The sequence below is a fragment of the Jeotgalibacillus sp. R-1-5s-1 genome (assembly GCF_004405105.1).
Taxonomy (GTDB): Bacteria; Bacillota; Bacilli; order Bacillales; family Jeotgalibacillaceae; genus Jeotgalibacillus.
The window spans coordinates 1-57,671 of sequence record NZ_SORW01000015.1 but is presented as its reverse complement, the minus strand read 5'-3'; the positions used below and the strand labels follow the sequence as shown (position 1 = coordinate 57,671).

Sequence of the window (57,671 nt, the reverse complement as noted above, 5' to 3'; positions counted from 1 at the left end):
CCCGCGAAGGATAAGACGCCTGAGCTATTCCGGGCATACGGTCAGTTTGTCGAGTCACTGAACGGCAGATTTTATACAGGAACGGATATGGGAACGGTGCTGGAGGATTTTGTCCACTCCCATAAGGAAACGAACTGTATTGCCGGACTTCCGGAGGAATACGGCGGTGGCGGTGAAACGTCGATTCCGACTGCGCTTGGCGTCCTGTATGGCATCAAGGCTGTTTCGAAAACGTTGTATGGCACAGAGAACCTGCTTGAAAAAACATTTTCAATCCAGGGACTGGGCAAGGTCGGATTTAAAGTCGCTGAGCATTTATTAAAGGAAGGCGCGAACCTTTACGTCACGGATATTAATCCGGATATGATCAGCGCGCTCGTTCAAAAGGGAGAACTGCTGGGCAGAAGCGTGATTCCGGTTCAGGGAGACGACATTTACAGTGTACCAGCTGATATATTTGTTCCGTGTGCAATCGGCGGCATCATTAACGAGCAGACGATTGACCAGCTAAAGGTTAAAGCCATCACGGGGGCTGCTAACAATCAGCTCCTGCATGAGTCACTTGCTGTAACATTAAAAGAAAAAGGCATCCTGTATGCACCGGATTACATCGTGAATAGCGGCGGAATTATTCAAGTAACCGATGAACTTTACACGCCGAACAAAGAACGTGTCCTAAAAAAAACAAAAGCCATCTATCACTCTCTGCTTGAAGTATTCGCCCAGGCAGACGACAAAAACATCACCACCATCGAAGCCGCTAATACCATGTGCGAACAGCGCATGGCCACAAGAAGTCGCCGCAACAGTTTCTTCTCACCAAGAAAGCGTGCGAAGTGGGATGTGAGGCATTAAGAGAAAAAGCAGAGCCGGCAATATAGCTCTGCTTTTTTATGTAGACATGGGTCTGTCCCCAAGTCTACCGTAGCTCCTGGGACAGACCCTCCTCTACGCTCATAGGTCAAATGACACGATCCTTGGAAAGTTGCCTGAAATCTTGTGAACCGTCTCTCTTATTTTGTGAACCATCCCCAACATTCCATGAACCACCGCAAATATTTTCCGAACAACGATCAAAATTCTACGAACCTCCGTATGTTTAGAGCTGGGCAGAGTCAGGAATAGACCCCATGTCTACCTTCACCCGATCGCAATCATCCGCTCAATCGCACGTTTGGCCTGGTTAGCGGTTTCTTCCGGCACGGTGATCACGTGCTGGTTTTCTTTAAGAGCTGCCAGGACTTTTCCGAGGGTGATCATTTTCATGAATGGGCAGATGGCTTCGGCGTTGGCTGCGATGAAGCGTTTTTCCGGATTTTTCTTTTGCATCTGGTGGATAATGCCGACTTCGGTTGCGACGATGAATTCGTCTGCCGTTGCGTTTTCTGCATGCTTGAGCATATGGCCTGTCGATAAAATATGCGTTTTTTCCTGCGGCAGAACACCTTCAGCAGTCAGGTACATGCTCGAGGTGGAGCAGCCGCACTCAGGATGGACAAGCAGTTCAGCGTCAGGATGTTTAGTCATAACATCCTCCACCTGCTCCGGCCGGATGCCTGCATGCACGTGGCATTCACCCATCCAGATATGCATGTTCTCACGCCCTGTTTCCTTTTGAACAAACGTCCCCAGGAACATATCCGGCAAAAATAGAATTTCCTGATCTGCAGGAATGGAATTGACGATATCCACCGCATTTGAAGATGTACAGCAGTAATCACTTAACGCTTTCACCTCAGCGGTTGTATTCACATACGCCACCACTACAGCTTCAGGATGCTCTGCTTTCCAGTCGCGGAGCTGATCGGCTGTAATCGAGTCTGCCAGTGAGCAGCCCGCCTCGAGATCAGGTAACAGGACAGTCTTCTCCGGATTTAACACAGCTGCGGTTTCCGCCATAAAATGCACCCCGCAAAATACGATGACATCCGCTTTCGTTTCAGCTGCCGCGCGGGCAAGCATGAGTGAATCTCCCAGCACGTCCGCGATATCCTGCACCTCCGGAATCTCGTAATTATGCGCCAAAATGATCGCATTGCGTTTTTCCTTCCACTCCTGAATTTCCTCAATCAAACGGCTTTTCGTTACTGTTGTTGTCATATCAATATCTCCTTTTTTGCGTCAGCAGTGACCTTTACACTGATATCCAGCGCTTTATATGAATGCGTTAAAAAACCAAGCGAAATGTAGTGGACGCCGCAGTCGCGGTAGGCTGCCAGGTTCTCAAGCGTGATACCCCCTGAGGCCTCCGTCACAATGTGATTCGGTACGAGTTTTTTCAGCTCAATGATTTCATCAGGCGTGCGGTTATCAAACATGATGACATCTACGCCAGCCTTCACTGCTTCAAGCACCTGCTCACGCGTTTCTGTCTCAACCTCAATTTTGATCATATGACCGGCACTTTTCCGGACGCGGTCAACAGCTTCAGTAATCGAGCCTGCAAACGAAATATGATTATCCTTAATCATGACGCCGTCATACAACCCGTAGCGGTGATTGAAGCCTCCACCGCAGCGGACAGCGTACTTTTCAAGCATCCGAAGCCCCGGCGTCGTTTTTCTCGTATCACAAATTCTCGTTTCCGTATCACCAAGCGTTTCAACGGCTTTTCTTGTCAGCGTTGCAATCCCACTCATCCGTTGCACCAGATTCAACACCACCCGCTCCCCTTTTAAAAGCGTGGAAATCTGACCTGAAACTACGGCTAAACGCTGGCCGACTGCGATCGATTCGCCATCCTTTACAAACAGCCCGATTTGAACGTCCGGCTGTAAAAGGGCAAATCCTATGCGAATGATCTCCTCCCCGCAGAAAATACCTGATTCCTTTGCTAAAAAGACGATTTCACCCTCAGTGCCGTCTGTAAAGATCAGATCCGTGGTCAGATCCTGCTCGCCAATATCCTCCATAAAAAATTGTTCAATGCTTGAGCGCAGCTTTAATGTATTCATCCCTTATCCTCACTTCCCCTTTGTTCATATGAATGATCGTTTTCTTCAGCCAGTGCTGATCATCCTCAAACGGAAAATCCTCTCTGAAATGTCCACCCCGGCTTTCTGTCCGTTTCAGTGCAGACTCCGTGATCAGGCTGGCCGTCACCCCCATTAGCAGGCCGGTCAGTTCAGGCACCGTACAGCCGTCGAGATCATGTATTTCATTTAGCTGAAATGAATCAAGCCACTGCTTTTGTCTCGTTAATCCCGTTTTTGACCGGACAATGCCGACGTTTTTCATCATGCCTTCCTGCAGTGTGTGAATGTCCGGTATGTGCGGCTTTTTATGTATACTGGCACGTTTCACAGGTGGCGTGGTGGGCAGATGAACGTGATGACGGTTAATCCACTCTGCAAGGCGTTTCCCCTGAAACAGCCCCTCTAAAAGAGAATTGCTGGCGAGGCGATTCGCTCCGTGAAAACCGGTGCAGGCCGCCTCCCCAATCGCATACAGCCCGTCTATCGTTGTCTGTCCTTTCAGATCCGTTTTAATCCCACCCATTAGGAAATGACTGCCTGGGGCAACCGGCAGTCTTCCTTCTGAAATTCGGATGCCATTTTTCGCACAAAGTGCCGTTATAGATGGAAATCGCGTTTCAAACTGATCAATCTTGGTGATATCAAGGTAGACATGCTGACCACTTTTAATCAGATCAAACATCGTCTGTGATACGATATGGCGCGGTGCAAGGTCCTCAAGCGGATGAATCCCGTGCATCACCGGCGTGCCGTCTTCTGTCACAAGTACCGCACCTGCCCCTCTCACCGCTTCAGATATCAGCCCCTTTGCCTCCCCGTTCTGATAAAGAAGCGTCGGGTGGAACTGCACAAATTCCATATCCGCGACGTCCGCGCCTGCAAGGTACGCCATCGCAATACCGTCACCTGTCACCGTTTGAGCGTTAGAGGTAAACGAATACAGCTGACCGCAGCCGCCTGTTGCGATAATCGTGTGACGGGCGTAATAATGATGGATGCTTCCGTCCACAGCCTTTCCTTTTGCGCCAATACAACGCTTTTGAACGTGGTCCATGATTAACTCATAGACAAAAATGTTTTCTTCTATATGGACATTGAGTGGCAGCCTGGCCAGTAACGTCTCCATCACATGCTGACCCGTCGCATCACCACCGCTATGGACAATCCTGTTTGCGGTGTGTGCACCTTCAAGGCCCAGCTGTAATCGCCCCTCCCCATCTCGGTCGAAAATATGGCCAAGATCAGGGATCAGATCCGCTGCTTCCTGGACGATTTCGCGGGCTGCATCCTCATTCGAATGAAAACGGCCTGCTTCAAGCGTGTCTATCAAATGCTTTTCAGGAGAATCATCCGGATCAACAGCCGCCGCAACTCCCCCCTGCGCTAAATAAGAGTTACTCTTTCGAAGTGAGGACTTTGTGATTATCTTCACATTCGATTTCATATAGATCATCGTCGCCAGCTGTAGAGCTGCGACTCCACTTCCGATGATGAGAACATCATGATATTTTACGATGAAGACCACCTCTTTGTTTACAAGTGTCTTTACACTTGTTATCTTTACATATATTTTGGAGAAAAACAAGAACCTAGTTAAGGTTCTGTCCTGCTACTAACTTTTTTCCGACTATACATATTCATTTCGACATTTTATAATAGAACGACATTGAGGAGGTGAGAAAATGGAAAATGAAATTCTGAAGGCAATCGCCGGGCTTCAAAAGACTATGGATGAGCGATTTGAGAAAATCGATCAGCGGTTAAATGGGATTGATGCAAGGCTGGATCAATTCGATGTCCAATTCGTAGAAATCAGAGGTCAGCTCGAGCACATGGAAAATGAGCGCCAAAGAGAGATCATGTCTATGCTGAAGCTTATTGCGGACAAGCAGGACGAAAATAATCTAAACCACGACTACCTGATGCACAAATACATGATCCACGATAAAGAAATCCACCTGTTAAAAAAACAACTCAAAAACTAGTCAACTGACCACATCAGCTCCAGACCATTCCTCAGGAGCACTGATTAAAAACCTAAATAAAACAGCAGTGCACCTTTGTGTACCGCTGTTTTTGTTTTGCGGAATAAAAGAATCTTTTTCCTGCCTGTATTTTCATGCCCAACCACTCCTTGATCCGATTCGCTCCCTTGCACTTTTCCCCAGATCGCAGTAAAGTATATACTGATTGAAGTCTGCTTTTGTCATGGTGATGTAGAGGGGGATTTGTCCCTGTCTGCGTTTTTGTGTAGGCCCAGGTCTACGGTATATAGATTCCGGGAAGTGATTTCCCTTAAGGAAAGGGTTCAGATAGATATGAAGGATAATTTTTGGCTTGAGCTGCCGAAGCCGTTTTTTGTGCTTGCGCCGATGGAGGCTGTGACGGATGTGGTGTTCCGTCATGTGGTGAGCGAGGCGGCACGGCCTGATGTGTTTTTTACGGAGTTTACGAATTCGGAGAGCTATTGTCATCCACGCGGTAAAGATAGTGTGAAGGGCCGTTTGACGTTTACAGAGGATGAACAGCCGATGGTTGCGCATATCTGGGGCGATAGGCCTGAGTATTTCCGCCAGATGAGTATCGGGATGGCGGAGATGGGCTTCCGCGGTATAGATATCAATATGGGCTGTCCGGTGCAGAACGTTGCGGCGAACGGCAAGGGCTCTGGTCTGATCCGTCGCCCTGATACGGCTGCTGAGATTATTGAGGCTGCAAAAGCGGGCGGACTGCCTGTCAGCGTGAAGACTCGCCTCGGTTACACGTCTGTTGATGAGTGGCATGACTGGCTGAAGCATATTCTCGAGCAGGATATTGCCAACCTGTCGATCCACCTTCGCACGAAAAAAGAAATGAGTAACGTGCCCGCACACTGGGAGCTCATTCCTGAGATCAAGAAGCTGCGTGATGAGATTGCTCCACACACACTTCTGACCATCAACGGTGATATCGAAGACCGCCAGATGGGCCTTGAGCTTGCTGAAAAGTACGGCATTGATGGTGTCATGATCGGCCGCGGCATTTTCCACAATCCATTTGCCTTTGAAAAGGAAAAGAAAGAGCATTCAAGTGAAGAATTGCTTGATCTGCTTCGCCTGCAGCTGGATCTCCACGACAAATATAATGAAGAACTCGAACCGCGCGCATTCAAGCCGCTTCGACGCTTCTTCAAAATTTACGTGCGCGGATTCCGCGGTGCCGGCGAGCTGCGCAACCGCCTGATGGAAACAGAATCCACGGACGATGTACGCGCTCTGCTGGATGAATTCACTGCGAAAAATGGCGTAAAGGAAGAAGAAGGATTTTCGGTTTCCTGATGATAAGAAAGAGAAGAGCCCGTTACGGCTCTTCTCTTTTTTGGTTTTTGGGGACGTATATTGCGAGTCATTCGTTAAACGAAATACTTTGCGAGGTGTAGATCTATTTTCACTGAACTGACGAACTTCCGCTGTATGCTCACGAATCATCGGTGTAAACTCACGAACTTGAGCTTTAACCTCACAAACTTTGCGGGTAACCTGACGAATTCCCTTCGTAAGCTCACGTTGGTCATAAGGGGCAGATCGGTGGAGGCTGGCATAGGCCCATTTACACTAAACTCACAAATTCCTGCGTAAGCTCACAAACTTTCACGTTAACCTCACGAACCCGCCGCCTAACCTCACAAATTCTCCCGCTAACCTCACGAATTCACCACACAACCTCACAAACCCCACAGCCCCTCTACCTCACAAGCTCTCTTTCACCTACTACCTTCACATCCCACTCCTTCAAAAATCTCGCGTATGCCAGCGGTTCGCCGTGGCGGCGGATGTTGGTGGAGAAGTCGATGATTTTACACGTTTCGGTGCCGCCGAAGCGGTGTCCTCGCAGGCCACGGCCAACCATTTGTTCATAGAGAATGATGCTTGAGGTTGGCCGGCAGATGATCAGGTGATCGGTTCTCGGCGCGTCAAAGCCCGTGGTCAGAACGCCATAGTTAAAGAGAAATTCGATGTCTCCTTTTTTAAATGCGCTAATGTGCATGCGGCGGATCGGCTTTGGTGTGTCTGCTGAAATGACCGCGGATTTTCGGCCGATGGCATTCATCGTCATTGCCAGAAACTCGGCATGCTGAACGGTACAGGCATAGACGAGTGATGATGAGCCTTCCGGAATCGATTTCATATAGTTGATGATTTGCAGGTTACGTGTTTGATCAGCAGCAAGCGTCTGCAGAAATTCCGAGCTGAGATCGTGATCATCCTGACTGAACAGATCATCTGACACCTCGGTTTCCACGCCGTTCTCGTGCAGGATGAAAACCGGCTCCGCTAAATAACCCTCTTTTCTAAAATAGCGAAGCGGATGATCGTTATACTCCTTCATATCTGGAAATGAGGGATGGATGAGATAGGCATCAAACTGATCGACAAGCTTCATCGTTTCATCGTTGCCGCGGCCTGGTGTGGCAGTGAGTCCACAAATCGGAAACAGATCATTTCCCGCAAGCTCCCTTGCTCTGTCAAACAATGCACGATAGCTTTTTGCCGTGGCATGGTGGGCTTCGTCAATAATCATCGCGCCGCAATTTGCAAGAATCTCCTCAAGCGCCTCATCCCCGCTTTGGATCCGGGAATAAAGCTGCTGAATACTTGCGATGACCGCGCCGCCAATCATATCCTCCACCTCAAACTTTTTCCCGCCAAAAAAGCGATAAATCCTCAAAGCTTCAGGGAATTCGCGCTCCTGCCACATCTCGCTGATACAGGAAATCGCCTGCTCACAAAGCTCTTCGCCCTGCGCAATCCACAGCATATATTTCCCCTGCTCAAACCGTGGCTGCATCCAGTCAATAAAGCTCTCAACCGCAACACGCGTCTTCCCGCCCCCGGTTGGCAGCGTTACGACACAACGGGTTTTATCCTGTTCCTTATTCAGCACCTCCAGCATCCGGCTTTTTAAGCCAACCTGATACTCGACAAGCTTCGGAACCGCACGTCTCGGCTCAATATCCTGAATCGCATCCGTGCTGTGATCCTTTGGAATCGAAATGCCAGAAAACACAAGTGGAAAATCAAATGCCGCCACAAAATCACGTGCCCATCTGCCGCCAATGAGCCACTTCTTTTTCGCAAGCGCCGTTCGCATATAAGTCGGAGACGTAATCGCCTTCCCCTGCACCTTATTCCGCTCATAAAGTGCCATCAGCCTCTCCTCAGAAAGCTGTCGCAGCAAATGAATCCGCAAATCGCGAACCTCCTCACTGCTGCCCGCAAACAAATACGGTCCCTTCTCCACAATCAACATCTGCGCAATCCGGACCTCATCCGCCGCCGGCTCACGCAAATCCCTAAGAACACGTATCAGCTCCTTATATCGCTCTCTGCCCATCAGCTTCATCAGGCTATTCATTTTCACTCCATATGTATGTACCAGCAGCTCCGCCGTCTGTCTAGTCTCTTCTTCGTTGGGTAATGCATTCATTGGTGGGGCTCCTTTCAGTGTAAATCTTGATTCTATTATATGGGTTATGTGGAGTGTGTGAAATGAGGCATGGGGACGTATATTTTGAATCATTCGATGGACTAAAAAGAAACACGGGAACGGTGGCCATGTTTCATTAGAGGAACGAAATTTAACCAACATACTGTTCGGGGCTTTTTTCACTAACCTCACGAACTTTGGCTGTAAACTCATGAATCCGCCGCCGCAGCTCACGAACTTGATCGCTAACCTCACGAACTTCGTGGCTAACCTGACGAATTTCCGGTGTAAGCTCACGTTGATCAAGGAAACTATTTTTCTTGAAAGGAGACCGCAGCGACGTAGGTCTATTTTCACTAAACTCACGAACTTTGCCGCAAGCTCACGAACTCGCACACGCAACTCACGAATCCGCCGCCGAAACTCACAAACTCTCCCGCTAACCCCACGAATTCATCACCCAACCTCACAAACCCGCCCATCATCCCCAAAAACCCCCTCTCCATTCCGGAAAGGGGGCTCTTCTACTTATTTCTTCACTGTGATCTTTGCTGCTTTGCTGGTCAGACCTTCTGCATCTGTCGCAGTGATACTGAGAATAGTCGATTGCTCTTGCTTCTCAATCTTCACTTCAAAGTGTCCTTTGTCATCTGCTTTAGCGTTTCCGATGATCGCGTTTCCAGCTTTCACCGCCACTTCAGCATTGGCTTCTGTTTTTCCAGATACGGAAGTTGAGTTGCTTTTAACATTATTTTGTACGTTCGGCGCATCAGGTGCTTTATGGTCAACGACACTGACTGTTGTCTCAGCAATGAGTTGACCCTTTGCATCTTCTGCTGTAATCGTCAGGATTGTACCTGCGTGCTGCTTTGGAATCTTGACGCTAAAACTGCCGTCTTGATCCGCTTTTGCAGTACGCTTATTATTTTTTGATCCAAGCTCGACCGTAACAACGGCTCCTGCTTCTGTTTTGCCTGTTACTTCTTTAGAATGGACCGTTACTTCATCTACTTTCAGGGTATTGGTTACGGTCACAGTGAGCTCTTCGCTCACATTTCCAGCCTCATCAGTTGCTGTGATCGTCAGCACGGTACCTGCTTTTTGCATTGGTATTTCAACTGCATAAGCACCTTCAGCATCTGCTGTTGCGGTGAAGGTGTCCGTTCCGTTCGTGACGCTCACGATTGAGCCTGCTTCCGCTTTACCTGTTACCTCTTTTGACTGGTCTGTCACTACGTCAGCTGTTGGCTTGTCAGGAGCTGTTTTATCTGTCACTGTGATGGTCAGCGCTTCGCTCACATATCCCGCTTCATTAGTTGCTTTGATGGTAAGCACAGTGCCTGCTTTTTGCTTAGGAATAGCGACTGTAAAGGCACCTTCAGCGTCCGTTGTTCCAGTAAAGTCTTCTGATTCGTTCGACACTGTGATCACTGTACCGGCCGCCGCTTTTCCGGTTACTTCTGTTGACTGGTCGGATACTTCGTCGGCTGTTGGCGCGTCAGGTGCAGTGACGAATTTGTGTGTGTACGTTTGCTCTGCGTATTCAGCCTGTCCGCCTTCTGCGAGTCCGTATGTGAACCAGTATTTGATGACGTCGCCTTCTTTCACATCATTTAATGTGAACACAGAGTAGTTCTCTCCGGCTTTGTTCATCATAATATTCTGCTGCGTTGTGCCGTTTTTGATGTAATGAATAATCGCCCACGGCGCGTCGTTTACATAGAATTCTACTGCGTTTTCCTTGATCGTTCCGACACCATAGCCTTCTTTTACAGGTGACGGTTCTTCGGGATTTTCAGTATCAGCCGGTAAAGTTGGGATTTCATACAGGTGCACGTTGTCGATTGTGACTGTATGCTCTCCAATGGCCTCCTGACCTTCCACTTTACCTAATGCCAGCACGAGTTTGGCTGCTGCATCGCGATTTTTCTCATGTGTAAATTCAATGGCATACGTATTGAGTTCTTCGTTGATCTCAACCGTTTCCCATAAGTACTTGTCATAGCTGGTGCTTTCTATGATCGCATCAACTTTTCGGCCGATGGTTGATGACATGTCAAACACTAAACGGTATGACTTTGACTCTTCCAAATTGAGACCGAGCTGGCTGAATTGAATGCTCCAGAACTCATTGCCCAGTGATGGGATCGTAATTTGATTTCGGCCCTCTGCGATCACAGACGTTGCACCCGTATCAGACCAAAGTGTCCATGAAGTATTGCCATCCTGAAATGCAGGGTTTTTAATCTGATTGACAGCAGGGTTTTTCATTTCAAGCACGACGTTATCAATCGTCACACTATGCGCTGCGTCATCACCGTATTTTCCTAACAGGAAGTTCAGCTCAACAGCCTCTTCCTCCGTTGCGGTAAATGAATACGTAAATCTCTGGCGTTCTTCCGTTAACGATAACTCCTTTTCAAATATCCGATTGTACGAACTGTTTTGAACGACAAGCTCCATGTCTCTCGGGATGGTTGAGCTCGCATCGAAGGAAACCAGGTATTCTTTCTTTTCATAAAGTTTAAGTCCTGTCTGCTTAAATTGCACGGCCCACTTTTCAGCGCCCGTACCACTCGCGTCAAATGCAGGAATCTTAATCTCCGCCTGTCCATTTTTCACTTCAACCTCATCAATAAATGCTTCGTTATCTTTCCAGCTCCAGGCTGACCATTCAGCAAGCCCCTCACTGAACGTGCCATTCTTTAGCGGGAACATCTGATCAGGCGTCATCTGCGGAATAATATCAACAGTGACGGTTGCTGTTGCGGTCTTTTCACCATCGGCTGTCGTGACTGTGATCGTGGTTGTTCCGTTCGCTACGGCCGTCACGACTCCGCTTGAGCTGACTGTCGCCACATCAGGGTTACTTGAAGACCACGTTACCTTTTTATTCGTCGCATTTGCAGGAGAAACCGCTGCAGTCAGGGTTGTTTTTTGACCGGCTGCCGTTAGTGCGACGTCCGTTTTATTCAGATTCACACCTGTTACCGGTACCTCCACAACCTCTTCTTCCCCAGCTTCCGGATCACTGTAAACGCGCACATAATCCACCTGCATCGTCACAGGGAAATCCTCTACATCAGGCTCAATTCCACCATCAAACCAACCACCCATCGCCAGGTTCATGATCAGATAGAAGTCCTGATCAAATGGTGCATACGGATTGTTCTGCACGGCTGCTGAGAACCACTGCTCTTTTGTCACTCTGTAGAAAAACTTGCCGTCCACGTACCAGCTAAGCGCATCCTTTTCCCAGATCAGGCTGTAAACGTGGTAGTCCGTATCAATTCTCCCTCCGTCTTCAAAGGTCTGTTCACCTGACAGATACGTATTGGCAGGCCATTCACCGCCAAAGTGGATCGCACCGCTTGTCGATTCAGGAACACGTCCTCTCGCTTCCATGACATCAATTTCACCTGATGACGCCCATCCGCCATATACTTCATCGTTTGGCAGCATCCACAGGGCCGGCCATGCACCCGACACGGCAGGAAGCTTCGCGCTGAAATCAACCCGTCCGTATTTAAATGTGAACTTATCCTCTGTCGTGATTTTCCCTGAAGAATAAGGGGCAACACGATTCGGATCCTGTGGAAACGTTGCCGGATCCTCAAGCGCCACAATGTTTAATTTACCGTCTTCCACAAACACATTATCTTCACTATCCGTGTAATGCTGAAGCTCGTTATTTCCCCAGCCCCAAGTGCCAGGATCTTCATCTAAATAATAGCCTGTATCATAATTCCACTTACTTTCATCAAGTTCAGTCCCGTCAAACTCATCGTTCCAGACTAAATCCCATCCTTCAAGCGCAGAATCAGAAGACGTCCCAACCGGAATATCATCAAGTACGACATCATCCGGACGGTAAGCATCAGGATTTCCGATCAATGTGTACTGAACATAGTTGCTGCCAATATCTCCACCCTTTTCACCGTCCAGCGGATAGCCAATTCGAAGCTCGACATCCTCCTGAAGCGGCTGGAACCACAGGCCAAAAATATGGTCCGTCCAGTAACCCCACTGAGTCGCAGACGACATTCTATTGTATCCATTTGCCGAGTAGCTGAAGCCCGTCACAGAAGACTCCAAAATATTAACCCACTCACCATCCACCTTCACTTCATAAACGAACTTATCGACTTCACTTTTCGTTGCATACCCGCCATCAATTCTCGGAATCGGCAGACCGATTGCACCATTTTGGTCCGCTTCAAAAGTAGACCTTCCATCAAAATTCGAAATGACATGTGAATTCCGAACAGGCAATGTCACCTTTAACGTATACTCTACAAAAACATCCGGATTCGTTTTAGACGCCACTCTCACCTGCGTCGTTTCCTCTACCGGATTAAACCAGTAGCCACCCGGACCTTCCCACCAGTTACCGAAATTCCGATCATAAATCCAGCCGCTTGATGCATTCTGATCAATCGATACCCACTCATCACCCTGCTTCACAAAAAGTGCGATATCATCTTTCACATCTTTAAACGTTGCGCCACTATTAAACCTCGGAAACTCAAACCCGACACCACCCGATGGAGACACCTCAAGCGTCGTAGCCCCCGCTGGCGCCATCGACGTGATCACCTGAGTATTAGCCGGCGTCACATTCAGCGTATAATCCACAAAAACGCCTGTATTGGTTTTCGATGCCACTCTCACATACGTCGTTTCCTGCATCCCATTAAACCAATATCCACCCGGACCTTCCCACCAGTTACCAAAATTCACATCGTAAATCCAGCCACTGGACGCATTATTATCAATCGATATCCACTCATCACCCTGCTTCACAAAAAGCGCGATATCCTCCTTCACATCCTGAAACGAAGCCCCATTATTAAAATTCGGAAACTGAAATCCAGCGCCACCATCAAATCCCGCCTGAATAAAAGTAGCCCCCACCGGCGCCATCGACGTAATCGTCTGCGACGCAGCCTCACTCTGACTCGCCTCTTCAGCACTCACACCAAAATCAGCGAAACTAAGCATCAGCAAATTCATAATTAAAACAATACTCAGCAACCTCAACCTCTTCACTTTCCCCACCATTTCCTCATCCCCCATCCACATTTGATAGCGCTTACAAAAAATATTACTGTCCCACGTAGGACATTTGAATATAACTATAAGCCTAAGAATTTTATTCCACAACATTTTTTTACAATAATGAATGGTTTATGTGATGGTGAGTGATGCGGCGGGACGTATATTTTGAATCATTCGAGTGACTAAACAGTGTACTGCATACGGACGGGACTATTTTCACTAAACTCACGAACTTTCCTGCAAGCTCACGAACTCGCACACGCAACTCACGAATCCGCCGCCGAACCTCACAAACTTTCCCGCTATCCTCACGAATTCATCCCATCACACCAATTTGATATGATAAAAACAAACAAAACTCAGAGGTGCGTATGGAAGCTGTACATTGGTTGATGAAAAGGGTGCGGCAGAGGGTCATGGATCGTCGATATTCGGTCAATGAGATTCTGGCGGGACGTTATCAAATTGAAAAAGTGCTGCAGAATGGGAGTTATGGGATCATTTATTTATGCGCGGATTTGAAAAGTGGTCAGAGATGCGTTGTGAAGCAGATGCGGAAAAGCAAGAAGAAGGAAAATATAGAGAATTACGCGAAGGAGACTGCGATTCTTCAGCAGCTCAACCATTCTGGCATTCCAGCATTGATAGAGTCGTTCTCACATAACGAGGAATCATTCTTTTCCATGGAGTTCGTTGAGGGCAAAAATGTGGAAGATACGTTATTTGCTTCAGGACATCAGTATTCGGAGATGGAATGCCTGTTACTGACCAAAAAGCTGACCGAAATCGTTTGTTATATCCATCAAAATGGCGTTTTTCACGGAGATATCAGGATTCCAAATGTGCTTCTTCATGAGGATCAGATCCATCTGATCGACTTCGGCCTGGCGAATACGCTTGGTGATGGGAATCCGAAAGAGCGCGAACTTCTCGCACAGGATGATTTTTTTGATCTGGGCGACTTCCTGCTGTTTCTCCTTTACTCGTCTTATGACGGCGACATGAAAAGGAACCGGCCCTGGACAGAGGAGCTCAGCCTGCATCCCCAGACAACCATGCTGCTGAAGCGGCTGCTTAAGATTGAACGTCCTTACTACCATTGTGAAGAGGTTCTTGAAGATATAGATAAATTGATCAGTCAGTTCACTAAAAAGACTCCGTCATGAGCGGAGTCTTCAGCCTGTTTGTCAGCTGCTTGAGTAATGTCTTTTCTTTTTGTAATGATGTGAGCCATACAGAGGATTGCGGCCCCGGCGGCTGCTACTGCTGCTGCCATAATATTTGCGCCTCTTCCCGCTGCTTGAACCACGGCGATAAGACCTTCTGCGTCCACTGCTGCTTCCCCGCTTACTCAACTCTTTCGAAATGCCTTTCATGATTTTTTTAAACATTTAAGCATCCTCCTTTTGAGTAGAGGTGTCCCAGTAAAAACAAACACATCCTCTAATAAAAGCATACGGCGGGTTGCGGTTTTGGACAAGTGATATCTCTTGAAATGGGGGCTGTTGATTGTTCGGAAATGTGAGACGGCGTGGGTCTATTTACACTAAACTCACAAACTTCCCGTCAAGCTGACGAATTCGCGGTCAGAGCTCACGAACTTGCCCTCTAAACTCATGAAAGTCGCGGCTAACCTCACGAATTTCTCACCTAACCTCACAAACTTCAAAAACACAAAAATTCAATCCCCATTTGCATCCCTACCTGCACCACGTATGATACTGTCAACCAATGAGATGATTTTACGTATAGCCTATTTCAAGCCTTCAGTATATATCTCAGAATCACAATTAGTATTCAATATTATTGATCCGAAAATTTGATCAGCGTGAAGGGCTCATGATCCTGGATAAAGAAAACAAGCTGAACAACAGTTTGCTCTATTTGATTTAACCTGACGCGAATAAACAAACTCACTCAATATGTTCATAAACTTCTCTTAGGGATAAATGAATAATTAAACTATTCACAGCCCAAACGTCTTTTCAAGATAAGGTGTGATTGTAGTGTTAAATACTTCCGCAATGAGGAACATCAGCAAAGTTAACCCCATAATGGACAATCCCATAGATAACCAATACTTTTTCAAAGTATTCATACGCTCGCTTATTTTATATGAACAAAAGCCAATGGTTGCACCCATTGTATTTATTATAATATCTTCAATATCAAAGCTTCCTAAATAAGTTACCAGCTGAACAATTTCCATACATACAATTAGAGACACAAACAAGGTAATAAACTTAAAATATGTTTTAAAATGCTGTCCAAATACTATCGGCACAAGTATACCAAACGGAATAAATGCCAGAAGATTACCAAGTGCAAAAACCCATATTTCAATAATATCTATTGAAAATTGTTTAGGCAGCCACAAGGGAATTCGAAGAGGAATTAAAGAATATCGATATTCTTGTAATCCTACAAACGTAGGACGCCCAAATCCGAAAAACATAAAGTATACCAACATAGCGATGTAAACGCCTAAGAGTATAGATAGATACTTATTTTTTTGCTGTCCTATAAGTTGCACATTATTTCTCCAGTCATAAATTTAATTTTTTCGATCTAGAAAACATGGGGACGTATACTTTGTTTCATTCGGAGAGCGAAACAGTAGCCAGTGCACGGGCTGGGTCTATTTACACTAAACTCACAAACTTTCCCCTCAAGCTCACGAATCCGCGGATGGAACTCACGAACTTGTCCTCTAAACTTACGAAAGTCGTGGGTAACCTGACGAACGCCAGCCGTCACCTCACAAACCTACCCCGATCAGAAAGTTGTCCAACTTAATCACCACATCGTATTCCAGCCAGGTCGGGAATGCTAATGCTGCTTTTTCTTCTCCATGTCCCGCACCTTTCCCCTTTAAATGTGAAAGTATTTGTGGCTATTTTTGCGTCTGACTATCATTTACATACACAAGACATGCTCCAACTGCGATGAGCAATCCTGTTAAAATCAATGATCATTTCTTCAATCTACTTCACTTTAATCGCTAAGTGTACGGGACATTTAGAGTGTGGTCTTTTCTCTACATTCAACTTACCATGACGGAAAATCAATTGGAATAAAATAGTTTATTTTGTTACGATTGGGATAACAGAAAGTTCGGGAGGGTTTACACTGAAGAAAAATATCGTGTTATGGGATTTGATTTGTTATGCCATTATTCCACTCGTGATTTGGCATGGCGCGAGGGAGTACATGGGTGATTATGTTGCGATGCTTGTATCGACGATTCCAGGGTTTGTGTATAGCGTAATTCGTTTTATCGTGCTGAAAAAGGTGAATTTCCTGGGGATTTATTTGATTGTTACGCTGGCGATCGGCACGCTGATTGATGTGCTTGCGGGTTCTGCGCTGCAAATGCTGTGGAATGGCGTCATTTATAGTTTTGTGCTCTCTTTCCTGCTGCTCATCAGTATTGCGATTAACAAGCCGCTTCATCTGCTGTTTGCGGTTGATATTATGGAGCTCAGAGGACGGGATAGAGAGATTCTAAAAAAGGAATTTTATCAAAAGGACGTACTGTTTGTATTTAAGCTGATTACGTTCGGCTTCGCTTTACAAGGGATTCTGCTGGCGTCGATTAGGGTTTGGCTCATTGTAAATTATGGTGTTGAGGCATTCGACAAAGGCATTGTGGTCAGACAGGTGATCAGCTGGACCACCACAGCAGTGCTCATGTATGGATTTATCCATATTGGGAAGATGCTGAATTACAAGTCAGATGAAGAGCTAGAAATGGAATCTAAAGAGGCTTAAGAGAAAAAACGCAGAACGAGTATCATTTAATTGGCAAATGGTATACGTTCTGCGTTTTTTTGTGTCAGAAACACGGGGACATATATTCTGTTTCATTCGGTGGACGAAATGGTGCCAGGCAGTGGGATAGGTCTATTTACACTAACCTCACAAACTTTCCCGCAAGCTCACGAATCCGCGGACGGAACTCACGAACCTGACCAAGAACCTCACGAAAGTCGCGGGTAACCTGGCGAACTCCGGCCGCAAGCTCACATTGGTCAGCGTGGCCAGCTTGAATTGCAAAGTTAACCACGGCGGCGTAGGTCCATTTCCACTCCACTCACAAACTTTCTGTAAACTGATGAGTTCGTGCGCCAACCTCACAAACCCCCTCCCCACTACGAACCATTCCCATACCTTATAGCATTTCCACAACGCCTGTGATAACTTAAGATTGAGCGAGAGACATCCTTTTTATGGGTGAAAAGATATAGTTTTAAACAGGAAGGGGGGCATGGCTTTGGAGCATAAGGTGCTGCTAGTTGAGGATAATCGGGATATTAGTGAGCTGGTGGAGCGTCAATTGATCAGGGAGAATTTGAAGGTGACGCGAGCGTTTGATGGTGAGGAGGCTTTGAGACTTGCCGGGTCACAGCGGTTTGATGTAATCATTTTGGATTTGATGATTCCGAAGGTGGATGGGATAGAGGTGTTGAAAACGGTGCGACTGAGTGATATGACGCCTGTTTTGATTTTATCTGCGAAGGATTCGGATATTGATAAGACGCTTGGACTCGGATTTGGGGCAGATGATTATTTGTCGAAGCCCTTTTCGATGATTGAACTGACTGCCCGGGTAAAAGCGCTAATCCGTAGAGCCTCTTATTATGAAAAGCAGCAGGAGCGAAGCAGAATGGCCGATGATCTGGAGATTTTTCCTGACTCTTATTCAGTCAAAAGAGGCAACGAGGTCATTCAGCTGACGTTAAAGGAATTTACAATTTTACAGCTGCTATATCGAAATCAACACAAGATTTATACGAAGGAAGAGCTTTATGAACGCGTGTGGGGTGAGCCTTATTTTGGGGATGCAAATGTGATCAATGTTCATATGAGAAGATTAAGGGAGAAAATTGAAGCCGATCCAGCTGACCCGAAACTTATTAAGACAATCTGGGGGATTGGTTATAAATGGGGTGATTCTCATTCTGACTAGTGTACTAATCACTATTATCATATTGTTGATCGTTTATGCGTTCTATCTTAAAACTACTAACTCAAAGAAAATGAGCGCTTTGACCCAGCAGCTTAATGAACAGAAAGCGGGCTCGCGCTCCACTATTTCACTTCAGACTAATGACCCTGACCTGCAGAGGATACTGGTCGAAATCAATCGTTTGCTAAATGAAAAGCAGGACTTGCTGAAGATGTATCATCAAAAAGAGGACATGATTAAAAAAATGGTGACCAATATTTCGCATGATTTAAGGACGCCGCTGACGGTTGTGCAGGGATTGGTGGAAACTCTGCTGAAGGAGGATCAGGTGAGCGTTGAAGATGAAAGGCGTTATCTCTTGAAAATACAGGAGCGCACGACGCAAATTAATACGACGATTCATCATTTTTTTGAACTGGCAAAATTAGAATCACAGGATGTAGCGCTACCTCTGCAGCGACTGAATTTGACCCCCGTTTGCAAACAAAGTATCCTGCATTTTTATCACCAGATTGAAGTGGGTCAGATCGAGCTCAATCTTCAGCTTGAAGATCGCCCCATCTATGCCCTCGCTCATGAGGATGCGTTGAATCGGGTGCTTCAGAACCTGATTTCAAATGCGCTGAAATATGGACAGGATGGTTCATTTATCGGACTTCAATTGCGTGAGGACGCAGATTATATATACATAGATGTACGTGATAAGGGACGTGGCATCCCTTTAGAGGAGCAACAGCACATTTTTACACGACTTTACAAAACAGATGATGGTCAATCCGGGCTCGGTTTAACAATTGCCCGTCAGCTTGTCGCAAAAATGCATGGAGAGCTTTCTGTTAAAAGTGAGCCATTCAGGGAAACCGTCTTTACAATTAGATTAAATAAGGCGTAATAATCCAGGGAGTGAATGAGATGACCGTGTTCATCAAGGCAACACATGCTTCAAAGACGATCCGAAAAAAGCCGATTATCAAGGATCTCAGTCTCGAGATTAAAAAAGGCGGGATTCATGCAATCGTGGGGCAACGTCTATCGGGGAAAACGGCTGTATTAAAGCTGTTAACAGGCTTATGGTTGCCCGATCGTGGTGAAATCACCCTCTTTGATCAACAGGGGACGGTCACCCCGCGTGATCAGTCGGTTCATATCGGAGCTTTTATTGACCAACCGGTTCTTTATGACAGACTGTCAGCCAGTGAGAATCTTTATTTATTCAGTCAGTATTTCGGATATTACGATATAAAAAGCGTGGAGAAAGGTCTCACTGATGTCGGCTTGAGGGATGATGCATTAAGTAAGACCAGCACCTTTTCCTTCAGTATGAAAAAGCGTTTAGCCATTGCCCGTGCGTTGTTTCTGCAGCCTCCTTTCGTTGTGCTTGACGATCCATTTACCGGGCTCGACCTTGCGGAACAGCATCATATCAGGCAGCTGCTGATCGAGCTGAATACTTACCAGCACACGACCATTCTCCTCTCGACACCTGATGTCTCCGAGGTGGAGGACTTTGCACACACCATCACTCTGCTTCGCGATGGGAGGACGCTTGAGACGATGAGCACCTTAGAACTGAAGCATAGGCTCTCGAGTTTTATTCACCTCAATGTCGATCATGCCGCAAAGGCTACTTTTATTCTTGAAAACAATCTGAACATCACTGATTTTCAAGTGATGGACCTTCAGACCATCCGGATCTATGACACATCACATCCTGTTTATGTCATTGTGCAGGAAATAGTAAAAGGTGGGATTCAAATGAATGAGGTGTATCATAAGCAGCTTGATCTTGAAGCGTATATGGCCGGCACTTCCAGAAGGGAGCCGCGTTGATGGGCCATTTGATACGACTGGAATTCATAAAGTATAACGTTTGGAACTTCTTTCTTGCAGGTTTGCTACTAAACTTTTCATTTGCACTCATACTCGTGCTTTTTATAATATCAATCAGCCCGGGAGATATGCGGAGCATCTACCCATCCTATCCGGATTATCCTTTTTTCACTGCGTTTATTACAACCTTTATCCACCTGCTGATCATTGTCATGTCCGCTTATCTGCAGCGCCATTTGATCGTCTCAGAATTTAAAAAGGACACGATCAGCGTGCTATTTTCAACACCGGTTCCCCGCTCGAAACTACTGTGGGCGAAACTCTTGCTGATTAAGGCCTTACTCCTTGTTTTTTCCATAGGCTCATTCTTTTTCAGCCTCGGTGCGCTCGCTTTATTTAACTATCAGCTGGAGACGATCACGGTCCCGCTTAGAGAATCGATCAGCTGGACAGATGCACTGCGCATTTTTGTGATGTTTTTCATCGTGATCCTCATCAGCTTCAGTACCCTCTTTTTTGTAAGACTCAGGAATGGCGGTAAAATGATGATGCTTTATTCAGGCATGCTTGCTGCGATTCTGTTTTTACCGCTAAACGCACCAAACAGCGCAGGCATCCTTGCCCATACGCCTGTTGCCATTCTTTTATTTTTACTGGCAGGGATCCTCGGCATCTTCTTTTTGATCAGTCAGGCAAAACGTAAGAATTAAGTAAGAAATCAGAAAGATGCTGGTAAGAGATCCTCTTTACAATGAGGAATAACAACAAACGAAAGGATGATTCCAATGAATCTGACTGATCTGGTTATTCCTCTGATCACGATATTATATTTTGCCTGGCTCTACTTTTTCAGACCTGAAACGAGACTTAAACGCTGGCTGTTTGCAGCCGTTCTGACTTTAAATATCTTATTTCTGTTAATGAGCGGCTTTTACTGGTATCATACGCTGTCCTACTTATTTTTAATTTTGTCACTTTTGCTGCTGAAAGACAGTCCTGTACAAAAGAAGCGAAACCGCTTTTTGATAAGCTTAAATGCCATTCTCATCACTTTTGCTCTTTTAATTACACTGGCACTGACGTATTACCTTCCTGTTTTCCATTTCGATCAGACGACCGGTGAGTTTGCGGTTGGCACCGAGATCGCAAATATCAAAAATAATGAACATGATATCAATCTGCAAATTTGGTACCCTGCGACCGCTTCAACTGATGGTGAAAAGGCGCATTATATGGAGTCTGGTCCCGAGGTCACACAGGCACTGGCTGCTACGTTCGGGATACCGGGATTTACACTGCAGCACCTGAGCCATGTAAAAACGAATGCATGGATGAACGCTGACATCTCTCAGGACGGACCATTTCCAGTTGTTTTATTTGCACACGGACTTGGCGGAATTCGGAATCAGAATACGTTTCAGGTCGAAGAGCTCGCGAGCCACGGTTACATCGTGATCGGCATTGATTATCCCGGCTATGCTGCAGCAACCGTCTATCCTGATGGCCGTGTCATCACAGATGAACACCAGCATCTTGTAGGCGCACAGGTCGAAGAGCTTGATCAGCACATCGACACGTGGGCAGACACCTCATTATTTGTGCTTGATCAGCTTGAAGATACCCAGCCATTCAATCATATCCAGCAGCAAATGGACCTGAATCACATTGCGTTCATCGGACATTCCTACGGGGGCGCCACTGCTGCCTACCTGCTTCAAAAGGATGAACGGATCAAAGCAGCCATTAACATGGATGGTGGATTATTCGGCCTTTCCAATGAATTGGACTATACAGACAAGCCACTGCTCCTCATGGCAGCCGATTCCTCACTCGACACAGATCAATATCTTGAAGCAGTCGATGCACTAACCAATGAACAGCTAGCCAGCATAGGAAAAACAAAAGAGGAGCTGAGAGCACATATCGAAGAGCTTATGCGCCGCAGAGACCTGAGCATCAGCCATGGAGCCAGCACACTGACCATCAGCGAAGCCTCACACATCAGCTTTGCAGATGCACCACTCTACTCATCACTGCTCGCACCCGTCGTCCATCATGAACAAATCAATCACCACACCCTTGCCTTTCTCGATTACCATCTGAAATGAGAAAACGGGGACGTAGAAGGTGTTTCATTCGAAGAACAAAACACCTTCTACGTCCGCCAGCTGGGTCTATTTACACTAACCTCACAAACTTCCCCGCAAGCTCACAAATCCGCGGATGGAACTCACGAACTTGTCCTCTAAACTCACGAAAGTCCCGGGTAACCTGACGAACTCCGGCCGTAACCTCACAACCCCACTCTACCATCACAAAACCGGATTTGGATACGCTTTTGTATGGTAAATTCCATTATCATGTATGAAAAAGAAGTCGGATCCTCGCATTCTGATCGTGGCATTTTTCATGTCGAGTTTCCTGCCATGTTCGTCTTGTAACATGATCTCGTCTCTTGCTTCATAATACTCAAACAGTTTATTCATTTTAAACCAATAGAGTTTTTCAGCCTTGTATGCGAGCATCTCATCATCAAGCAGCAGCATAAATCCGTCAATGTCGACATCTAGATCCATAAATACGTTCTGCATGAAGTCAAAACGATCGAAATGAACGAAATGTGAAACTTCCGAGGAATGAACATAAACCTCATTAGAGTATTCCACGTTCAGCGCGTTGAATTTGAAAGCGCCCTGCATCTCCGGATTAAACAGGATCTCTCCCGTTTTCGAAAAAGCCACCAATCCCGACTGGCTAATTGGCTCGTCCCAACCGTGGCTGTCCTTTACTCCTCTTTCATCATAGCCTACCCAGATCTTATCCTCATCATCAATCGCAAGGCCTGAAATCCCGTCTCCGAGCACAAACTCATCCAGACACTCCCCGTCGAGTGAGTACCTCCTCGCATTTTGCTGAATATCATCTCCGGATTTCCAGCACGTCTTTGATGCCATCAAAACCGATCCGTCTTCAAATGTATCCAATTTAGCCGGCACAAACGGAAGATCCTTTACAGCGATTGATGTTACACGATTCTGGTCAACCAGATGGACAGTAAAATCCCCTCTAAATGTCTGGTCGTCCCACGCTGGGGATTGATCAAAACCCTCCGCAAGAAAAAGAATCTCATGATCATTTGTGATCGCCACGGTTGACCTAGCAGCCTCCGAAACAACCACATCACTCCATTTCGTAAGCTCAATGGTTTTCATTTACACAGACGCCTCCCTTATAATACTGCTAATATCTTATCAAAATATGAACCGCTTTTCGCTCGTAAAGGAGGACACCATCATGGATCAACAGTTGATTGAAACAAGAGACAAACTGGTCAATCTGATCAGTCCGCTACACGATGAGAATTTGAACACTGCCGGTGTAAATGGAGGTTGGACGGTGGCACAGGTGGTCGAGCATCTGGCAGTGGCTGAAGTGAATTTTCTCGGACTCGTGGAACACGCCATCCAGCAGCAACACATTGGCTATGCAAAAGCAAAAGACTTCTCCATCCTGCGGGATCGCTCCGTCAAAATGAAGGCGCAGCACGAGCCCTCTTCCGTCCGCAGAAACGCCGAGGAATGCATTCAACTGCTGCAAAAATCCCGAAACAAAACCGCAGCTTTTTTAAACGAAAACAATCAAATAGAACAATACATCGTCACACATCCGCGATTTGGCGATATCCCCGCCATGAGTGTATTCACTCTCATCACAGAACACGAGCACCGGCATATTGAGCAGATTGAAGAAATATTGACAACCATAAAATAAACCAGGTACATGATTCGTCGCTTGTGTGCGACAATCATGTACCTGGTCTAATATAAATGAATCTTAAAATACATAAACACTCAAATTAAAAATCGAGAGTCCCCAAAAAGAAACAGCAACCAAAAAATAGACAGCCGCATATCCTTTCTTCTCTCTATAGTTGGTCATAAAAAACAAAAAGTTAGCTATGCCAAATATAAAGTACAACACTGCTATCAATGTAAAAAAGACACCGTCATTACTGCTTTCAAAAATGGCCCATCCGAGTAAGATCACTGAAATGAAGGATATCGCTAAAATCGTAATCATCAATGGTTTCTTATGCATTTTTTCCTCCAATTTGTGGGGACGTGTATTTTGCATCATTTGATAAACGAGATGTTTCATAGAGTGAGCTTCTTAGAATGCCTGGGTCTATTTACACTAAACCCACAAACTTTCCCTAAAGCTGACTAATCCGCGGACGGAGCTCACGAACTTGCCTTCTAACCTCACGAAAGTCGCGGGTAACCTGACGAACTCCGGCCGTAACCTCACAATCCCCTGCCTCAACTCTTAACCTTATACTTATTCAACACCTCTTCAGGTATATGACAGTAATCATCCGGGCATTTTGCCAGGCGGTCCTGGTGTTCTTCGGCGCTTCTTACGTAGTTGGTGAGCGGCAGGACTTCGACGGCGATCCGGTCGGCGTCGGGTCTGTTATGTATAAACGCGCTCGCTGCTTGTAAATGAGCGGGATCATCACTGTATACGCCGGTTCTGTACTTCTCCCCAACGTCATCCCCCTGCCGGTTCACACTATACGGATCGATGATTTCAAAGAAATAGCTCATCAGCTGATCCACCGTGACCACATCCGGATCAAAGACCGCCTTCACACATTCCGCATAGCCATCATACGGACCCTCAAGCGTCTGACCTGCACCATTCACCCGCCCTGCTTCCGTCCACGTCACACCAGGCAGCGTCTTGATAAACGCCTGCACACCCCAGAGGCAGCCTCCGGCGAAATAGATGGTTTGCATGTTGGACACCTCGTTCGTTTTTAATATCTTCAAAAAGACTGTTATTAAACCTTAACAATCATTAAGCTTTTAGTAAGAAGTAATTGTATTTTACTAAATATTCCTGTTGTTTTCTAATTTAAATTTACATAAAAATAAATTCTTGTTTGGTTATTTATACTCTCCATCATTACAATTATCCCTTTTTGACTATCTTCAAAAAGGGATAATTGTATAACTACTTGCTACATGTCGGCTTAAATTTATATATAAGATGTTTGTGGCCTTATTGTATTTTGTCTAGCGGACAGTTCACATAAAAGTGTATTTCATATATAGATAATTTAAAAATTTCATTTGCAGAATCCGAACAAAATTAAATTAGTAGTCTTCAATAATTACTTGACGCGTCGCACCGCTCTTCCAATTCTTCTAATCTCCCCAACTCTACAAAGATAAACCTTCAGCAGCTCATAAGTCTGAAAACAGTCATCCACATTAAGCGTTTCCTTTTCGGTATGCTCATGTTTATAGCCGATCGAAATATTAACAGAATCGATTCCGTGCTTTGCCCAGATGGCTGTATCGCTGCTGCCTCCCCGTACCGTTTTGTAATGACTGAAGCCTTCCTCATTTGCAACGGCTTCAAGCCATTGTGCGAAGGTCTCTTTACAGAAGCTTTGCCTTGTGTTGTGGGTGACCAGGTCACCTGACCCTCTTCGGTCAAGCACAAAGGCGGCTTCTGTATTCCAGAGAAAATGGTCAGGAACAGCTCGCGCGCCATTCAGACCTGTTTCTTCTTCAACTGTAAAGATGACTTTAAGAGTGCCTGAAAATGTTCGTCGGCTGATGTTTTTAAGCAGCATGATGATTGCCGTAATTCCGGAACGGTCGTCAGCACCTAAAATGCCTTTAGAGCTTCTCCACTCTGATCCGTTTTTAATAATTTCTCTTTCTTCATGAATGCGATATACAGTATCCATATGCGCATTCAGCAGAATAACCGGTCCTGATCCAAACTTCTTTTCTGCCAGAATATTGCCCATTTCATCGACTGTGTAATGACAACCTAACTTTTTCAGCTCTTGAATCAAATAGGATCTGATTCGATCTTCATTTCCGCTTTCACCCGGTATTTGAAGTATTTCTTCAAGCTGCTGCTCAAAAAGGAATTGCTCAAAGCTTTTTTTAAACAATCGCTGATCTGTACTGTGCACGTAAGCTGAGAGGTAGGCTGCAAGGATCGGAAGTGATTCAATCTCTGACTTCGGAATTATTAATGACCTTCTGTTGACTGTCATTCTTGCTCCTAAAACCCTAAGAAACCTCAAGGCTTTTTCTGCATCCTCCCGACTTTGAAAAGCGATATCCCCGTCTCTCTCACCATGACCATCGCATGAAAAGACTGTTGGTAGTCCGAGTCTGTTTAACTGAATAATCAGGCCTGCAATATTGATATCAAGTTTCCACAGAGGTAATTCCTCGATCTTAAATGACATTTCAGTCCTTGAATCATTTAGTGATCTGAGTGCACCCACCCATTTTTCTTTGTCAACTTCAGAAGAGTGGAGAGAAAAAGAAACTTCACTCTTTCTTACATAGTCAATTTCTGCAAGATCCATCACGTTAAACACGTAATTAATTGTAGCATCATTCAATCCTTCTAAAACGAAGCAATCCTCTTTTGTCTTCACTGGAATCCCATAACTCACCAACAACATTTTAAACTGGTTCATGTTCAACAACTCCTTTTGTTTGTTGAACACATTATATTATGTGGCTGTGATTTGCCTCTCACAGTCAAAATTTCACTTAGAATAGGAGTCGTCTGTAGGAATAGCTAAGCTAAATTTATATTTCGAATTAATTTTAATTGTTTTTAATGGTAAGGATTCACTAGAGAACAGGTCTTTGATTGAAAAGTTTTCTAACATAAATTTCGACAAATCACTTTTGTATCTTCTAAATACATCATATGAACGGTTAGATAATTGGTTGAAAAGTTCATAAGACACCATCTGAAAATCTGCCATTGTAATCACTTTGATGAAAAATGCTAAAGCTGGGCTTATTTCTTTATCTCTTTCTCCACATACCAAGTACCATTGACGTCCATCGTCAAATAGGAGAATTTCATTCAAATCCAAATTTTCATAGACGTAGTCAATATGTCCTCTAGATACTAAACTCTTCTTGTTTTTTCTATAAAGTTCGTATCTGTTTAAATCGAACTGCTCTTTAATTATCTCTAATAGTGATTCGGCTTCTATCCCTATATCCCTATCGCTTAAATCCAAATCTTCATTTTCTTCAACTGCTATGGAAAAAGCCTCACGGGCAAGCCTTATATGGCACTCAGCAATATAAAGCTGTGTTTTGACCAACTGGTCGTTCTTCAAATTAAAATAAAGACTTTGGAAATTCATTTTATATGCTTTTTCAAAAAACAACTGAGCTATCTTCCAGGCGGATTTTGAATAATAAATATAAGCTAAGCGATAAAGGGCAATAGGATTTTCTTTGTGAACCTTTAAAATTTCCTTAAAGGTTTCCTTAGCAACAAAGATGTTCTTTTCACCCATTTGCTTCATTATAAGTGCATGTTCTAATAAGAATTCAATTACTATTCTTGTATCACTGTCTTCTATTGGAGGCTTATTTTCTAGCCATTTAAAACAAGCGGTTTTAACATCATAAAGACTTGGCAAATAATTGCTCTCATTGCTCCAAACAATCTCCAGCAATTGATCCTCATAGATAAAATCCATTCGATCCCTCCACCCGAAAATAATTTAGAATATTCTTTCATATTATCCATTTTACCTATTATGAATGGTAAAATAAACATAATTAATATTACTTGATGCCCGAAATAGGAGGACGAAATATCATGATTAAAGAAGAATTTAATCAGGCGGTTGAGAGGCTTGATGAAACTTACAGAGGGTTGGACAGCAGGGAAATTTTTATCAGAGAGTTTGTCCAGCAGAAAATGAACCAGTTTAAAAACAAAGAAGACTTGCCCGGCGACAGGATTTCTTATCAATCTGGAAAAAAAGAAATACATAACCTGACTAAAGCCATGAAAAAACCATACTTTGGATCAGTAAGACTTACACACGACGATGAAACCACTGAAACTGAATATTACTTCGGGAAGCATGGCATTATTAATCACGATGAGGACATCGTTGTTGTTGACTGGAGAATGCCTATAGCAAAAATCTTTTATAATTATTTTTCTGAATCGCCTGATCAAACTTATAAAATAAGTGAAGACAGAAGGGCTGAAAAGGTTTTTGTTCACTCAAAATCTGAATATGAAATAAAGAATAAAAAACTTGTGCATATGAAAAGTGAATACACGGATGGGAAAAAGCCTTTCGAGCAGTTCGGGGAAAAAGCTGATGTTGAGTTTCAGGATCTGTTTTTAAAAAGGTTATTCGAAGACCAAACATCGAGTGGTTACATCAAAGAAATTATTGCAACCATTCAAAAAGAACAATACGAGGCAATCCGGCTCCCGATCTCAGAAAACCTTATCGTCCAGGGAGTTGCCGGTTCAGGAAAATCATCTGTTGCTTTGCACAGACTGTCACATTTAATGTATAACAATCCTGCACTTCCCGCTGAGAAATTTCTCGTTATAGGACCGTCTGCACTGTTTATTAAATCCGCTGTAGATTTACTGCCTGAATTACAGATTCAACATGTTCCACAAAAAACGTTCGCATATTTAATAAATGAATTTCTTTCCGCACTTAGAAAAGAATATAACTGGCCGGCGAAAATGACAGAGGCACCTATAGAAAAGCTCTGGCATAATGGTGTCTCCGTGATGGATACATTCAAAAACTCAAAAACTTTTACAAAAATGCTGGAAGAATACATTAACTGTGAAGCTTTATTATACGAGCAGTTATTATCCACACCAATTGACATCGCAGGTCAGAAAATCTCTCCAGACGAGATCAGACGATTATATGATGAATTCTTATTTTTAGATTTTCCTCAAAGAACTGAAAAGTTTATTCAGCGCCTTATTTCATATGGCAGAGATATGATAGATATTGAAATTAAAAAACACGAAGGTATGATCTATAACTTCAAAAAAACTTTTATCTCGGGCAATAAAATGACCAAACTCAGGGAGAGTGCCTTGTTAAAAGATATTGATCATTTATTGGAGCTGAAAAAAAGTACGTTTGCAGAGGAATTTGAACGTTTCAAAAAGCAGGTGAAGAATCAGCTGCAAACACAGAACAGTGTGAATTTTTATCAGTCCTTTCTTCAATCCAAAAACTTACTTGAAGAGGCCTCAATAATTGATAAGAGTCTTCCAACGGACTTGGTGGATAGTGTGAAAAAACCATTGGACTATTATGACTTGGTTTGTATATTATTCATTGAACAAAAGAGAACTCTTTATAAAACTAAATATACTCACATTATTGTAGATGAGGCACAGGATTTATCCTATATGCATCTATCCATACTCAATCTGATGAGTCAATCAATTACTTTACTTGGAGATACCAGGCAGCACCTGATAGAAAATTATGGATTTTCCGATTGGAATGACTTGAATGAAATTTTCGGTCAGCAAATCAAAAAGCTGGAATTTAAAACAAGCTATCGTTCAACACAGGAAATCATAAAAGTATCAAATAAAATTTTTGAGAATGTAAAAATTAAAGAGGATAATGTCGTTCCTGTTACCTATTTAGGAGTCCCTGTGCAGTATTACCAAACTCTCCATTCTTCTGATTTTGCTAATATATGTAAAGAGAAGCTTGATGATTGGGTGACGAAGAAATACAGAATCGCTATCATCCACAATAGTGAGGGAAAAGCACAAAAACTGGCAGGTTACCTTAAAGATGAGCTTTCATTTCCTATAGAATACATTAATCAGCAGTCCGAGTCTTTTCCTCAAGTCTCAGTATTGTCAGCTTTAAATTGCAAGGGGATGGAGTTTGATGCTGTATTATTGGCTAACGTGGACGAACAGACTTATCCGTCAGGAAAACGTAATGCAAAACTTCTTTATATAATGGCTACTAGAGCTCAAAAAGAACTATGTATTTGTTATTATCAAAAACCAAGCGAACTGTTAAATGGTTTGATTGAAAAAAGAAAACTTGCTAAAAATGTAGATATTTTTTGATTTTTCAAAGCCAGTTCTATAAAAGAGCTGGCTTTATTATATTTAACCGACTCAAATTTTTAACTCTCAGCCTTTTTTGCTTTATCCACGAAGCTGATAATGGTCTGTATAGTATCATCTAGACTTTCCTTAACTTCATGCTCCCAAATTCTTTTCAAATGCCATCCATTTTCTCTGTAGTAGTGATTTACTTCCTGATCACGTTCAATATTCCGGTCTAATTTTCCCCGCCAGAATTCTTTATTTGATTTCGGCATATTCCCATGGATAGGACACTGATGCCAGAAGCAGGAGTCTATAAATATAACAACTTTATACTTCTTAATTGAAATATCAGGCTTTCCAAAAAGAGTTTTTGTGTTTCTTCTAAAACGCATTCCCTTTCTCCACAACTCCCCGGCCACAATGTCTTCCAACTTGGAGACCGCTTTAATCGCCTGCATGTTCTTTCTGCGCTGTTCTTTACTCATGACATCAGCCATATGTTTAACTCCTTTTTTATTGGATATTCCCGATAAAATTTGAGTTGAATCAATTAAAAATCCTAAATATCCTAAAAAATAGAAAAGCCCCCTGATTTAAGGGAGCCATAACATTATTACACAGCTAAAAAGATACAATTAAAATTTCGCCAGTGCTTTTTCTTCCTTTAAAACAGATTGATAAGTATCAATAAGCTTTAAAATCTCCAGACCAATAGCTTTAGCCATTAAAGGTGGTACTGCATTACCAATCTGTCGATACTGTGCATTTCTGCCTCCGTAGAAAGAATAATTATCAGGAAAAGACTGAATTAGAGCTGCTTCATAAGGGGTATAAGTTCTGGGCTGTTCCGGATGTATAAATTTCAAACCGTCTTTTTCCATATGAGCCAGAATAGTGCTGGAAGGTCTATCCCAAGAATGTTTTACATAAGTATCTTTGTGCTTATCTCTGCTGTAAGGATATAAATCTGACAAGAACTTATCATAATCAGCTGATTTTTTATCCATAAATCTGGAGGAGTTGCTTCCTGGTTGTGTAAGGATAAAAACGATTACATCTCTGAAATTATGAGCACGGGAACTATGATTTGTAAATGAACCCGATACACTTATATTCTGTTCAAGACCAAGCTCTTTGATAGATTCATTATATAAAATTAAAAATTTCTCCAAACCAAGCAATTTGTAACTCTTCTTATTTCTTAATTCTTCGTATTCCGGTAGAAGTATTTGATGTAAATTTTCTAAGTTATTTTTTATTTGCTTATCTTTTTCTCTTTCAGCTAAACTACTCAAATTCTCCATAAAAACTTCTAAACAATAGTTCAGGTTCTTTAAAATGTGTTCTATGTTTTTTAATTTCCGTAACCCTTTAGAGCTTATAATTGGCAACCTTAAAGGCAAGTGATAAATAGCATCTTTTACTGACTTTTCTTTACTACTTCTCACAGGTACCGGGTTTACGAGATCGAGACGGTTTGCCACTATTATTATTCTTTTTCGAAATTGAGGAACTTCAAAATCTACTGAATTCAATATCTGATATCTTTTTGTAAAACTGTTTTCTATTTCAGTCGTATAACCTAATGATTCCAACTCATCACATATTAATTCTATTACTTGTGAATCTTTTTCTGATAACCCTTTTTCCTTCACTTTTTTGGAAGTTATTCCCTGTACGTTTTCAAAAACAACAAATTGCGGTTTTATTCTGCTTACTACATCAAAAAAATGTTTATAAAGAGTATTTCTCGGATCATTTTTTAATGCCTCACGCTTTTCGAGAGTACCTGACCTGGCAGGACCTGCCAGTGAAAATGTTTGACAGGGCGGTCCGCCGATAATTACGTTTACACCCTGACATTCGTCAACCAGTTTATCTTTTATGGCGGGATCGGTTATATCCCCACTACATACTTTTTCCTTTCCCAAGTGGTTCTCAAGTGTCTTACATGCCTCTTCATTTATTTCAAGTGCTTTGATAACTTCATACTGCAGATTTTTGAACTTTGCCATTTGGAAGCCTGTAGAAAAACCACCACCACCTGCAAATAGATCAAGAATTTTAATTTTCCTCATCCTGCTTCTTCCTTTATAAAAACTATTTTTGATATTATATCATAAGGTTATTTAGGAGTAATTAACAAGTAAACTTGAAATAAATAAAACACTGACAGCCAGTGTTTTATTTATTATCAACCTCGTAAAGATTTTCATTTAATTCTGCAATAAAAGATGAATATGGTCTTCTTGCAGTAATATATAAAGTCTTTTTTGCCCTTGTCATTCCAACATAGAATTTTTTTCTCTCTCTTGATATGAACTCTTCCTCATCTTCACCAGGACCGGCACCTTTATATGGCAGATCTCCTTCTTTCAATCCGGTAACAATGACATGATCAAACTCCAAACCTTTTGATGAATGATAAGTGATAAGTTTTACACCCGGAGAAATGATATCTGCATCATCCTCTTTAATGTTAAATACCGGTATACCCTCTGCTGATATAGCTGATTCAAATTCTTCAATCTGTCCTTTAGTTCTGGCGATAACTCCTATTGTGTCTTCTTTAAATGAACTTCTAATATTTTTTATATATCTTATAATCTTTTTCAGTTCATCTGATTTGCTGTCACAAAAACAAACCTTTGGGACAGATCCTTCTATATCAGGTTCTACTGCCTGCGAATACTCTTCATCTTTAATATATAACTCATCTGACTGTTGAAACTGATTAGCCAGTCTAATAATTTGTCTTGTGGATCTGAAAGTTTCATCCAGAAACCTGCTACGGCTTCCCGCCACTTCAATTCCGGCCTGTTTCCAAGTAAAAGTTCTCCGGTAGATTTGCTGACCTTTATCAGCACCAATCGTTAAACTCTTTTTGGCTATCTCTTTAATAGCGCGTAATTGAACAGTGTGAAGATCCTGAGCTTCATCCACAAGTATATGATCCGGCCGTTTATCCAACGGAATCATATGTACCTTTTCAATAAGTAAGTTAGCAAGGTCCTCTCCATCTACCCCCTGATATTTTCCATATCTCCATAAAAGCTCATTGTATTTTTCAAGCACATCATATATTGAATCTCTATGCTTTTTTGTAACTCTGATCTTAGTTCCTCTGCCTGCCCTTGAAACATCAAGATACTCTTTTCTGCTGCTGATTCTGTTACCTTTTATCCATTCTATTTCATCTGCTAAAAAACTCTCAAGCTCTCTTTGCTCATGTTTCCCTGGCATATTTGGAAATTCCAAGAGATCATTATTTTTTTTAACAATATTTTTTGCAAATCGGACAACTTCGTTTCGCTGCTTTCCTAAAATTAATCTGGTGTGGGGATAGTCGGTTTCTTTGAGTAACGTTTGGCCCCAATAATGAAATGTAATAGCATCCAGCATGTTCTGCCCATTCTTTTTTGATAATTGTTTAACATAATTACATAATGTCCGGTTATAGGTCAGTATAACCACAGATTCATCCGGATGTTTTTCTAAAAGATACTCAGCTCTCGCCAGAATGATTGTAGATTTACCACTGCCCGGTATTCCTCTAACCAGAAGCGAACCTTCAGGCTTAAATCGGACACAACTGGATTGCTTTTCTGTTAATTTGATTTCCCCTGATTGAATAACTTTTCTCATTACCCTCACCACTCTTCCATGTATTTTGTCAGTCTTTTTTTGTTTTGATCATTTTTATATTCCTGTTCCTTTGAAGTTTCCCTTATTATCTCTTTATCGGCTTGACTTAAACCATATCCCTCTAAATATTCTTTCTCAACTCTGGTATTAAAAAGCACATAATTAATATTGGGTGCTGTGATACATTTACCAAGAAAGTCCTCAGCATGCACACCATGCTTTCCTAAAATATATAACCGATCTATTGCCCGTGTTACAGCCACGTATAGAAGTCGTTTTTCTTCTTCAACATCCGGATTACTGCCATGTGGGAATTGACGGTCCCCCAGATAAAGAACAAATACGATCTGATACTCTTGCCCTTTCGATGAATGAACAGTTCTCAATTTGATTTTAGAGTCATTATCTGTAAAACGCTTTTCATCCATGTCTATAAGATAGTCAATCAGTTCCTCTGATTCTTTCGCCCCCATCTCTATGGCATCCTTTATAAATATGGCTGCTTCTTCACTGAAATTATCTTCTTTTATTAATTCCAGTAATTCACTTAATTCATGATCAGGGTACTTTTCATAGAGTGATAAAATCTCTTTCTTCACATCGGCTTTTTTTTCTGTTTCCCTTGCATTTTCGTCATAAGAAATATTTAAAAGATCGAGTTCTTTTTTTAAACTTTCCAGTTGAGGCGAGTGCTCGGAATCCTTTCGGAATAATACACAAATATCAGTTAAAGCTACATTTTCTACTATATTTAAATGATAAATTTCTCTGGCAATATAAACAGCAGCTAATTCTATTGATTGTGTATCCACTATCACCGGCTGATAATCTTCTTTATAGGGAGTGATATCAGTTGGAGTAATCAATTCTCTCTCTAATAAATGATTTGAGAGATTAATTAAACTCTTAGTAGAACGGTAATTTTGCTTTAGATGGATCTGTCTGCATTTTTTATTCGGAATATTCTCAAATCTCTTTAAGAAACGCTTCATATTTTCTAAATTAGAACCATTAAAAGTATAAATAGTCTGATTCTCATCACCTACCACAGTTATATCTTGTTTCTCTGCAGCTAAGGCAACCAGTAGATTTTCCTGTGAAATTGAAGTATCCTGATACTCATCCACAAAAATATGCTTCAATTCTCCTGTTATTATATTGTAAGTATTTTTTTTCTTTAATAACAAATTGACGGCTTCCGTTATAAGCCCCTGATAATCAAGTTCGTTCCTGATTTTGAATAATCTCTCTACCCTCTTCCAGTATTCAATAATGTCTGGACTATGGATGTTTATCCTTGTGCTGGCGTCCATATTGATTTTATATACTTTTCCGGGTTTAATTGCTGACCAGTGAATCAATACATCATTTTCCAAATGACTGCCCTGTCTCAGTAAATTAAGGCATTTTGCCAGGGCCTGTGCTGCCAATTCACGACTGGCATATTCTTTACATAAATCTTTAATAATTTCAGGGTTAATTTTATAGTAATCTTCTGTATTGACCACTCTGAATCCGTCTCTGAATTCTGTTTCTCCAGTGAAAACCCCATACCTGATTATACGGTGAGCCAAACTGTGGAAAGTCATAATATCAATAATACTTCCATACCCCATTAAATCTGTGTATTCCTGCATTTTGTGAATTAATTGCTCCTTTGCAGATCTTGAAAAGGAAATTGCAATCAATTCATCAGGGTTAAGTCCCTCCGAAAATTGCTTATAAAAAATCCTTGCAGCCAATGTAGATGTTTTCCCGGTTCCAGGTCCTGCACTAATCTGAAGATAGTTAGCTTCCGAGACTGCAGATTCATACTGTTCTTCATTCAATTTATCTAAAATTATATCCATATTATCACCTTTCAGAAATTAATCTGGGTAGTTAGATTTATTTTAACATTGTTTCCAATTTACTGGTACACTTCAATTTTTCATGATTTAATATTTATAGAGCTTATTATAGAGCGGAGGAGAAACATGATGACGAAAAGAGAATTTCTCGATGTAAGAAATGAGATGTTAGACAGATTGAAAAAGGACCTGATAGGGCCCGAATCAATTGATGAAATCATTAAAGGAAAACCGCTGCAAAAATATTTAACAGGCATACTTTGGCCTATAAATTCTTCTCTGGCTGCAGAAGAGAATGAAACAAACAGTTCTGAAGGTAAACATACGAACCAGGAAAATATGGAATCTCTTTCACCACTTGCTAAAGCGATGAATCCTTCCGCTGTCGGCATTTCATTTCTGATTGATAAAAATAACTCCAGTGTGAATATAAATGTTGATTGCGGTATGTATGAAGAAAATGGTGAGGATGAACATTGGAAGCGTGTTCAGCACTCTCTTTCTGACACTACTATTGATTTCTCTAAAAAAACAGGAAAAAAAAACAGTCTGATGTTTCCTGATAATAAATCAATAAGAATTGAATGGTTATCCAGACCCTATGGGGATACATATGCAGTAAGTCTGTTTCTCGTAAACCGCTACTTACAGGAAACTGATGAACATAAAATAGATAACAAATGTTTATTTCAACCAAAAATCAGGCTGACAGGTTTAAACAACCTGCCTTTTGTAGTCAGGCAGGCTTTTTCAAATAATGATGAAAATTATAAAGATGAAGATACAAAAACCAACGACTTGCTCTATAGAGATGAGTCTGTATTTGCTGTAGGGCATAGTATCTCTGTGCACTGGGCAGATATTTCCCCTGACAAAAAAAGAGCAGGCGCTCTTGAAACACATGTGATTCCCGCTTACGAGATTCCAATGGTAATTCCTCCTGATTGGGATAAAGGGGGGACTCTGGACATGGTAGAGTTATCAAAAATGAAAAACGGGGAAGAAATTAAAGAAGCTCTTACTCCACTTTGCGATGAATATCAGGTATGGATAAATAAAAGGATTGAAGAAATATCAGATATAAAAGTAGAGACTCATAAAGAGACAGCAGAAAAGCACATGAATAATTGCCAGGCATCATTAAACAGAATGCGACGTGGCTTGGAACTTATAAATTCAAAAAACAATACAGTCTACTTCAATTCATTCTGTTTTGCTAACAGAGCAATGGCCCTTCAGCGTAAACAATCTGTTGCAGCGAGAACCGGCAAAAAAACGGAAGAGATTGAAGCAAAGTGGAGACCTTTTCAGGTTGCATTTATTCTGCAAAATCTGGAGGGACTTACAGATCCGGAATCACCGGATCGAAAAATCGCAGATTTATTGTGGTTTCCCACTGGAGGCGGAAAAACTGAAGCCTACCTGGGTCTTGCAGCATTTACACTTGCTTTCCGCAGAATGAGAAAAACACAGGGATACCGGAATGATGCCGGAATAGCCGTAATAATGAGGTACACTCTTCGCCTGCTTACGATCCAACAGTTTCAAAGAGCTGCATCGATGATTTGCGCATGTGAAACAATCAGACTGGAAAACCCTGAAATGTTTGGAGACCGTCCATTCCGTATTGGATTATGGGTGGGGGAAAGCAGTGTTCCCAATAACTTTGATGATGCTGAAAAGACGGTTGCTTCAATAAAGGATGCTATTATTCATAAAAGACCTTTAGACTTTGATTCGTCGAAAGGTACACCGGTCCAACTTGTGTCCTGTCCATGGTGTGGAGAACCGCTAATTGATGAAGATGATAAAGAGAAGTCGAAAGTTTTTCTTAAAACTTATAAAGCTAACAAACCATCCCGTCGGATTATTATTCATTGCAGCAACAAAGAATGTCAATATCATCCTTCATCATCAAAAGAAGGTATTCCAGTGCTTATGACGGATGAAGAGATTTACCGCTTGCTTCCGGATATGCTGATCGGAACAGTTGATAAATTTGCCCGTATGCCATGGAAGCCTGAGGTCCAGAATTTATTTGGAAAAGTAAAAGGTGAAAAAAACGGGTGGGGTTTTATTTCTAACGGGGAGACCTCTGATGAAAGAAAATTTGTCTCTCACGTTACTAAAAGCCAAGGGTTAACAATTAATGATGCTGCAAATCTATATCCGCCTGAATTGATCATACAGGATGAATTACATTTAATTTCAGGTCCTCTCGGAACGATGGTGGGGCTCTACGAAACTGCAATTGATTATCTTGCGTCAGTTGATATTAATGGCACTATGACAGGTCCAAAAATTGTTGCTTCAACCGCTACAATCAGAAATGCAGATAAACAAATCGAAGGATTATTCACGAGGAAAGCAAGTATCTTTCCAAGTCCCGGTCTATCACATAAAGACTCATTTTTTGCAAAGCAGAGAGCATTAGACGAGTACCCTGGGAGACTATATGTAGGAATATTCCCTCCCGGAAGAAGTATGAAGACCTCTCTATTGAGAGTCTACGCTAATCAATTAGCCAGCACCACCGCAATGCAAAAAAAATATTCTTCAGAGTCACTGGATCCCTACCAGACGCTTGTAGGCTATTTTAATAGCTTACGGGAACTGGGAGGAGCTGTGCGTCTTATTGAAGATGATGTACCAAGCAGGATGAAAACACTGGAAAATCAAAACGAGACGGAAGAATCTCTTTATAAATATAAAATAAGAGATTATGAAAGAAATGTGCCGGAATTAACGAGCCGTATTAACTCATCTGACATCCCAAAAATATTAAAAAGACTTGAAGAACCTTTTTATAAAGGAGAAAAAAACAAACCCATTGATGTGCTGCTTGCAAGCAATATGATTTCTGTAGGCGTAGATGTATCAAGGTTAGGTTTAATGGTAGTCAATGGACAGCCTAAGACAACTGCTGAGTATATTCAATCGACAAGCCGTGTTGGACGTGAGTTTCCAGGATTGGTCTTTACCATTTATAACTGGATCCGCCCAAGAGATATCTCTCATTATGAAGAATACTTTGCTTATCATTCTGCTATTTACAGATACGTTGAACCTATCAGTGTTACACCGTTTGCATCACGGGCCCGGGACAGAGGTCTGGCAGGAGCGCTCGTATCAATGGCAAGGCTGGGATTTCCGGAGATGACAAAGGCAAATGCTCCAGGGAATTTAAGTGAAAATGAAAAGATCAGAGAAGATATACAAAAAGTTTTAATTGATCGGGCAAAAGAAATGAAAGCTTCTCCACAAGAGGTGGAAAATCACTTGAATAGTCTATTCCAACAATGGGAGGAAGCTATCGAATTAAGCCAGCTTGTCTATAGCCGCAATAGAAAAAAAGACATATCCAATCTTCTTTATCCTTTGGGAATGAAGGAAAATGGGGTATTTAAAACACCTAATTCCATGAGAGATGTAGAAGCAACCGCAGGAATCTACTTAAGGAGGGATTGACTTTGAAAAAGGAAGTTGGAAAAGTAAGACCCAGCCAGTTTATAACTACTTTTGGACCAGGTTCCATTGTAGACTTACCTGATTTCTCAGTTATTATGGGGGGTATTAATAAATGGGAAGATTACACTACTCTTAAATATTCATTTGATATTGAAGAAGACCGACTGAAGAGAAAACTCAGAATTAATAAAATAAAATCCATACCTGTAACAACTGATTCAAAAGGAATAGGAACTCTTCCAGCTTACAGGTTTCCCGAGTTTCATGTTTGTCCAAATTGCAGAAGACTGGGTTCAGGAGGTAATGTATTTACTGAAATAGAAGGTGTCCTTTATTGTCAGAACCGTCATCTTGAAGGTAAGCCCTCCTGCGAAAAAATAAAAACTCACCCTGTCCGTTTCTTGACAGCTTGTAAAAACGGTCACATTGACGATTTTCCGTGGGGCTTTTATGTACACAATAAAGGTAACAAGTATGATCCTTCTAAGTGCAGACTTTACCTTGAAGATTCAGGGACCAGCGGATCTCTGAAAGATTTAATTGTTACATGTACAACTTGTGAGGTTAAAAAGAGTATGAATGACGCTTTCAATGAGAAAGCTCTACCAAAATGTTCAGGCCGAAGACCATGGTTAGGTGCTCATAATAGAGATGAGGAAGCATGTGAAGCGGATAGAAAAGTATTAATGAGAGGTGCTTCCAACCTTTATTTCCCTATTATTGAAAGTTCTATAGTAATTCCATATAATTCTGATGACCCTTTCGAAGATTTAGTCAGTAAAGAAATTGACTTTGATAATGAAGAATTGCTTAACGATTTCAATGAATTTAAAACTGCAGTAAAATATAACAAGAATTTGAAGCATTATGACCCTGAAAAACTCTGGATAAGTGCGCAAAAACTTTTGAATGGTGATTCTTCAGAAGAAGATCTGCTGTTTCCTGAATGGGAAATGATTCAATCCGGGAGCAGCCCAATTGACGCAAGAGATTTTGAATTGGAAATTCAGGAGACACCTCAAAAATTTTCCGGGCTACTATCCAAATTAGTGCGGGTAAAAAGACTAAAAGAGGTAATGGTTCTTAAAGGCTTCACAAGAATACAACCGGTACCGGACGCGACCATGCGTTTATCAGGTGAACAGGCTTCCGATACCGAAAATAATCAAATGAAAATTGCTCATATTGCTGATACAAATCTGGACTGGTTGCCGGGTGTAGAGAGCTTCGGAGAAGGAGTATTTATTTCTTTAAATGAAACAGTATTAAAAAAATGGGAATCTGAAAACTCCCCACTTGATTCTGAACTGAAAAATGCTCATATTAATCAATTTAAAGAGCGAAATGTTCCTGAAGAGGGTATCCCGCCCTTCCCGGGGATCAGATATGTGTTATTACATACATTATCACACGCTCTTATGAGAGAGCTTTGTTTACATTCGGGCTATTCTTCTTCCGCTCTTAAAGAAAGAATATATTCGAATCCGGAAAAAGGCATGGCTGGAATCCTTGTATATACAGCAACAGTAGATTCAGAAGGAAGTCTGGGTGGGTTAGTAGAGTTGGGCAAAACTCATAATTTTGAATCCATACTGGCCAGAGCTCTTTCAGCAGCAAAGTATTGTTCAGGGGATCCATTATGTGCTGAAAAACATTCATTTGAAAACCTACAGGATATTAACGGAGCTGCCTGTCACAGCTGTCTTCTAATGCCTGAAACTTCCTGTGAAAAATCCAACAGATATTTAGACAGATCTACCCTGGTTTCTACTGTCGCTAACTTGAACAGAGAATTTTTCCGTAATCATGAATGAATTGAAGATAAATATTTTTAAACTGATCGAGGCGGTCTCACAGCATTCTGCTGATTGGATAACAGAAACAATAAATGTGATTAATAGTGAAGATGATTTAAATAAGAGTAAGATTTTGCAGAACCTTTCTCTCTCAGACACCCTGCATTATTATCTGCAAGAGGTTTTGCGAGCAGCTGAAAAAAATCACATTCTCCCCAAAACCCTTGCACAACTTATTGAAATGGCCTGGTTTGTATATTCAGAAAAAGAGAAAAAAGGTACAAAAATAAGCCCGGTGTGGACCGGTCCTTCTTTTTCAACAAGTCCTATTAAAAACAAAACCTTCGAAACTATTAAATCTATGTTTTTGTCTGCTGAAAAAGAGATTGTGATTGTAGGTTATAATTTTTCTTTAGAAAGCACTATTGTGAAATTATTAGTAAAGGAGTTGATTGATGCATCTAACCGGGGATGCCGGATCAACATTATCTTTCATGAAAACGAAACTAATAAGAAGAGAATTCTGGAAAGCTGGCCAATGGATGTCAGGCTTCCTCATCTGTACTATTGGGAAAGTAAAAAAAGAGAGGGATATACTACGAGTCTGCATTCAAAACTCATATGTATAGACCAAAGACAACTGCTTGTAACTTCTTCAAACTTTACTCTTAACGGGCTGGAAAAGAACATTGAAACTGGTGTACTTATTGAGAACGACAATAGTGTTAAACAAATCCGGGAACAGTTTCGTTCACTCTTGAACAGGAATGAGATTGTTAAAGTATAAAAAGTACAGAGTAAAATCAGTACTTTTTATACTTTCTTTCGCCTTCAATGTGACCGTAAAACTATCTGACACTTCTGGAAAATAAATAATTTTATATTTTATTAAATTACTATCTTAAATTTCCCACTACTCTCCACTTCAGTTAACAAATTTTTATTAACTTAGTGGTTCTGGTACATAACCCTTTATGATTTTTTGCATTTTCATTAATTATTTTTACCTGCTTTGTAGAGAATTGCTTCGTTCACTGTTAGACCCCCCTCAAATATAGAAAAAGTAGGAGTCTAATAAACTCCTACCTGTAATATCATGGTGTAATAGTGTTTTCATTGAATATGCTCTGAGTCATCTTATCAATGTAAGTTTCTCTGTCATCATTTTGGAAAAGGATGTGCTGTTCTTCCATCTGCTCTTTAGATAATTTAAGTCCTGTGGTTATTAAATCACTGTAATAGGTGTTAGCGATGGTAAATGCATTAAGAATAACATCTTTATCATTTAAGCGATTTTCCATTTCCTTAATATGGCGATAGAATTGAAGCTTTGTATCAGTTATTGAAAGGTTTCGGATACCTTTTGGGTCAGCAAATGTAATGTACTGCTTTTCTCCATGTATAATCCAGATAATGAAGTCTGGATAAAATCCACCCGCTTCGAAGAATCCAATTCCTCTACCTCGACTTTGGTTTCGGAGCAGATATAGTTCTTTATCTTTAAAGAAATCCTTATTACCTTCATAGTGGGTCTTTAAATCTTGCACAAAACGGTATTCACCCTCATTAAGCGGAACAGGTGATACCTTTATAGCTGCACCTTCTAGGGTAATCAATGGTTGATATAGGTGCTGTGAAAATGAAAAGGAGGTTAAGCCGCCAAATTCGATATCGCTTAACATGCTTTTCTTTAAAGCATCCTTTAATTGCTTTAATTTAGTTATCATGCTTGTATCATTTGTATCTACAGAAACTTTATATTCGTCAAAGAAATTGTTGTCTGTTTCTGTTAACTCATAATACTCTAGATATGGTGCTTCCCACTCTTTTTTTGCATATAGATATTGTTTTTCACAATACTTCTTCAATAGAACTAGAGCAATTTCTTCCCAGCGTTTTACTTTGTTAAAAGAATTAAATACTAGCTCCTCTTTTGGTATTTCGATTTCATACCAATAATCATTAGATAATAATTTAATGATTTCTTCTTTAGATAAGCTTAGGTTATACCATGAACGCTCATTCTTAAATTTTTGCATCTCAAAGTAAATATGGTCCAAATCCATAAAGGCAATATGTTTTTCCGAAAATGCTTCTTTGTTTAAAGTTATTGACTGAGTTTCTCGAACACTTAACCCTTTAATTCGACTATCATGTATTTGAAGCTTTGGATACCAGTTAACGATTATCTTATCGTTACTTGATAATCGTTCTGATGGAGCAGAAAATTTCGGTTTTGGTCCTTGCTTTTTAAAATCGATACCATCTTTTAAGCGTAAGGCCTTTAACTTTAACTTTCTTTTATGGTAATCCTTCAAAACCGGCAATTGTATTTCTTCATAATCGGTTTCCGTTTGGACACCTTCATCTTCTAGATATTCTTTAAATTGCTGCATGTAGTCAGCACGAATACCAAAAATGTTTAATGTTTCAATAAAATTAAGGTATTTGGGAATATCAGTTACTTCACCCTTTAATGCTTCACTCCGCTTCAAGCTAAAGTTATATCCTTTCAGGCGGACACCACGACCAAATAATTGGATAATTTGAGAGCCTTCACTTCTACCTAAATTCATTAGTCCCATTGTGCTTACACGCCAACTACTCCAACCCTCAGTAAACTTTTTAGAGCCAATTAAAAGATTTATGCCTGAATCTTTTTTATCAATTTCATGGAAATACGATTTTGAAAAATCTCTGTCGATAACAAGAAGCTCTGTATAAGTTGCACAAAGCTTACTAAGTTCATTCGAATCACCTACATTGATAACACCAAAAGGTTCATTGTCTCCAATACGAAGTGCTATTTCACCATCGACACCTTTTAAATTTTCTACACGGAACGTAGCATTAGCTAGAGTAGAATTGAAAACGAATAAGAGAATTTCACGATAAACTTCTTCAGCAGACATTTGTTTGTCTAGAAGATAAGGGAAGGAGTTACCAAATATTTCACTCCCTTTTCCGTCTAAAAGACCTGGTTGCCCGCTTAAAAGGCGTTCTATCATACTTATGCTTTCTTTACTTTCCTTTACAAAACGAGCAATAAATAACAGGATGTCTGTTACATCAGATACTTTTCGTTTATTTTGGGTTCTCAGTGCATTAACGCTGCCACCTACAAAAACCCATAAAGGTTTAGCTACCATAAAAGGACGATAAGCTACTTCATTTTCACTATAAAGCTTTAGCTGTTGATAAAAGGCTGTTAAACAGGCTATCAAATATAGATGTCGGACATACTCATCTTCATCATCCTGTAGATTTAAGATGCGATAGTCTTTTCCATATCCATCACTATAAAAATAACGATAGGAGTAATCAAATAAAATACATTTTGAATACTCTTCCATTAATTTTTTATTTCCTGATACCGCTTGTCCAAATGTAGCAGAATACTCAAAGGCAAATCCCTGTTCACTTAGCTTTTCCCTTTTATTTCTCCATTCATCACCAGATGAACCACGATGGCCTTCGTCAACTAGGACAAGGTTATTCCCCTCAAAGGCATCAATGGCAACTGTTTTGTCTCCCATTTCATCCTTTAGTTTATGAATATCAATGATTGAAATTTCATTTCCTCGGAATAACCCCTGCATATTCTTATCGAAAAGCGCCGCTTGTAGCCCTGATACTTCAAACTCCCTCAAGTGTTGTTTTGATAGGTCTTCACTTGGTGTTAACAGAATAACCTGTTCCAATTCATCTCGACGATGTTTCTTATAAAAATAATGTTTATATTGAAGGATATTTACATGCATAAGCAGTGTCTTTCCAGAGCCAGTTGCATTCCAAAAAGCTAACTTCTTTAGGTCCGTTTCACTGTAATAGTTAAGTTTCTCACCTTTTGGTTTCTCCTCATTAAATACGTCAATAAATGCATTTAAGTCATTCAATAGCTTTTCTCGATTGTTAAAATAACGGTCTAAATAAATTTCCGTAAATAACAACGAAAGGTATTGGAAATATTTCCATCTTATTTTTTTATCTCTCTTCTCACTAATTCTAAGAGTATGACTCACAATATTTTCATCATATTGTCTTAAGATATCATTACTAAGCTCTTCACGTTCAACTAACCTCATAGTAAGATGCTTATAAAACTGCGAAACATTGTCAGTGTCTAACTCTTCAAATGAACTATCCTTCATATCTTTTGTAAGATGTTCAAAATTTTCCACTTCAAAGAGACGCAGCATAAATTGATTCAATATTAACTGGTCACTTAATTGAATCTTTTTTGTTGTCCCTCTAGGCATAATCTCACCTCCTACATATCTTTTACATCAAACATTAGACGCTTAAATTCTTCCTCAATAAGAACCACTTTCCACTTATTTTCCGCCAATTTCAAGTTTTCTAAGTGGTTATCTCCATTAACATAAATTCGTTCAAACTCAGAGTCACGTGTATTGTAACCTTGCTTTTTGAAGAAGTCTTCTAACTGTTCATTTGTGACTTCTTTCGTGTTTCTCCAAATAACTAATGTGTTTTCACCAGTTCTTAATATCCCTGTAATCACCTTGATACCTTTAATCACATCAATGGTATTAACATGTAAACCAATTAAGTAGTTAAATGTTTCAACAAGGTCAACTTTAGTCGGTGTTGATTCTGTCCCTTTTGTAATCATCATCTTATAATCAAAAGGGTTATTAAAAGACCCAACATTTAATAAAGATGAACTTCCTTCAGCTTCAACATCTAACATATATGAAAGTAAATATTCTTCTTTAGCTTCGGGAGACATAAATTCATTTATAGCTGTTTGTTGCTGAGAAGAACGCATAAGTTTGATGTTATTTAAGGCGTCCTCATATGATTCAAGCTTAATATATTTAAACATATGGCTTGAACCTTCACGAGATACTGGCTTTCCGTCCTTCCAGTCTTTTGAGTAAATAACTTTTTGTATGCGTGGCTTAGTAACGGTTTTAAAATACTCACCCATTTCAACAAGAATGTATTTTCGGTTACCATTATCTTCTCTATTTAAATTAATTACTGAATGTCCTGTTGTTCCAGAACCACTAAAAAAGTCAAAAATAGTAGCTTCTTTATTTTTTCCAACTATAGAATATATAGAATCTATAGTAGAATAGATTGATTTAGGGTATCCAAATACTCTTCTTTCTCCTAAAATATCTTGTAATAAATTTGTTCCGTGTGAAGATGCATCGTATTTTGAATCATGCCAGATTGTTTTTGGTTTTCTTCCCTCTTTTATCCTGTCTTTTAATTGGACGATAAATTTGTTATTTGATTCTTGAATTACAAATTCTTTTTCCAAAGCTGCATCCAATATCTTAGCTCTATCGGACCATCGCCAGACTCTTCTTCTTCCTTCAGAATCTATTGGCATAATACATTTTATATCTTTAGGTGCAACTTTAAAAAAGTTATCAACAGATAATTCTTCAATGTTACTACCATTACTAGGTATGAAAAAAATGCTATTTGTTTTATATTCTGCTGGATATGGAACTATTCTTTCTCCACCTACTCCAACAATCATGTCCTTACTAGGGCTGTAATATAATGCAAATTCTGAATTAGGTCGTTCATCTGGCGTTGATAACCCTCCACTACGCCTAAAAGGCAATAAACGATATGGTGAAGTTTCATCTTCATATCTATAGTCTTTTTTTTGCTCATCAGTTAATGGCATATCAATTATTTTTACATTTTCAGGGTTATTAGAGAAATTCAGCAAATACTCATGTGAAGTAGCATAGTAACTATTAATTCCCCTGCCACGAGGGTTACTTTGTACTACAACTGTACCAATATAACTATTCCCTCCCCATAAACTATCAAACAAATTCTTTAATCTATATACTTCCTCATCGTCAATCGTAATTTGAAGAACACCGTCTTTTGTTAAATATTTCTTAGCATTTATTACTCTGTCAGCAATCATGGATATCCATGAAGAATGTTTATATTGATTCTTATATATAAAAGTCTCTTCTGATGTATTGTAGGGTGGGTCGATGTAAATTAATTTAACTTTATTTTTATACTTTTCACTTAATAATTGAAGTGCTTGGAAATTTTCACTATGGACTAAAAGACCATTTAAGTTTTCCTCTATATTTTCAAAAGAACTTAATAAGCGAACTTTAAAATCGTCGTCATAGAACTTTGTATCAATCATAAGATATGGATTGGATTTTAAAAATTCTACTGATAAAGGCTTACTAAACCCAACGCTTACTGTGTTAGCTTTTATTTCATCAATTGCAAAAAGCTTTATCCATTCATTTATTTGTTGCACATTTTGGCTTATTTCTTCATAAAACTCCTCTGGGATTCTATCAAGTGTAATACAATAATTGGTCTCCACTACAAACTTATTCTTTAACCAAAGCTTTTTTTGGAAGTTTTCTATTTGTTCTAGAAATGCAATGATTTTTTGACCGATTGATTTAATAACCTTAACTTTAGATAAATATTGTTCAAAACGTTTTTCGTTCTCTGTATCAAGGTCATCTAAATGCATGATTTCATTTTTAATAAAGAAATCTAACTCACGGCGTAAAAAGCCACCTAAATCTTTATGAATGAAATAATCAAAGGTATTTCGTGCTGTATAGTCATTTAAGTACTTTTCTAAAATAGTTCGCTTCTTGTTCTTTTCAGTTGGAGAAAGAGTCTGTAGCTCTTGTAACCACTCAGCATTCCCTTTAATAGAGAATATCTTTTCTAATGTACTTTCATTTAATTGCTTTTGTGTTTGATTTCCTTTAGCAGGACGATATTCAAAATGGATAAATAGTTCCCCATTTTCCTCTTTAATTGGGTCCTCTTCAAAAAGAATAAACCGTCGTTCTTTACCTTCCTGAGCTTTATTATTATTTTGTTCTGTATTTGCCTCTATCAATTTAAAATGGACTGTTCGTTCCGAAGGTAGTTTGAACGTATAATCACGGAAATACTCGGATGTTTTCACATAGTATTGTTCTGAGTTCGCCCAGTGAAGTTTTACTTCTTCCCCTTCGTATGGAATTGAATAAACATTCTTTTTATAACGTCGCAAAGAAATAAAATCACCATTGTCATAATACCGTCTGAAGAAACTTGTTAAATTGGAGAACACTTCATTTTCGAGCGCTGTAACATCTACGCCTTGATTAAGTTGTTCTGTAAGGGTTTTATACTTTTCAGAGCTTTCCTTTGCCACCCCCATATCACTTAGTTTTTTCTCAAGGTCTTCTATTTGTTGTTTAATTGTTTCTATATCTGCATTCTTGTATTTTTCAAATGCCTTTTGAACCTGAGGTACCAAGTCCTTCTCCAAAAATTTAGTTACCTCATCACGTTTTTGGTTCATAATTCGATATATTCCAAAGTCTAAATCTGCTTGGTCAAATTGAAATATTTCATTAAGTAAATCAATAAATTTTTTTTGTTGCGTTGTTGTCATTGAAACTCCTCCTTAAACCACTTTCCAACGTAAAGTAAATAATTCTTCCTGTTCTGTTTTTTGAACCATTTTCTTTTCAAGTTCATCAATAAGGTCATCACGTTTATCCATTATTTCATCTTCAATATCAAATATACGTTGCCTTTGCCTCCGTTGCAGTCGTTCCAAGTCCTTAATGTATTTTTGTATTTGGTGTTGCTCTTCTGTCGATTTTGCCAGCCTCGCTTGCCGCTTGGACTCTTTAATTTTTACCTTTAAATCATTCAATTCTTTTTCAGAAGCAAGTACTAAATCTTCAGCCCACTTTTCTAATCTTTCTCTTTCCTCATGGAAAAACTTGTTATTTATTTCCAGCGACTTGCTAATGGTTGCTTCGACGTGACGGTTAGCATCTTTTTTTAAGGTCAAAAGTTTATCACTAGAACAATTCGTTTGCTTATTTTCATGGCCAACGCATTGAAACAACTTTTCACATGTTTCCTGGTCCATTGTTTTATTATCATCAGTAACTCCGTTAAAAAGCAAATATTCTTCTTTACCGTAGGAATCTATTGATAATTTAGTTAATGTTAAAAAGCCGCCTTTACCCTTAAGAGATTCAATTACAGATATTCGGACAGGGTGGTTGGTTATATCAAATTGCACTTCACTTAGATGGGTTGGTATTGATTTTGCCGAATTTATGACATATTCCCCGAGAGGGTCTGAAAGCCGGTAAAGATGTGCACCTGTTTCCTTTTTGTCTTTGGAGATAAGCTCATATTTCCCCATAGGAATATTGGAAATTGGTGGCTCCTTTACTAGAGTAAATGTTAAGTCATCATCGTTGAATTTTGCCTTTTCCTTTAACATAATTTTAGTTAAAGACCAGAACATCTTCCCTACTCGGTCTAAATGGTATTTGGTATCTTCGAGATGGATTTTTAACCTCGAATGGACATCCATGTCAAAGTGCTCTAGTAAAGCTTCCCTTGTATCGTCTAAACGGCTTTGGATTTGTTGTTCCAATTCATTTTGCAGCTCTTTAAAAGCATTCTCAATTTCTTCTGGTGTACGACAGCGTTGATAGATTGATAAAATTCGTTTTTCAAAATCGACACCTGATTCAATACTACCTAACACTTCATCGGAAGCACCTAGAACACCTGTAAAGAGGTTAAATTTTTCTTTAAGGAGTTCATAAACCCTTCTATCTGCTTCATTTCGCTCATTTAAGAAGTTGATAACCACCACATCATACTTCTGTCCATAGCGGTGACAACGTCCTATCCGTTGTTCAATACGCTGCGGGTTCCAAGGGAGGTCATAATTAATAACCAATGAGCAAAATTGAAGGTTAACTCCTTCTGCTGCTGATTCTGTAGCTATCATAATTTCTGAAGAGTCTCGGAAATATTCAATTAACGCAGCTCTCATATCCGCTGTTTTAGAGCCACTAATTCTACTTGAATTTTGGTTCTTCTCTATCCAATTTTTATAGATTCTTTTTGAATGTTCATCAGTGTTTGTCCCATTAAACAATACAATTTTACCTGCATATCCATTGGCATCCAAAAAGTCTTTTAGATACCCCTGGGTACGTCTAGATTCAGTAAAAATTAGGGCTTTTCGACCCGCACCCATTTTACCCATTTCGACAAATCCTGTTTCAAGGGCTTTTAGTAATGCACGTGATTTACTGTCAACACGGATAGACCTAGCCCGGTTTAATAATCTGTTAACCTCTTCAATTTCTTTCTTCAGCTTTTCTATATTTAAAGGCTGTATTACCTCATTTTCATCATTATCTTCATTGTACTCTTCCTCTATTAAATCCGTTTCCATTTCATCCAAATCTACTAATTTTTCTAACCAATCATCTTCAGGAGTGTAACTGCCTAAAGTTGCTTCTAATCGCTCCTTTATTGTTTGTAGTGTACCTGAAAGAGCCTGAGAAGAAGATGCAAGTAATTTGCGAATGATTAACGTTGTTAAGACCTTTTGTCTTTTGGGGATGGCATATGTATCTTCACGTAATAAAAATTCTGATACCGCTTGGTACAAAGCTTGTTCATCATCTGTAGGTCTGAACGGGAAAGTTATTGGGATTCTCTCTGTATAACGTATGTATTCCAAAACTTGAGAACGAAGGGTTCGGTGACAGAACGCCCTTAACCTATCCTTTAAGTCTTGTAAATTACCATTATTACTCATATATTGTGAACGGAAAGCCCCTATATCACCAAAGATGTGTTCATCTATCAATAAAGATAGCCCAAATAACTCTAGTAACGAATTTTGCAAAGGTGTCGCAGTTAGTAGTAGTTTCTTTGTGTCATCTAACGCCCATTTGATTCCTTTACCTAGCTTGTTACTGTTACGATAAACATTCCGTAATTTGTGGGCTTCATCAATAACAGCCATATCCCAAGGGACAAGCTTTAAATCATTTCTTTTACGATTTGCAAATTGAAAAGATGTAATTATTATTGCATCTTGTATAAAAGGATTACCTTTTCCATTACGTATATAGTCGTTAAACGATTTCGCCTCTAAAATAACACTTGGAAGATTAAATTTCTCTTTAAGTTCCATGCTCCATTGTTTACGGAGGGATGCTGGGCAAATAATAATAAGTTTCCTCTCACGTTCTGCCCACTTTTGACACAATACTAACCCTGCTTCAATTGTTTTTCCAAGTCCGACCTCATCAGCAAGTAAAACACCTTTAGATAAAGGTGAACGGAAAGCAAAAAGGGCTGCTTCAATTTGATGAGGGTTTAAGTCAACGGATGCATCAAATAGGGACCTGGATAGCTTTTCCACACCGTCTTCCGTTGATTGCTTTGTTAACTCGTGAGCGTAATATTTTGCATGATAGACTGTTGACACCCTATTCCCCCCCCCCGAACTAATACAGTACTATAAAATATTTTCGACAAATTCCAATTAAATTCCTTTATGTAATTTGGCGAAGGACCATACAACTCCCTCCTTACATAAAAAATCCAAAATTAACTTATGTACCAAAAAAAATGTTTTAAAATATCTAGGTATATTAGTTATATCAGATGCCTTTCGGTGCCCCACCCTTTTTATAGGTATAACCAATCTGAAATAGGTTTTTTAATTTATATAAGGTATGAGATGATTAGAGGAAAGCCATCAAAAAGCAAAGTAGCTGAAACAATGAGGTAGAGAATGGGGACATTCTGAACATATTTTAGCATGATTATTAGATAAACTGATTAAAATAAAGCAGATTAAATACCACTCTCTTTTCTAGCTAATAAAACTGATGTATCACTATTTTTCCAATCATTCCATTTTCTATTGTTATGTGCTGGTTAATTCGATAGAATTTAAACTTCATCTTTGTTTGTAAGCTTATACATCGCAATACTTAAGTAAATAAATAATGAAATTAATTGACTGTAAAATAGACCAAGCAAGAACCACTTGGTTAAATTATCGTTATATCTATAAGCAGGATAAGGTAAAAGTGTACTAGGATAAATAATTCCAACAATACTTGCATATATAAGTACTGCAATACCACTCCATATCCAAACAGGTTTTCCGTAATTGTCCAGTAATTCCAATTGTGCATTCTTTTGAAGTTCAAGTATCCTTATTTCATCGTCTAGTCTATCACGTTCTCTTTTCTTATCTTTATATTCCGTATTTGGAGTAAATGCATTTGGATTAATAGGTGCAAAATTATGAAGATGACCAAAATTTCCATTCGATTGCGACTTAGATATCTCATCATTTATTGCATCAAACACCCTTTTATACCACTCTTCCCTTTCAGGATAATTAAATCCATTGGCCTTTTCTTTAAAATTAGTAAATGTATCGATTGCATCTAACTTTTTAATTATTTCAAACATCTCTTTAACTATGCTATTTAATTGCTCAAAATGTGGTTCCAACTGTTCCTTAGTTAAATATGTATATTCGTCCTCCTCAATAATTCCTTCAAGAGATTTCTCTTCAAAAACTAACCTTTTTATATTTTTCCCTGTCACAAAATCATTTAAATCATCTTCAAATAAGTAATTCTCAATATTTGATTTAATCTCTCGTTTAGCGACTAAGTCATTTTTGATTTCTCTAAGCTTTCTTTTTATCCCATTTTGCTCGCTTGATATAGAAACCACTCTACTAACTAGAAACCCTCCAATAATCGCAACTAATGCTGCTGTTGAAGTAATAATGGTCGCAATTAAATTGTTTAAATCCATGTTCCTCCTCCAAATCTGTTAAAACTTGATTTTCAAAACAGCATTAGTTGATAAATACGACATATACCTTATCTAAAGTAATGTAAGTTTGGTCTGCATATAACTCAACTTTATCTTTATAATCTAGTGGGATGTTCATAATTAAATGTTCCGTTGCTTTTAACGTATGTTCACCAAAATCATAGATTACTAGGAATTTACAAGCTGTTTTCGGGTCAAAATTTACCTTCGACTTCCCTTCTAGCAAACCTTGAATGTCCTTAATAATACCGTTCCTCTGTGCAGAACCAAACTTAAACCCATTGTTAATCGGCTTATTACACTTGATTTCAGCAAAAATATTAACGTCACCAGTCACCATGATATCGTAACCATTACCACTTGGCTTCGCTCCGAATACCTCTTCCAAATAAATCTGATAGTTTTTATCTACATAAGAAAAGTATTTTCTTAACCACTCCATAAAACGGATTGTCGTTTTTTATGTGATAATATTGTTGATATCACTTAATGTGGTTTTTATCTCCACAAAATCTTCTATTGAAAGCTTCGAATAATAGTCTTTGGTTTCACCAGTAACTTTGAATGAGATGAATTGGTTAAACCGTTCCTTCAATATATCTTCCCTATTATACTTTTGAACCATTGTAAACCTCCCCTACCCTAACTGACCTTTCCTCACTTCAAGTTCTCGCTTACGTTCCTCTAGAACCTGTTCCACAGTTAAATCCCTCTCAACTAAAGAAAAACCCTGCTGTTTCTTACGCTTCCTCGTATTGTTAATATCAAATAATTTATACTCACGCTTTTGCTCAGGGTATGATACCAACGCTACATGTTCTGAGGTTTGTACTAACCCCATTCTGTTTAACTTGTTTTGAGTGAATAGGTTGTCGGGAACATCTTCTGGTAAGTAATGTTTTAATCTATCGGTCATATTAATTCGCCCCACATTAAGCATTTTTAAAATAATCTAGACAAAGTTCACAAAAACTAGGTTCATATTCGTCCTCACTACTTTGCCTTCTGTATACAATCTTTTCTGCACATACTGGTCCTGAGCAAGTTGTTAAATCATCTTGAGTCGGTTTCACCCCACAAGATAGACATACATACTGATACCCATGAAGGCATAAGAAAGTTTCATAATCACAACTAGGACACTCCATTAACGGGGCTTCTCCACCATCTTTTATAGAACTGTATCTATCTACAAAATGGTAAATGTATTCATCTGCAAAATTTGCGATTTGTTCATCACAAAAATGACAGAATGCATCTGTCTCGTCAATAATACATAGGTAGTATACCAATTCATCTGGTATATCAGCTGCAAGGTTATTAAGGTCTGTCAAACATTGAATCCTTTTCATCAACTATAACTCCTTGAAGGATTCTGTGTAAGTTCTGATTCACAAAAAACCCCTGAAACAACTACACGAGTAATAATTGTTTCAAGAATTTAAATTTAATTTCCTTTAATCTAGAAATAGCTGTTACCCTATTTTCCAGACGACCTTTCAGAAGGTTCTTTCATGTGTGGTTAAAGATTCAGTTGACAGAACGCCAAACCAATTACAAATATTTGTTTCCAACACCATATCATTAATGATTAAAATTAACGGGACATAATATCTGTGCAGCTCAAATTCTATCCCATTCCTGTTATTGAGTTTCTACCAAGTACGGTAGAGGGTGCTCAATAATCAAATGATTAGGAATTGATTCTTCAATTGCAATCAAGGGTCTGCCATCATATGAGTCAACAGATTTAATATAACCTGTGAAACTGTGTCCATTCGTCAATAGATTAAAAAAGACTTTATTAAACGGTTTTTGAATATACCCTACGCGCGAATATTCGTTATTTGGATCAAGAACTTCTACAGCCATAGGGTCTTTTTTGTTTTGATGATCAATTCGCAAGAGAATCTCACTGTTCACCTTTAGGTTTGGGTTTTCGTCCATGGTAAAAGACCACCCTGCTACTTGACCAGTGTAGCTTAATTTTCCATCTTCAATATATACTGGCTCTAAAAAAGATAAACGATCTGTCGCAGTTTTCCCCATCGTGATTTTTAAATATTCCCAAGTCGCAGTATTGCTTTCATGAAGGTTATTCGCATGAATGAACTTTTGGAATACATTTCTACTTTGGTTGGGTAACCTTCTCTCGAAAACAGGAAACAGTTTTTTACTCTTGTATTCTTTATCTACATCCTTCAATCCGATAAACGGAGCAAATCCTTCATTTTCTGCTTCTTCAACAATTTCCTTATTATATAAAAATGTGTAGGTTGGGCCGTCAACGTCATCTTTCTTCGATAATAACCCGACAAAATAATTGGTCTTAGACTTTGGTCCTTTCCAGGAAACTAATAACTTCTCTTCAGCTCTGGGCATTTCAAATCCCCCTACTTCAATAAATAATCTCTTATTACTCTCAATATTTTTAACACTAACGCTTTCTTGTTATCAGACATCACGACTGGTGGCACACGATGAACAATTTCATACAGGACTTCATGAGTGAGTTTTTCTACATTTGATAAATAATCACTTAATTCTTCCGGATAAGAAGCCAGGATATTAAGTCTTTTTCTTGTCCATGACGGTTCCTAAAGTATGAGGGTATAGTATTTTTCCATATTTAGAAAAAGAGCAGGTGAAACGTTTTGATCACCTGCTCTTAATTATCATCAATCAATAAATTCACTATTTAATTTTTATTTGACTTATACCACAAAAACCTCAATTTACTTATGATAAGGTTCATTCCTCACAATCCTAAAACTTCGATAAATCTGCTCCAGCAAAACCAGCTTCATCAGCTGATGTGGAAATGTCATTTTAGAAAACGACAGGGCATAGTTACTCCGCTGCTTGACTTCATCACTCAGGCCGAGTGAGCCGCCGATGATGAAGGCGATTTTGCTTTTGCCGTAGGTGGCGAGCTGGTCGAGTTCTTTGGCGAGCTGCTCGGAGGTGAGCTGTTTGCCGTCGATTTCAAGGGTGATGACGTGGGTGTCGGGTGCGATTTTGGCGAGGATGCGTTCGCCTTCTTTTTGTTTGACGATGGTCACGTCGGCTTCGCTCAGGTTTTCGGGTGCCTTTTCGTCCGGGACTTCGATTAAATCGATGGTGGCATAGGCACTCAGGCGTTTCGTGTATTCGGCAATGCCCTGCTTCAGGTATTTTTCCTTCAGCTTGCCGACTGTGATAATGCTGATTTTCATGGTGATCCCTCCGGCGTGATAAGTGGTTTAAGTGTATCATTTTTTGAGGGAGTTGCGGGGATGTGGAAAAAGCTCATCGCTGGTTTGAAGTGAGCTTTTATGTATGGTATGTTCCCTTTAGTTATGGGTAATGTCTCAATGATGTTCCGCTTTTGTTCCAATATTAAGGAGCTTTTGATTCTGCATTCGTCCCTGTAATTATAACCTTTTACAAGCCCATGCATCCACTTCTACTTTAAAAGCAGGTGCAGCTAGTGCTACTACATAAATCAATGTAGTACAAGGAAGGTGGTCTCCGAGAAAATGTCCAATTATGCTTCTTCGTTGTTCAGCATCAAATTCTCCAACTAAGTAAAAGACCATTTTCATCAGATCTTGAATCTCCATGTCAGCAGCATCAAGATTCTTTTTCACGTTTTCTAAAGCCAATTGTAGCTGCTTTAATGGATCCTCTGGAATAGTACCGTCAATCGTCATGCCAAGTTGTCCAGATAAGCTTAGCCATTTATGTGGACCTGTCACTTCTATTTGATGTACATAAGGGGCCACTGGATGATGAATCGTATCTGGGTTTCTTGAAATTTTCACTTCACAACATTCCTTTTCGTTTGGAGTATTTACTTTTTAGTTGATTTTATTTAATAAACAAGCTCCACATTTTCAACATTGATTGTCTATTCATCTTGCACTTCTATTAAGTCGATGGTGGCATAGGCTTCAGGCGTTTCTTGTGTTCGGCAATGCCGTGCTTCAAGTATTTTCTCTTTAGCTTGCGGACTGTGATATTACAGATTTTCGTGATGCCCCTCCAGTGTGATAGGTCGCTTAAGTGTATCATTTTTTTGTATGGTTGCGGGGACTTGGAAAAAGCTCACCACCGGCAAAAGCTTTTGTGTTTAATGAATACGAATTGACCTGTTACTGGGGTGTCATCCGCTATGGGGTGCTTTGGAGATGCTATGGATTGTTTAACAGGACTCTTTTATCATTTGACCTTCATTTAGCAACCCGAATGATTCACCATATACGTCCCCGTGATTCACCGAAACTTTTTTCTGACTTTTCCGTAAACTTGTTATATAACATAGTGAGGCTGGTGGGGAATGTGGATAGGATTGAATTGATTAATCTGGTGCCGAAGTTTTTAGCTTTTTATAAAAGGGCTCGTGTTGAAGGTGTGGATCGTGATGAGCGATGGGATTTATGGAAAGAGCACTATCATTTTGCAGCGGTACCTCCAGGTGATGAAGGTGAAAAAATGGCAAGAAAGTTATTGGATGATGCCTGGGATCAATATCCTGAGCAGGTCGATTACATAAGGAGTTGGCAGCCGGAGCAAACATCAGTCGAAAACTATTTATCAAAAGTAAAATCTTTATTGGGGTGTCAACAATCCATTGATTTGGTTCTGGTTTATTTTGTTGGCGGATTTGAAAGGAATGCTTTTGTTGCACCTTATGACGAGGAGCGATTGGCCATGTGTATTCCCGTTGAATGTGGAGACTCTGATATTACGCTTTCTCACGAGTTAACGCATATCGTCCATTCAGCCACTGCTAATCTAACTGCAGGCTGGGAAAGAACGATCGCTTCAACCATTTTACGAGAAGGGTTGGCCACACAAGTCAGCAAACACTTAGTTCCTGGTAAAGAAGATCAACGTTATATCGAACATAAAGAAGGATGGTTTGACTCCTGTCAATCAAGCAGAACAGACATCATAAAAGGGATCATTCCTTATTTAGATGATTCATCATCAGAATTGATCACCAGGTTCACATTTGGCACTGGAACCA

Annotated in this window: 43 protein-coding genes (1 of these 43 running past the window's edge); 16 read left to right on the top strand and 27 right to left on the bottom strand. The window is 40.3% G+C overall.

From position 1 onward, the window contains the following. Window positions 1-855: the 3' portion of a Leu/Phe/Val dehydrogenase gene (locus E2491_RS07470; protein WP_371414461.1), read on the top strand. It extends 288 nt beyond the left edge of the window; only the last 855 of its 1,143 coding nucleotides appear in the window; the start codon falls outside the window, past its left edge; the stop codon is at window positions 853-855. A gap of 285 nt (window positions 856-1,140) precedes the next feature. Here E2491_RS07470 and nadA read toward each other — a convergent pair whose 3' ends face one another. Genes nadA through nadB form a run of 3 tightly spaced genes read right to left on the bottom strand, consistent with a single transcriptional unit; the run spans window position 1,141 to window position 4,500 of the window. Next, window positions 1,141-2,100: a quinolinate synthase NadA gene (gene nadA / locus E2491_RS07465; RefSeq protein WP_134374543.1), complete on the bottom strand. Its 960-nt coding sequence runs from the start codon at window positions 2,098-2,100 to the stop codon at window positions 1,141-1,143. Further along, window positions 2,097-2,954 (bottom strand): carboxylating nicotinate-nucleotide diphosphorylase, encoded by an 858-nt coding sequence (gene nadC / locus E2491_RS07460; protein ID WP_134374541.1) that lies wholly within the window; start codon window positions 2,952-2,954, stop codon window positions 2,097-2,099. Before nadC ends, nadA begins: the two co-directional genes overlap by 4 nt. Further along, window positions 2,923-4,500 (bottom strand): L-aspartate oxidase, encoded by a 1,578-nt coding sequence (gene nadB, locus E2491_RS07455; protein WP_256369346.1) that lies wholly within the window; start codon window positions 4,498-4,500, stop codon window positions 2,923-2,925. The genes nadC and nadB overlap by 32 nt, the downstream gene beginning before the upstream one ends. A gap of 157 nt (window positions 4,501-4,657) precedes the next feature. Between nadB and E2491_RS07450 the strand changes: the two genes are divergently transcribed. Next, window positions 4,658-4,960: a hypothetical protein gene (locus E2491_RS07450; RefSeq protein WP_134374539.1), complete on the top strand. Its 303-nt coding sequence runs from the start codon at window positions 4,658-4,660 to the stop codon at window positions 4,958-4,960. A gap of 333 nt (window positions 4,961-5,293) precedes the next feature. Further along, a complete protein-coding gene (locus tag E2491_RS07445; protein WP_134374537.1) occupies window positions 5,294-6,292 on the top strand; it encodes a tRNA dihydrouridine synthase in 999 nt (332 codons plus the stop codon). Window positions 6,293-6,698: 406 nt separating this feature from the next. Here the strand turns inward: E2491_RS07445 and E2491_RS07440 are convergent, their stop codons facing one another. Together E2491_RS07440 and E2491_RS07435 are read right to left on the bottom strand one after the other, a co-directional pair. After that, entirely contained in the window at window positions 6,699-8,441 is a 1,743-nt protein-coding gene (locus E2491_RS07440) for a DEAD/DEAH box helicase (RefSeq protein WP_134374535.1), read from the bottom strand. Between the two features lie 528 nt (window positions 8,442-8,969). Continuing rightward, window positions 8,970-13,502, bottom strand: coding sequence for an Ig-like domain-containing protein (locus tag E2491_RS07435; RefSeq protein WP_166805825.1), 4,533 nt, complete (start codon window positions 13,500-13,502; stop codon window positions 8,970-8,972). 413 nt (window positions 13,503-13,915) lie between these two features. Here E2491_RS07435 and E2491_RS07430 point away from each other — a divergent pair, with 413 nt between their 5' ends. Beyond that, window positions 13,916-14,665 carry a serine/threonine protein kinase gene (locus E2491_RS07430; RefSeq protein WP_166805824.1) on the top strand — a complete coding sequence of 250 codons (750 nt, stop codon included), beginning with the start codon at window positions 13,916-13,918 and terminating at the stop codon, window positions 14,663-14,665. Here E2491_RS07430 and E2491_RS07425 read toward each other — a convergent pair. Both E2491_RS07425 and E2491_RS07420 read right to left on the bottom strand, forming a co-directional pair. Continuing rightward, window positions 14,638-14,832 (bottom strand): hypothetical protein, encoded by a 195-nt coding sequence (locus tag E2491_RS07425; RefSeq protein WP_134374529.1) that lies wholly within the window; start codon window positions 14,830-14,832, stop codon window positions 14,638-14,640. The genes E2491_RS07430 and E2491_RS07425 overlap by 28 nt on opposite strands. Before the next feature lie 633 nt (window positions 14,833-15,465). Then, a complete protein-coding gene (locus E2491_RS07420) occupies window positions 15,466-16,032 on the bottom strand; it encodes a VanZ family protein (protein ID WP_134374527.1) in 567 nt (188 codons plus the stop codon). Between the two features lie 611 nt (window positions 16,033-16,643). On the opposite strand from E2491_RS07420, the gene E2491_RS07415 reads away from it, so the two are divergent. The 6 genes from E2491_RS07415 to E2491_RS07390 all read left to right on the top strand — a co-directional run bounded on the left by E2491_RS07415 (window position 16,644) and on the right by E2491_RS07390 (window position 22,406). Then, window positions 16,644-17,270: a VC0807 family protein gene (locus E2491_RS07415; protein WP_244093910.1), complete on the top strand. Its 627-nt coding sequence runs from the start codon at window positions 16,644-16,646 to the stop codon at window positions 17,268-17,270. Window positions 17,271-17,772: 502 nt separating this feature from the next. Next, entirely contained in the window at window positions 17,773-18,468 is a 696-nt protein-coding gene (locus E2491_RS07410; protein WP_134374584.1) for a response regulator transcription factor, read from the top strand. A gap of 79 nt (window positions 18,469-18,547) precedes the next feature. After that, on the top strand, window positions 18,548-19,360 hold the full coding sequence (locus tag E2491_RS07405) for a sensor histidine kinase (protein ID WP_166805823.1): 813 nt from the start codon (window positions 18,548-18,550) through the stop codon (window positions 19,358-19,360). Window positions 19,361-19,380: 20 nt separating this feature from the next. Next, complete coding sequence (locus tag E2491_RS07400; protein ID WP_134374521.1) at window positions 19,381-20,298, top strand: ATP-binding cassette domain-containing protein; 918 nt, start codon at window positions 19,381-19,383, stop codon at window positions 20,296-20,298. Continuing rightward, complete coding sequence (locus tag E2491_RS07395) at window positions 20,298-21,008, top strand: ABC transporter permease (RefSeq protein WP_134374519.1); 711 nt, start codon at window positions 20,298-20,300, stop codon at window positions 21,006-21,008. The genes E2491_RS07400 and E2491_RS07395 overlap by 1 nt, the downstream gene beginning before the upstream one ends. Window positions 21,009-21,083: 75 nt before the next feature. After that, complete coding sequence (locus tag E2491_RS07390; protein ID WP_166805822.1) at window positions 21,084-22,406, top strand: alpha/beta hydrolase family protein; 1,323 nt, start codon at window positions 21,084-21,086, stop codon at window positions 22,404-22,406. Between the two features lie 204 nt (window positions 22,407-22,610). Here E2491_RS07390 and E2491_RS07385 read toward each other — a convergent pair whose 3' ends face one another. After that, complete coding sequence (locus tag E2491_RS07385) at window positions 22,611-23,510, bottom strand: hypothetical protein (protein WP_134374515.1); 900 nt, start codon at window positions 23,508-23,510, stop codon at window positions 22,611-22,613. A gap of 82 nt (window positions 23,511-23,592) precedes the next feature. Between E2491_RS07385 and E2491_RS07380 the strand changes: the two genes are divergently transcribed. Then, window positions 23,593-24,069 (top strand): DinB family protein, encoded by a 477-nt coding sequence (locus E2491_RS07380; protein WP_166805821.1) that lies wholly within the window; start codon window positions 23,593-23,595, stop codon window positions 24,067-24,069. A 63-nt stretch (window positions 24,070-24,132) separates the two neighbouring features. Here E2491_RS07380 and E2491_RS07375 read toward each other — a convergent pair whose 3' ends face one another. The 4 genes from E2491_RS07375 to E2491_RS07360 all read right to left on the bottom strand — a co-directional run bounded on the left by E2491_RS07375 (window position 24,133) and on the right by E2491_RS07360 (window position 27,844). Next, window positions 24,133-24,456 (bottom strand): hypothetical protein, encoded by a 324-nt coding sequence (locus E2491_RS07375; protein ID WP_134374511.1) that lies wholly within the window; start codon window positions 24,454-24,456, stop codon window positions 24,133-24,135. Between the two features lie 161 nt (window positions 24,457-24,617). Beyond that, on the bottom strand, window positions 24,618-25,097 hold the full coding sequence (locus E2491_RS07370; RefSeq protein ID WP_134374509.1) for a peptide-methionine (S)-S-oxide reductase: 480 nt from the start codon (window positions 25,095-25,097) through the stop codon (window positions 24,618-24,620). 377 nt (window positions 25,098-25,474) lie between these two features. Then, complete coding sequence (locus tag E2491_RS07365; RefSeq protein ID WP_134374507.1) at window positions 25,475-26,812, bottom strand: M20/M25/M40 family metallo-hydrolase; 1,338 nt, start codon at window positions 26,810-26,812, stop codon at window positions 25,475-25,477. Between the two features lie 72 nt (window positions 26,813-26,884). Then, on the bottom strand, window positions 26,885-27,844 hold the full coding sequence (locus tag E2491_RS07360) for a tetratricopeptide repeat protein (protein WP_134374505.1): 960 nt from the start codon (window positions 27,842-27,844) through the stop codon (window positions 26,885-26,887). Between the two features lie 122 nt (window positions 27,845-27,966). Between E2491_RS07360 and E2491_RS07355 the strand changes: the two genes are divergently transcribed. Then, window positions 27,967-30,243 carry a HelD family protein gene (locus E2491_RS07355; RefSeq protein WP_166805820.1) on the top strand — a complete coding sequence of 759 codons (2,277 nt, stop codon included), beginning with the start codon at window positions 27,967-27,969 and terminating at the stop codon, window positions 30,241-30,243. Window positions 30,244-30,302: 59 nt separating this feature from the next. Here E2491_RS07355 and E2491_RS07350 read toward each other — a convergent pair whose 3' ends face one another. The 4 genes from E2491_RS07350 to E2491_RS07335 all read right to left on the bottom strand — a co-directional run bounded on the left by E2491_RS07350 (window position 30,303) and on the right by E2491_RS07335 (window position 35,723). After that, window positions 30,303-30,725 carry a very short patch repair endonuclease gene (locus E2491_RS07350; protein ID WP_134374501.1) on the bottom strand — a complete coding sequence of 141 codons (423 nt, stop codon included), beginning with the start codon at window positions 30,723-30,725 and terminating at the stop codon, window positions 30,303-30,305. 138 nt (window positions 30,726-30,863) lie between these two features. Next, a complete protein-coding gene (locus E2491_RS07345; protein ID WP_134374499.1) occupies window positions 30,864-32,306 on the bottom strand; it encodes a DNA cytosine methyltransferase in 1,443 nt (480 codons plus the stop codon). 106 nt (window positions 32,307-32,412) lie between these two features. Then, the gene (locus tag E2491_RS07340) at window positions 32,413-33,873 is read right to left on the bottom strand and encodes a 3'-5' exonuclease (protein ID WP_244093909.1); all 1,461 of its coding nucleotides are present in this window, start codon (window positions 33,871-33,873) and stop codon (window positions 32,413-32,415) included. Window positions 33,874-33,878: 5 nt separating this feature from the next. Beyond that, window positions 33,879-35,723: a UvrD-helicase domain-containing protein gene (locus tag E2491_RS07335; protein ID WP_134374497.1), complete on the bottom strand. Its 1,845-nt coding sequence runs from the start codon at window positions 35,721-35,723 to the stop codon at window positions 33,879-33,881. 48 nt (window positions 35,724-35,771) lie between these two features. On the opposite strand from E2491_RS07335, the gene drmA reads away from it, so the two are divergent. From drmA to drmC, 3 genes are read left to right on the top strand one after another with little or no spacing between them, the layout of a single operon-like run. Then, window positions 35,772-39,191, top strand: coding sequence for a DISARM system helicase DrmA (drmA, locus tag E2491_RS07330; RefSeq protein WP_244093908.1), 3,420 nt, complete (start codon window positions 35,772-35,774; stop codon window positions 39,189-39,191). Window positions 39,192-39,193: 2 nt separating this feature from the next. After that, window positions 39,194-41,005 (top strand): DUF1998 domain-containing protein, encoded by a 1,812-nt coding sequence (gene drmB / locus E2491_RS07325; protein ID WP_134374493.1) that lies wholly within the window; start codon window positions 39,194-39,196, stop codon window positions 41,003-41,005. Then, window positions 40,998-41,774, top strand: coding sequence for a DISARM system phospholipase D-like protein DrmC (drmC, locus tag E2491_RS07320; protein WP_134374491.1), 777 nt, complete (start codon window positions 40,998-41,000; stop codon window positions 41,772-41,774). The genes drmB and drmC overlap by 8 nt, the downstream gene beginning before the upstream one ends. A 307-nt stretch (window positions 41,775-42,081) precedes the next feature. Here the strand turns inward: drmC and E2491_RS07315 are convergent, their stop codons facing one another. From E2491_RS07315 to E2491_RS07270, 11 genes are all read right to left on the bottom strand, one after another. Continuing rightward, window positions 42,082-45,246 (bottom strand): DEAD/DEAH box helicase family protein, encoded by a 3,165-nt coding sequence (locus E2491_RS07315; RefSeq protein ID WP_166805819.1) that lies wholly within the window; start codon window positions 45,244-45,246, stop codon window positions 42,082-42,084. A gap of 11 nt (window positions 45,247-45,257) precedes the next feature. After that, window positions 45,258-48,413, bottom strand: coding sequence for a site-specific DNA-methyltransferase (locus tag E2491_RS07310; RefSeq protein ID WP_134374487.1), 3,156 nt, complete (start codon window positions 48,411-48,413; stop codon window positions 45,258-45,260). 12 nt (window positions 48,414-48,425) lie between these two features. Then, window positions 48,426-51,284 carry an SNF2-related protein gene (locus tag E2491_RS07305; protein WP_134374485.1) on the bottom strand — a complete coding sequence of 953 codons (2,859 nt, stop codon included), beginning with the start codon at window positions 51,282-51,284 and terminating at the stop codon, window positions 48,426-48,428. Window positions 51,285-51,754: 470 nt separating this feature from the next. Further along, window positions 51,755-52,639, bottom strand: coding sequence for a hypothetical protein (locus tag E2491_RS07300; protein WP_134374483.1), 885 nt, complete (start codon window positions 52,637-52,639; stop codon window positions 51,755-51,757). A 43-nt stretch (window positions 52,640-52,682) separates the two neighbouring features. Continuing rightward, entirely contained in the window at window positions 52,683-53,102 is a 420-nt protein-coding gene (locus tag E2491_RS07295; protein ID WP_134374481.1) for a hypothetical protein, read from the bottom strand. 18 nt (window positions 53,103-53,120) lie between these two features. Continuing rightward, window positions 53,121-53,285 carry a hypothetical protein gene (locus tag E2491_RS17605; RefSeq protein WP_208528051.1) on the bottom strand — a complete coding sequence of 55 codons (165 nt, stop codon included), beginning with the start codon at window positions 53,283-53,285 and terminating at the stop codon, window positions 53,121-53,123. Window positions 53,286-53,297: 12 nt separating this feature from the next. Beyond that, complete coding sequence (locus E2491_RS07290) at window positions 53,298-53,576, bottom strand: hypothetical protein (RefSeq protein ID WP_134374479.1); 279 nt, start codon at window positions 53,574-53,576, stop codon at window positions 53,298-53,300. Between the two features lie 16 nt (window positions 53,577-53,592). Next, window positions 53,593-54,012: a hypothetical protein gene (locus E2491_RS07285; RefSeq protein WP_134374477.1), complete on the bottom strand. Its 420-nt coding sequence runs from the start codon at window positions 54,010-54,012 to the stop codon at window positions 53,593-53,595. 292 nt (window positions 54,013-54,304) lie between these two features. Next, entirely contained in the window at window positions 54,305-55,042 is a 738-nt protein-coding gene (locus E2491_RS07280; protein WP_134374475.1) for an HIRAN domain-containing protein, read from the bottom strand. Window positions 55,043-55,395: 353 nt separating this feature from the next. Beyond that, entirely contained in the window at window positions 55,396-55,875 is a 480-nt protein-coding gene (rlmH, locus tag E2491_RS07275; RefSeq protein ID WP_134374473.1) for a 23S rRNA (pseudouridine(1915)-N(3))-methyltransferase RlmH, read from the bottom strand. Window positions 55,876-56,073: 198 nt separating this feature from the next. Further along, entirely contained in the window at window positions 56,074-56,463 is a 390-nt protein-coding gene (locus E2491_RS07270) for a RidA family protein (protein WP_134374471.1), read from the bottom strand. Between the two features lie 517 nt (window positions 56,464-56,980). On the opposite strand from E2491_RS07270, the gene E2491_RS07265 reads away from it, so the two are divergent. Continuing rightward, a partial coding sequence (locus tag E2491_RS07265) for a hypothetical protein (protein ID WP_134374469.1) occupies window positions 56,981-57,671 on the top strand: 691 nt, incomplete at its 3' end.

Coding starts and splice junctions, on each gene's coding strand:
- E2491_RS07345 (WP_134374499.1), bottom strand. CDS start 32,306: ATGAGGAAAATTAAAATTCTTGATCTATTTGCAGGTGGTGGTGGTTTT.
- E2491_RS07365 (WP_134374507.1), bottom strand. CDS start 26,812: ATGAACCAGTTTAAAATGTTGTTGGTGAGTTATGGGATTCCAGTGAAG.
- E2491_RS07440 (WP_134374535.1), bottom strand. CDS start 8,441: ATGAATGCATTACCCAACGAAGAAGAGACTAGACAGACGGCGGAGCTG.
- E2491_RS07350 (WP_134374501.1), bottom strand. CDS start 30,725: ATGGCTGATGTCATGAGTAAAGAACAGCGCAGAAAGAACATGCAGGCG.
- E2491_RS07355 (WP_166805820.1), top strand. CDS start 27,967: ATGATTAAAGAAGAATTTAATCAGGCGGTTGAGAGGCTTGATGAAACT.
- E2491_RS07340 (WP_244093909.1), bottom strand. CDS start 33,873: ATGAGAAAAGTTATTCAATCAGGGGAAATCAAATTAACAGAAAAGCAA.
- E2491_RS07280 (WP_134374475.1), bottom strand. CDS start 55,042: ATGCCCAGAGCTGAAGAGAAGTTATTAGTTTCCTGGAAAGGACCAAAG.
- E2491_RS07435 (WP_166805825.1), bottom strand. CDS start 13,502: ATGGTGGGGAAAGTGAAGAGGTTGAGGTTGCTGAGTATTGTTTTAATT.
- E2491_RS07295 (WP_134374481.1), bottom strand. CDS start 53,102: ATGGAGTGGTTAAGAAAATACTTTTCTTATGTAGATAAAAACTATCAG.
- E2491_RS07285 (WP_134374477.1), bottom strand. CDS start 54,012: ATGAAAAGGATTCAATGTTTGACAGACCTTAATAACCTTGCAGCTGAT.
- E2491_RS07310 (WP_134374487.1), bottom strand. CDS start 48,413: ATGACAACAACGCAACAAAAAAAATTTATTGATTTACTTAATGAAATA.
- E2491_RS07335 (WP_134374497.1), bottom strand. CDS start 35,723: ATGGATATAATTTTAGATAAATTGAATGAAGAACAGTATGAATCTGCA.
- drmC (WP_134374491.1), top strand. CDS start 40,998: ATGAATGAATTGAAGATAAATATTTTTAAACTGATCGAGGCGGTCTCA.
- E2491_RS07445 (WP_134374537.1), top strand. CDS start 5,294: ATGAAGGATAATTTTTGGCTTGAGCTGCCGAAGCCGTTTTTTGTGCTT.
- rlmH (WP_134374473.1), bottom strand. CDS start 55,875: ATGAAAATCAGCATTATCACAGTCGGCAAGCTGAAGGAAAAATACCTG.
- E2491_RS07390 (WP_166805822.1), top strand. CDS start 21,084: ATGAATCTGACTGATCTGGTTATTCCTCTGATCACGATATTATATTTT.
- E2491_RS07370 (WP_134374509.1), bottom strand. CDS start 25,097: ATGCAAACCATCTATTTCGCCGGAGGCTGCCTCTGGGGTGTGCAGGCG.
- E2491_RS07385 (WP_134374515.1), bottom strand. CDS start 23,510: ATGAAAACCATTGAGCTTACGAAATGGAGTGATGTGGTTGTTTCGGAG.
- E2491_RS07360 (WP_134374505.1), bottom strand. CDS start 27,844: ATGGATTTTATCTATGAGGATCAATTGCTGGAGATTGTTTGGAGCAAT.
- nadC (WP_134374541.1), bottom strand. CDS start 2,954: ATGAATACATTAAAGCTGCGCTCAAGCATTGAACAATTTTTTATGGAG.
- E2491_RS07300 (WP_134374483.1), bottom strand. CDS start 52,639: ATGGATTTAAACAATTTAATTGCGACCATTATTACTTCAACAGCAGCA.
- E2491_RS07430 (WP_166805824.1), top strand. CDS start 13,916: ATGGATCGTCGATATTCGGTCAATGAGATTCTGGCGGGACGTTATCAA.
- E2491_RS07315 (WP_166805819.1), bottom strand. CDS start 45,246: ATGCCTAGAGGGACAACAAAAAAGATTCAATTAAGTGACCAGTTAATA.
- nadA (WP_134374543.1), bottom strand. CDS start 2,100: ATGACAACAACAGTAACGAAAAGCCGTTTGATTGAGGAAATTCAGGAG.
- E2491_RS07400 (WP_134374521.1), top strand. CDS start 19,381: ATGACCGTGTTCATCAAGGCAACACATGCTTCAAAGACGATCCGAAAA.
- E2491_RS07290 (WP_134374479.1), bottom strand. CDS start 53,576: ATGACCGATAGATTAAAACATTACTTACCAGAAGATGTTCCCGACAAC.
- E2491_RS17605 (WP_208528051.1), bottom strand. CDS start 53,285: ATGGTTCAAAAGTATAATAGGGAAGATATATTGAAGGAACGGTTTAAC.
- E2491_RS07375 (WP_134374511.1), bottom strand. CDS start 24,456: ATGAAACATCTCGTTTATCAAATGATGCAAAATACACGTCCCCACAAA.
- E2491_RS07395 (WP_134374519.1), top strand. CDS start 20,298: ATGGGCCATTTGATACGACTGGAATTCATAAAGTATAACGTTTGGAAC.
- E2491_RS07450 (WP_134374539.1), top strand. CDS start 4,658: ATGGAAAATGAAATTCTGAAGGCAATCGCCGGGCTTCAAAAGACTATG.
- E2491_RS07380 (WP_166805821.1), top strand. CDS start 23,593: ATGGATCAACAGTTGATTGAAACAAGAGACAAACTGGTCAATCTGATC.